We start from the raw sequence: 57,671 nt of genomic DNA on the forward strand, positions 1-57,671 counted from the left end.
TTTCGTCAGCTTTGGCTTGTTGGCTGGCAACTGGTGGGGAGTGGTCGCACCACTAGCTAACTTAATGCAATATCTAAGTGATGCGATTCCTAAAAGTGAAGAGATGGCAGAAAAGCGTTATGGCAATGACTGGTTAGAGTATAAGAAGAATGTCAAGTGCCTAATCCCTTGGGTCTATTAATCAATACCCAGAGCGAAGTATTTAGTGCTTACCTACTCTGCTAAATATCCATGACGACCCATCAATCACTGAAACAAAAGCTGGTAGTTTATTCCTGACTCGCTGGCATTGTTTCACTATAACAATGATTCGTGAAGGGTATACCTAGATAGAGTAAGCACTAAAGATTGCGTATATATACCCAATACGAATGTTTTTTAGGTGCGGCCATCGAGTGACGAAGCCCCATGAGCCTATATTAATAGGTGATTGAGGTGAGGAGTGAAGATAACAAAACCTAGAAATCATTCGTGAATGGGTATACAAGTACTTCGCAACGGGCAAATAATGAATGGAAGCAATTACTATGAGTACGGATTTTAGTGAGCAGCTCTTATTTACACTACCGCTGTATCTTGGACCATTGTTTATTTTCGCTCTAATCGATTTTGTTCGGAGTACACGTGGCTATAGGGTAAATGATACCTTAACCAACGCAACTATTGCTTTGGGAAATTTAGGTTTCACCTTTATTCTCGTTGCGGGCATTATTGCTATGTATAATTATTTATATAGCAACTTTTCTCTGTTTACATTAGATCAAACATCAGTTACTACCTGGTTGATCGCCTTTATTTTTTATGATTTCTGCTTTTATTGGAATCACCGAGTTCACCATGCTATTGGCATTTTTTGGGTAGATCACATTGTTCACCATACTGCTGAAAACTTTAACTTTGGAGTTTCTATACGTAATAGCTACTTTATGGAAGTTACCATGTGGTTAACATTTATCCCCATGGCACTAGCAGGAATATCTATTGAAGTCTTCTTAGCGGTAAGCTACACCCAAATGACGTGGGCATTTTTAATTCATCATAAAAAACTAAAACATACGCCTCGTCTGGATAAAGTATTCAATACCCCCTCTCTACATAGAGTACACCATGCAAGAAATACCAAATATATTGATAAAAACTTTGGCGGTATTTTTATCATTTGGGATAGACTCTTTGGCACATATCAAACAGAGTCAGAGAGCGTTCCTGTTACCTATGGCGTTCGCGAGTCAATTCAAAGCTTTAGCCCTTTGATGATTAATATTCAATACTTAAAGGTTATTATTAAAAAATTTACACACAGTAAAACATTAATTGATAAGCTAAAGTCAATTTTTTATTCCCCTGGCTGGCTACCCGCTGGACTCACTAAAACAGAATGTCTTGGTAAAATAGCGGATATACCTTGTAAATATTTTAAACCTAAAAACTCACCGCTTACTGCAACAATGAAGCTATCCTGTATACTTCGATTTATAGTCATTTTAGTTGTATTTACATACTTAATGTGGAACTTTTACGACTTACCTTGGTTACAAACTACGGCGCTATCTTGTCTGTTCTTTTGGTTATGCCACTACAACGGCATTGTATTTGATGGCGTGAAGATTACCTGGAAGTCTGAGGTATTAAGTCAATTTTTAATTATTCTTTCAGGTATTACAGGGCTAGGCTACACCTCCGTAAATATTGTTTCTGCAGCAATAATCTTTACATCTTTTGTGTCATTTATTTGCTATACACTACATCATTCTCCTCCCTCACATTCAAGGAAAAACCGCCTATTAAGTGCTCTTACGGAATAAACATAAGCAGTTACAATATAATTATCCACAACACTTTTGCAAAACATAACTTTGTAAAAGTGTTGTTTAACCAAGCTCAAAGCCATTAAAACTCTAGCAAATATCTATCAACAATTTTTTTATACCCCCCACTTTTCACTAGCTCATTAAAAGCACTTTGAAAAGTTGTTATTACTTTGTCTGATGTATTTAAATTAAACCCAAAGTAATCTTTAATAGGATCACCAAGCTTAAAAGCGTCAGTTATTAAGTTAACATCTATGTTTTCAATCTTAACCAAGTACGAAAGCGTCAAATCAGTTGAAACTAAAAGGTCAATTCTACCCATTAATAGTTTTTTAACATTATACTCTGTAGTAGCATCACTGAATATTTGAACATTCAACTTAAAATCTCTAGAAAGCAAGTAACTTTCTGATGCGTAGCCTCTTACAGTGCCTATCCTGAATTGTTTTGCATCTGATAAATCTTCTATTAAAATATCATCTCTACTAGCAAGCCGATAAAGCTTTATTTGTGTGTTATAAAGAGGTCCAACCCATTTAAAAAATGGCTCTCGTTCAGGTATCCTCGATATCGCCATAATGAAGGTATTTGGTTTGGAAAGTGTGTACTTATAAGCCCGTTTCCAAGGAATTACTCTATATTCAATCACCAGGCCTGTTGCTTGAGAAACAGCCTCTATAACATCTATTGAAATACCTTTAAGATTACCCTTATCCAAATATTGAAAAGGTGGAAAAATAGACGCTACCGCTATTATTGAATCATCTTTAACTTCACCATAAGCTTTCTCTATCATCAAAGAGATACTTGATAGCATGAAGTATAACAAGATGCTATTAGCATTCATTAAAGCATGTCCTTTCCTCATAAGATAATCATGATTCAAAATACCCATGCTTTTTATTCTAGCAGTCAACCAGATGATATAATGCCATACCTGTTCGGAACGCATACTTCTAACACAGTTTATGTTGGAGCATCCAACAGCCTCTATTATGGATATAAAGTAACTTGCTAATAGCTAAAGAACCCAGTATAAGAACAAGAAACAAATACTATAGGAGACAGTTTTGGTAGGACCAAACCCAGACGATAAAGAGCCAATGAAGGGATTCCCCCAAGTCGGTTTTCTGAAAAATTTTATTAGTCGAGAAAATATTATTGTCGGCGATTATACCTATTATGATGATCCAGAAGGTCCAGAGCGATTTGAAAATAATGTTCTATACCATTTTCCTTTTATAGGCGATAAATTAATCATTGGTAAATTCTGTGCTATCGCAAAAGATGTTAAGTTCATCATGAATGGCGCAAATCATAAGATATCAGGATTCTCTACCTACCCTTTCCAAATTTTTGGACAAGGCTGGGAAAAGGTGATGCCTAGACCTGGAGAACTGCCGTTTAAAGGTGATACTATAATCGGCAATGACGTATGGATTGGCTATGACTCTACAATCATGCCTGGCGTCACGATTGGTAATGGTGCCATCATTGCGAGTAAGTCAGTTGTCACCAAAAATGTGCCTGACTACTGTATTGTTGGAGGAAATCCTGCACAAATAGTCAAATACCGTTTTGATCAGACAACCATTGACCAGCTGCTAAAAATTGCGTGGTGGAACTGGCCTGCAGATAAAATTACACAATATTTAACATCTATTGTCGACTGTAACTTAGATACGCTAAAAAATTCCTACATTGATTAGTACTTTAAAACCCTTCGTACTGTTGGGTACAACCTGTGAAATAAAATAACTATGATTAAGCCCTATAAATCATCAGATATTGATTCGATACTCAATATCTGGCTTGATGCATCTATCGAATCCCATAGTTTTATTGATCGCTCTTTTTGGGAATCCAAAATGAGTGATATGCGTGACATATATATTCCGCAATCTGAAACTTACATCTATACCTCAGCAGATGAAACTGTTGGCTTCATCTCCCTATATGAAAATACTTTGGCAGCCCTGTTTGTTTCACCAAAGCACCAAGGAAACGGGTTTGGAACTAAGCTACTTGATAGAGCAAAATCACTGCGTAACAGTTTACAGTTAGCGGTATATAAGGATAATCTCAAAAGTATTGCTTTTTATACTCACAGTCACTTTCAGTACTCATATGAGCAAACAGATACTCATACAGGTTTTCCAGAAGTTATTATGTCGTGGCAAAAGCAATAAACTTACAAATCAATATACTCATTCCTGCAATACGAGTGGCCCATGCACAAAGCATGGAACACTAACCGCTACAGCCACCCCTTCCGTTTAAAGTACCAATAAGGTGCAATACCAGAAAGAATCATTAACCCTATTGCCCAAGGATACCCCAATAACCACTTGAGTTCAGGCATATATTCAAAGTTCATACCGTAAATACTGGCAATCATCGTTGGGGGTAAAAATACGACTGCAGCGATAGAAAATGTTTTAATAATCTGGTTTTGTTCGATATTAATAAACCCTTGTGTAGAGTCCATTAAAAAATTTATTTTATCAAATAAAAAAGATGTATGAGACATCAAGGTTTCGACGTCATGCATTATTTCCCAGCAACGTTGCTGCAATTCAGGGTATTGACGTAAGTGACGCTGTAAAAATGAAATCGAACGCTGTGTATCCATCAGACATAAGCGTATTTTACCATTACTGTCTTCTAACTTGGCTAACTTATCAATCGCATCTTCAAGGTCAGCATCATTGTCTTCCAGCACTAAATGACTAACTGCTTCCAAGTCATTGTGAATATCTTCCAACGCATCAGCCAAGTGCTCTACTTTTTGCTCAAATAACGAAATCATTACTGACTGATGAGATTCTTCCTCAACTGGAGTACGACGAGCACGCATACGAAACAAACGAAAATCTGCAAGTTCTTCATCTCGCACAGTGATCAAACGGTTAGCCTGTAATATAAACGCTACAGCAGCGGTCTTATGGCGCCCCTCAGTCTGTGTTAAAAATAATGAGTGAACATGGATACCAGCCGCATCAACGAAATAGCGCGCAGATGCTTCAATTTCTTCAACCTCATCCGACTCCGGTAACTCTGTACGTAATAACTGTTCAAGCTGTAAACGCTCCTGCTCCTCAGGTTCCTGTGCATCAATCCAACAAGCTTTTGTTAACAGCTCTTCACTAGAAAACTGTTCAACATCCATTTCCTTAATTCTGGTACGGCTAAATTCGAACCACCTTAACATGAAGATAACCTCCCTAAACAAACTAAACATACAGCAAGATACAGAATGTTATTACGATAGCTACGTTCGTAATGGGTATTGACCAATCTTGCGTATAAAATGATTCGTGTTGAGTATATGTTATACTCACTGGCACATGACAAAGATATCAGCACAGACCGCAATAATAGCCTGATAAAACAAACAACACTGTAAGCATTTTTGTAGTAACCAGATACAGCCTATGAAATCAAAAGCTCATCCAGACAAAATCATAACGATCAATAATCTCATTACTGCTGTCGAGGCAGGCGCTAATATTAAATATTTATTTTTTTGGGGACATCAAAAACCAGATTCTGGGGTCAATAAGAGCTGCCTTAGTCAGTGGTACCAGGCATCCTTTAGTATTGATGGTGTGCTCTACCACACAGCAGAGCACTATATGATGGCAGAAAAAGCCAAGTTATTTAATGACCAAAGGCTGTATAAAAAAATTCTCACCGCAAGCCACCCAAGTGAAGCAAAACGCTTAGGACGCGAAATTATTGGCTTTGATGAAAGAGTTTGGTGCGCAAATCGTTTTGATATTGTCGTAAAGGGAAATTTAGCAAAATTCAGCCAAAACCCGACACTACAGAACTATTTATTAGGTACCCAGCAACGTGTTCTTGTTGAAGCAAGCCCGGTCGACCGGATTTGGGGTATTGGTTTAGCCGCTGATCACGCTGATGCGACCAATCCCGCCAAATGGAAAGGTGAAAACCTACTCGGTTTTGCCCTCATGCTTGTACGACAGAATTTACTAAAACAGTCTCATGACTCATAAGCAGTCTTGAGACAAACACGACCAAATTAAGCACCAATAATTAAAACCATACTGTTAAATGCAACTGTTGGAAATCTATTCCATCATTATCACCATTCACACCACCATTTGAGTAATGAAGATAACGATAACCAAATTCAACAGTTTGCTGTTGCCCAAAGAGTAGTCCAACCCCCACTCGATCTTCCAGCTGAAAGTTCGTTCCTAAATCCACAGGAGAGTTACCCTTCGCGACGATTTCATCATGATCAACATAGGACACGCCAATACCAACCTCAAAGTATGGAGAAAACCAATCGCCAAAGGGTTTTTTTGGTTTAATGCGAAATACGGGACTAAACGAAATACCTGCTGTTGAACCACGACTAGTTGAAGAGAGGCCATCTTGATGATTGAGTTCATTTTCCCAATAAAAAAAACTTAGATCAAAATAACCTGATAGCAGCCAGTTGCTACTTTTTAACCAGTCTTGATGCCAATCCCATAGTACAGATAAGCGATAACTTTGCATATCCGCTTCAGAGTTTGATTCAGGCCCTCCTCCAATCGATATACCATCAACCCCTACGACCTTATCGACAAAACTGTTTGCATAAATAGGTAACACAACAATCCCTATAAACAACAACCCAACATACTTGAGCTTAAATACCATCCTTGCTTCACCTTTTCTTTTTGTTTTGAAAGCCTTTATGTTCATCCAAGCTATATATAGTTATAGCGCAGTCACAGCGAAGCATTATTTTTTTTTTCAAAAGTGACCAACTAGTTCCAAAAGGCAGAGTAATAAAGTTACAGCAACATGCGAGTCAAAGGGATTTTTTGGGAGGGGTACATTACCATGAGTAAGATACTTAATAAGTTACTTAAGAGGCTATAAAACAACCCATTAATAATTCATTTTCAGAGTTACTTTAAGGATGAAAAGCTTCTATATTTAAAGCTTTTCATCCCTAAGCACTATTTATACAACCAATTACATTCTATACGATCAATTACATTCGACTACATCTAACATCCACTCATTGGTCGAACCGTCTGTATTGTATTTACATAACCCTTTACTAAACAGGGCTTGTAGATGATAACCGAAGCTTGTTGCATCAATTAAGCTTGGTAGGTACTGCTGGTGACTTTGCTGCTGACCATACCGTTTTAATTCATCAAGCATCTGCTCTAACTTATAATCAGTATGTGTTTCAATAAACGCTTGGTCTTGCTCTTTTAAGTTAATTTTTTGTAAGCCACCCCTGCTAGGAATAAGAACATTTAAGTATGCTGTATCATATTTTCCATCATACATTTTAATTGGCTGACTTAATTCAGCAGAAGATAAGAATGTCATGGCATACTTATAATCTGTTACTGAAAATGGTTGGCTATCAAAACCTCTTATAACTTCAATGGTACCAGGCAATACATCATGCAAAGCTCGCATTACTGCTTGTTCTTCATTTGTAACCTGACCATTTTGCGCCATTGTTGGAAATTCTTTTCCAGTGAATCGAGGATAAGATGTTTTAACCATACCGATAAAAAACTTCACTGTTTCCTTACGCGCTATAGAATGAGCCTGCTCGTCGCTGAAATGACCGGATAATAATAAGGACTGTTTTTTACCATTATAAAAGCTGACTAATGTCTGAGTGATAGTATATACCGGAGCATTAGAAATATTTTTGGGGTTACCTCCCTGTGCAATACGTTGTCCATCCTGGTAATCAAATATAGTACTAAGATCTAACCTGCCATTTTCTACATTTTGTTGCGTTCTTCCATTCCACTGAAATAAGTCATGTGAAGCTAATCCCATGACACCAATATCAAGTACTTTAATTGCATCCCTGGCATATGTAGCTCCAACGCAACACAGCAACCCTATAAATACGACAATCCGTTTCATACCAAATCCTTGAGATGATTAATGAAGGGCGGTTAGTGTAAGCCAAAACATCAAAGATAACAAGAATCATTCTCATTTAATGGGCGGGATTAGCTTATTTTGTATAGGAAAAGAGGGCTGTTACCGATTAAGACAGAATGTGATGGATAGAGATTGCACCAATATATCCTCCCATCACGCTTAAATTATGCAGAGCCACAGGCTAGTGCTCTGCACTAATAAGAGAATACATCAATTTATACGTTATCTATTACTCTTCTATTTAATGTTTTTCTTAATGTTAGCGTGATGATACCTATCATTAAACAAGGAAACCACACCCATACAATCTCCGATAAAATAACTTGCAGACCTCGAGCTGTAAAAAAGTTGTTAATACCTATAGGAGATACTTCTATCGGACGCCAGGGCAGGAAATATCGATGGTTTGATTCTGGCCATAAAAAAGCAATCCCTAACCCCCCGTTAGTCAAACTATCCAAAATCCCATGAGATGCCATCGATAAAGACACAATAAAAAAAGCCCACTTTGGATCACTTTTTAATGGTTTATAGCAAATACTCGCAAGTAACCCTACAATTACTGCAGCTAAAAGTGAGTGACTAAATCCTCTATGTCCAAATGCTGATGCGTAAGGAATTCCCAGTTTAAATGCAATGACATCCACATCAGGTAAAATCGCAGCTATACATGCTAGGATCACTAACCGATTAGATACTTTTGCTTTGCCAAACCCCATACGTAAAACGAGTGGAACTGCCACATGCGTCATGATTGTCGCCATACTGTTAAATCCAATCGACCTTTCTCTTAAATCCAATCCACCCAATTATTCAGGCATCTCAATAAATGTCTACAACGGCTATATTCTAAAGCAATCACATACTACAAGCTAAACACACATTTAAAATTTAATTGATAACATTCATATTCTCCATAATCGAACCAGTTCACAGTTTTAAATGCACCTAAATAGCCAGCCCAATAACTATGCCCAATAACTACGCACAAAAAAATTGCACCAAAAAATCACACTCTTTCGAGAAATAGTCTATAATAGCAACCTAAACTCAAACATTTTCTAATAATTTGTTACTTTGTTATACAATTTAGTAATTCATTTCTTTATTTTTCATCAAAAACCAAAACTTTTTTGCATAAAAAAATAACAAAAATATTCCTTCAGACTATTAGAAATATTTCTAAAACATCACATTCACACAATTTTAGCCTTTAAAAACAAGCAGTTATAATACTTATTTTATTAAAAACCCCATACTTTTCGATATGACTATTTATTTTCATAACCCATAACCACAAAAAAAATTAGAAGTCAGGTAAACATTAACCCACTTTTCTACTACAGTATAAGTGGATTGAGCCTCCCTCAATCTTATTCCAACGATAAACCTAGCCAATAGTTTATTAGGAATAACCTTAACAATTGAAGCCGAGAAGTTTTTATGGAAATGAGTGGCCTAGTGGATATTCTCAAACCACAGGTCTTATAAAATCTATCACAAACAAAATATTGCCCTAGTACCAATTAGTAGGGATAACACCATCATAAAACAGGGATAGAAGATGAAAAGAACTTATTTAAAGCCGCTGGCATTTGTTATTTCTAATATCGTTGCAATGAGTTCTCTCTCCGTATTAGCCGCAGACCTTGTACAAGTTGATGCAGATAGCCTTAACCTGAATACTGCAAACACACTTTCCAGCCTTTCTTCCACAAACTCTGGATCACAGTTTAAAGTCGTAAAATCCATACAACTTCCTAATGGAGAAATAATACAAAAGCTGGTTCAGCATTATAATAATGTTCCTATTTGGGGCGTATCTGTCAGTGCTAACCGTTCAACTATGGGTATATACAGCAACACTTCAGGCACAATGTTAAATAATATTGCAGCCGATATTGTGAATACCACGCCCTTATTGTCAAAAACAGATGCCATTGAGTACGCTAAACAGTCTTCACTTATCGCCAATGATACGCGGAACGAGCAAGCCAAACTTTTTATTAAGCAAGATCAAGAAGGTAAAGCCAGACTGGTTTACTTAGTGTCTTATGTTATTGATGGTGAAAATGTCAGTCGCCCATTCTTTTTTATTGATGCTGAAAGTGGCGCTATTCTCGACCAATGGGAAGGTATTAACCACCGTGATGCAGAAGGACCTGGAGGCAACCAAAAAACAGGGAAATACTATTATGGTAAGGACTATGGCTCATTGATTGTAAATAACAACTGCCAAATGGATAGTCCCAATGTTAAAACAATCGACTTAAATCACCAGTATAGTGGTGGTAAAGTTCACCAATTTACCTGCCCCGAAAATACCCATAAAGAAATCAATGGAGCCTACTCTCCCTTAAATGATGCGCACTATTTTGGTAATGTTGTCTTTGATATGTTTAAAGACTGGTATAATACTGCACCACTAACTTTCAAACTAACCATGCGTGTTCATTACGGCAATAACTATGAAAACGCGTTTTGGGATGGTCAGCAAATGACGTTCGGTGACGGACGCAATACATTTTACCCACTGGTTAGCTTAGATGTTGTCGCTCATGAAGTCAGTCATGGTTTCACTGAGCAAAACTCCGGTTTGGTTTATCGTAACCAGCCTGGCGGTATTAACGAGTCATTTTCTGATATTGCCGGTGAAGCAGCAGAATTCTTTATGAAGGGTAGTAATGACTGGTTAGTGGGCCAAGATATTTTCAAAAGCTCAGGTGCTCTCCGCTATTTTGAAAAGCCCTCAAAAGATGGTCGCTCAATAGATCATGCCAGTGACTACTATAGTGGTCTCGACGTCCACTATAGCTCAGGTGTGTTTAATCGCGCTTTTTACTTACTCGCTAACACAAATGGTTGGGGTACAAAGAAAGCATTTGATGTCTTTGTGCTTGCTAACCAAACAAAGTGGAATGCCAACTCAGACTACAATGATGCCGCCTGTGGTGTTAGAAAAGCAGCCCAAGACTTAAAGTATAGTGAACAGGATGTAGTAACTGCATTCAGCACAGTAGGCGTGACTGCCTGTGATACCGGACCTGGGCCAGGGCCAGGCGATGGTGAACTTGAAAATGGCAAGCCTGTAAGTAGTCTTTCCGACTCACAGGGTAAGGAAAAACACTATTTCATTAAAGTACCAAGTGGTGCTGGTCCCTTAAATGTTGTTATAAGTGGTGGATCTGGAGATGCAGACTTGTATGTTAACTTTGGTTCGAAGCCAACAACATCTAAGTTTGAATGCCGTCCCTATCGCTATGGCAATAATGAAACTTGTACTGTAAATGCACCTAAAGAAGGAAAATACTATATTATGCTCAGAGGCTACACTAACTACTCCGGTGTAACGTTAAAAGCCTCTTATTAATGCTATAAATATATAGTCACAACAAAAAAAGGGTATGCAAAGTTTTTGCATACCCTTTTTACATCGACCTTCTTCACACTGAATACAATATTACTCTGACTTTTGAAAAAGCTGAGCCATAAACAAAATCCGGTCTCTAGGGGAAATTGTTCGCATAGCACGTATACACTCGATTTCGTACTCATTTAAAGGTGCGCCATCCAAAGAACTGATATATCTTACTTCTCTTTTGTTCTCTTCAGGTTGACTGGACTCTTCACCCTCTAGGTAAAATTCAAACTTCTCAGCTGTTTTATTATTTCGATTTTCAATGGAGGGCTTTACCACATTCGTTGTTGCTATGACTTGTTCTTTTTCATTGGTATCAGCAGAAGATATTAGCATGGTACATCTCATTCTTTGCTAAAGGTAAACAGTGAGAGTATAAATTATTTGTTGGGGATAATTTTAAGCAGATCTCACTTAAATCCAAACTGTTTATTACTAATAACTGATACTTATCACACTAAAAATTAGAGAATTATCTAACTTATACAAAAGCAACACGTTTCGCTGGCCCGTTAGGGTGAGCGCTATGGATAGCGCACATAAAAATGATTCATGAAGGTTATAGATGCCAAACAGGCATCTATGCTCATATCAAAAGGCAGCGTATGTTTAATACTAACTATTCGCTTGAAACAACGATACTAACCATAGTGATACTTAGTATTCCGCTCAGCCTCATCAAGTAAATTATCCCAATAGGCTAAGTGTGCAATCACACTATCATGCATTTCCTCCAGCAAGGACAGTCGATTATCTTCGTTAAGATAGTGTGTAATCAAAGGCTCCATGAGTTTTTCGAAGATATGATATCCGTCACTTTCATAATGCTCTGCATGTTCAGAAGATATACTTAAACCAAATTGCTGCTGAAAATTACTTAGTAACAGTTGATCACGATGTACTGCAGCTAACTCAAGCACAGCTAAAGAGGCAATAGCCTCAGGAAAGGTTCGATTTTCAATAGCAAAGTGCTGCATAAACCAGCGAGAGTAGCGCAACGTCGAAAAACTAATTTCATTATCACTCTCTTGTTTACGCGCTGAAATATTTAAATAACTTAAGCACTGCTCTGCTATGTCACTTTTAGAGCCAAAAATTAAATGCTGAATTTGACTGACTAAGGCCTTTAATGTGGGCTGACTTAATGTATTTTCCTTACATCCACTTTTTGCTATAGCCACAGCATACCAAGTATGTCGTTGATTTGACCAAAATTGAAACTGTGTTAATACATGACTTAATGCTTTTTGGGAAATAGCGCCCCGCTCTAAAATGACAAAAAAACGATTACGTGCGAGTGACTTACGAATAAAGGTTTGATTATTATTAAGAAAATACGTTGTCAGATCCATGACAATTACCTTTTGTATTTGATGCTTGCATCCTGAGCATTTCAATCCCCTTCACAGACTATCTCAATAGATATCGATCCTCTATGCTCACCAATACAGTACATACATACACAGAGATGTATTACTGCAGCTTAAGAAATATGACCTTCTCACGCTTAAATTAACCATATATAGGACTATGGTTGTATAATTATAGCCTTTATAAACAATTTTTAATGAATCATCCTCACGCAAACTACTCTAACGCAACCAAAAGCCTCTCGCAAAATTCTATCTCCTTCGCTATGGGTATATAACAATCAATTTAGGGTAAACTAAGCACCATTTTTCGCCCACGATAGGAAGTGCTATGGATCTATCTTCTGTGCAACCCATTCTAAATTGGCTTAATGAACACCCACAATGGATAGGTATCAGTATTCTGCTGGTGGCATTTATCGAATCATTAGCCATTGTCGGTATTATTGTGCCGGGTGTTGTCCTGCTGTTTGGTATTGCAGTACTCGCAGGAACAGGCGCTTTATCATTGGCTGAAACCTTTGTCTGGGCTGGTGCAGGTGCTATTTTAGGAGATGGTGTTAGTTATTATCTAGGGCGTTACTATCACCAGACAATAAAGAGTATATGGCCTTTTTCAAAATACCCAGCATGGTTTGAAAATGGTGAGCGTTTTTTTAAGCAACATGGTGGTAAGAGTGTCGCGATTGGTCGATTTGTAGGTCCCATCAGACCCGTTATTCCTATGGTTGCTGGAATGCTGGATATGCCTGCAGGTCGTTTTTTGGCCATCAACTGTTGCTCTGCTATGGCCTGGGCTCCAGTCTACACCATACCTGGTTACTTAGTAGGGGCATCAACTCAACTGGCCATAGATGTACCTGGTGGACTGCTCTGGGGGCTTGTGGGATGCTTCGTTAGCGTTGCCATTCTAACCTGGTTACTCAATCAGCTTTGCCAGTGCTATTTACCCAGTCAATCTCGTTATCAGGCACTTACTGAGCGATATAGTCACCGTGCTTGGTGGCGAGTCCTTAAATCACGGCGGCCTCATGTACACTTCGCCTTTCCCATTAACCCCTGCTGGTTATTATTAGTGTCCCTTAGTTGCTGGCTACTGCTATTTATCTTAATCCCTAATAGTACTTGGAGTACGGCTAATCAATGGGTCAGCATAACGCTTCACCCCCTGGAGCATCCTTTATTACAGCCCATATTTAAAGCCATAGGGCTGCTTTCTGAATGGCAGCATATCAGTATTATCTCACTCGTGATGGTTGGCTGGATGTGGCATCAACGCTACCGAGGACATGCCCTTGTGTTATTCGTGAGTGTTGCCGCCGCCAGTGTTTGGCCTTTACTGAAGCATGGTATGCAGCTTTCCCTCACCCAGAGCCATGCTACTGAAATCATTAGCCACCATACATTACTGAGCAGCTTGCTTTATGCCCAAATTGCAACACTTATTGCTTATGAGCGCCCCGCCAAACAGCAATGGTGGATTTTGTATATTGGGTTATTACCCAGCTTACTGGTGACACTAAGTTTAGTCACACTCAACTTAGTCAGCTTTAGTGCTGCCATCTCCGGTTTACTCCTTGGCCTGGTTTTATGTTGCCTCTGTCGAGTGGCAGTCTCTCCTCTTGATCGTAATCCGATTCACAGCACAACCAGCCTCTTTATACTACTGGGTTTATTGTTAATGGTGGGCGGCCTATATATCCATATTCAACTGAATACCGTTATTTAACGGGTATTTACTTTGGCTAAAGGAAAGAATTAGGTGAAGGAATTAAGCTTTTAAGCAGAGTGTTGCATATCATTGAGCAGCCCTTTTAGCTTTTCCAGCCGCTTTAATGGGTTAGATATTTCCAACATGGACTGTTTCTTTTCTTCTGAGAACGGCATGTAGGCAGCCAAATGGTTGCTTACAACCATGGCATCTCCATAGTTCACATCAAGCTCTAAGTCTTGCAATAATGGGTGCTGAACAAGCGCTTTAAGCAAATCAACCAGCCCAAACCACTCATCAGGCACAGAGATATGTGGCTCTTCTGGCAATAATTGGGATTCAGACATTAAAAAGCCTTGTTCACTTTTCCAGTGATCCAAGACAGCAAACTTACCCTCTCCTGTAATGGTAATCCCCAGCAGACCATTTGGTAGCTGAAAAAAGTCGATAATTTTGGCTAGTGTACCGACTTGTTCAATATGCTTTACATCAAACTCACTGCCCTCAGCCACTAAAATAACACCAAACCCTTGGTCATGTTTCATACAATAACTGATCATATCCAAGTAGCGAGGCTCAAAGATCTGCAACTGCATCTTACACTTTGGGAATAACACTGCCCGTAAAGGGAACAGCGGAATATTCACCATAGACAACTCCAAAATGTCTCACGCGATAAACTGCTTTTTAATCGCATACTTTGCCTAAAATTATAGGTGTAGTCATAACATCACCGCCAATACTCAGATAAACGGTTAACTGAATCAGTTATGTCACCAGGCATACTGTCTATACTGAATGGGTTATAATTTAAAAGCACCCTTGTTTATGCAGTTTGCAGTTGAACAACAACGTGACGTAATAGCTCGATTTTTGCAGTCTCCTGCGTATCTTTCTTTGGTGGATCAAACTCCTCGTTCTAACTGTTTTAACTCACCTCAATGGCTAACACCCTGGCTGTATCAAAGAGATATGCAACCGATACTGGTTACGGCTAAGGCCGAGAACGAGCTATTAGGCTGCTTAGTGCTGGCCCTCCACTCTCTTCATCGTTGGGGAATTTCTTTTAATAGCTTACAGTGGTTAGGATATCCTTATACAGATCGTGTCGTGGTTCCCCACAACAATGCTCTCCCTAATGTTGTTGAAGACATGATCTCTTATGTTGATCAATTAACAAATGTAAATTGGGATCTATTGGAATTAAATGAGCTTGATTTAAATAACCATGAGATTTCAGTCCAACATGCCGCTCAGTTGCCTCATATCAGTATCGAGCCTCGATGCCTAGTGCCTGTTACTGACCTGACCACCTACTCAATACCCAGTAAATTTCGTAGAGAAATCAAACGTCGTAATAAACAATTATCAGCACAGGGAAATTTCCAATACCGGTTACTACAGCCAGATATGGCAGGAATGCAGCTTCTAATAACAGAATATGCCAATATTGAGCAACAAAGTTGGAAGGGGCAACATGGTTTAACCGTTCTTAATAACTCATCACTCAGCCAAGCTATCTGTCAGCTTGCCCATACAGAAAACGTAATCTGTAGTGAGTTACGCTTAAAAGAACAAGTTATTGCTTATCGTTTAGGTTTTATTTTTAATCACCGTTACTTTGATTACAACATTGCCTATCTTCCAGAGTTTGGGCGCTTCGCCCCTGGTCGCAGCACATTGTATTATCTTATAGAACATGGCTCATCACTGGGGATTCAACTTGTCGACGCATCCCGGGTCGGTATGGAATCCCAGCATTTATTGTTTGAAAGCCATTCTCACCTACAACAGCATTCACGTTTGCGGCTTTATAATCAAACCACAGCAGGTCAATGGCTAAAATGGTGGGAAACTGGAAAGTCTTACTGGGGTTTAATTAAACGTTTTCGCCGATATCGGTCAGCAAGTGCTTTAAATTTTGGTTCGTTATAACGCTCGTGTTTTACCCAATAATAACGCCCCAAGTAACGGTGCACCCTGGTCATTTTTCCACACTCATCAAACCCAACATGAAAATGTAGTTTTAATGACGGCACGTTAATACTATCGATAGTGCAAATAGAATAGTGATAACCCTGTAGCTGCATATTGTGCCAAGCATAAAGCTGAACGTCTAAAGCAATTCCACTACCACGTAAAGGTTGAGCGACTTCTCCAGCAAATTGATAAAATTCTTGCTCCTCTACAATAAACTCACAGTGATATTGATCATGGTCGAAATAACTTTTAGGGCTTACCCAAAAAATAGCCACAACATCATTGTCAACTATACCAATTGTGCCAAGTAAACCTTGTTGAAGTAACCTTTGATAAACTGGAATATGTTGTTCAAAATATCGTTTACAGTGCGGTAAATCGGTGTCTGTTAAAAATTTTATTTGCCAACGGTTGCGTCCTGTTGCCGAGGGAAGAGATTGTGTTAAATCAAGACGCAACCAGACCAGTTCTACCGATTGCCAAACCCATTTATGATAAATACGACGAATAAATCCTAATAAACCGAGCGCTTGCCAATTTTGCTTAATTTTTTTCAACCAATTAATGTCTTTACTCATAACTTACTGACGGATTTCTATGGCAAAAATACTTTTATTTGGAATCGTCCAGTTAAAATGTAGTTTCTTTCCTGCTTTATGCGGCTTCTGAGAAACTTGAGGTTGTAAGTCACTGGCTAAAACTGTTTTAGATACTGATAGGCTTTGCTTTTGCCAAAGTTTCGGTAAATCAATTCTCATATCCACTCTTTGTTGACGATCACCTTTATTGACGCCGAGAATGTGGATAACTTTCTCTGTCGTCGATGCCACCACATCAACCTCAAATAAGCTTGTCTTCGTAGTTAAAACCGCTCCTTGCAAATGAGCTTGTATAAATTTCATAGCGTGCCCAACAGGCTTCAAATGCCAATTTCCTGCCGCATCCTTTCGCATAAGTCCTTTTCGATAAGGTCCATCATCTGCCGTTTTGAACCAGTTTATCATGGTTAAGTCACCACTTTGTGCCACGTTAGCTACAACGGAGGCCCACCATAATGCTGCAAAAAAAGTATCTTGCTCATACACGCTAAGATGCAAACCGCTGGAAATATTAGTTTGATCAATCAACAAGTGTTTTTGTAAAGTTCCTTTAGCATTACGCCCCACTAACGAAGCAGCCGCCGCCACCGCTTGTTGATAACTTCGTGTCGCCCGTAAATCTCTAACCAGCCATCGATGCCAAGTCAACGCATGTATATCATCTCCTAATAGTGGTAATAACTGTTTTGCCCAGTTAATGCCTCTTCGTGAGCTGGCTTGGTTGCGGCTTGGTCCATTTAGCCAGCCTGCACTGGCGGGAATCGCAATGTTAATCTTTTCACGCACATTTGCGGGTAGTTGTTTTAAACCATGAATCACTTGTTGTGCATAATTAGCAAAAGCGGTGAAAGAAGGATAATTAAGATTAGGCTCATCAGCTAATACTAGATAATGTAAACCTGATTGGGTATATTGCTGCCAACTAGGTAAATAAGAACGCAGCACTTCAGTAATCTGTTTACTATCCATCAGTACCGCTCGACGGCCTGTTTCCGCAAGCAGTGTCAGATCACTGGTAATACCCTGTTGAAAATAAGTACGCCGGAAAGACTGGTCTGCTAATGGCTTTGTTTTTAATACATCAATATATGTGTAATAAGTTGCTGACTTAACCTGCATTTCATTAAGTAATGACAAAGCCTGAGATGGAGGATCTAAAAATGGTAGCGATGTACCCACCATTGGTACCCGCCCTAACTTCTTTACGCCAACGGTAATTTTACCCTTTCCTGCTAGCTGCTTCGGCACAAATAAGTCTTCGGGCCTTAATGCAAAAATGTTATCCGTCGTGTCGAGCCAAAAAGCCGCTTTACCTTTTCCCTGAAAGGCTAAACGCCAAACCCGGTTTTGAGTCGACTGCTCAATTGGTATGAGATTATTCTGCCAGTAGTTTTTTATATCAAACGTTGATAGCTTAAGTTGAACCCCAGCATTTAACTGGTTCACAGGGTTGACCTTAAAGGCTGTTACCCCACCATGATATTTCCCCCCCAAATTGATCGTTTGCTCAGCAGGCACGCTAAAATAAAGTACAGCATTTGCTGGCACTTCAGCTGTAAAATGATGCTTAACCGGTTGATAAACAACTTTGAGGGTTGAAGCATGTTCAAGCCGATAGCGTCGGTAGCTATAGCCCGGCACTTCAAGACGATAATGGCCTTTATCCGGCTTTAATAACCACGTTTTTTTTCCTGAAAACTGACCAGGGTTAATCACCAGTTCATCAATCAGATTACCTTCAGCATCTTGTAAAAATACACGCTCCTCATGAGCAGAGGCTTCCCAGGCTGGTTGCCAACTTAATGTAATTTGGGCCTGCTGTTTATTACTTTCCGTAACCGATGATGTATCAATATACCAAACACCATCGCGTATCCACTGCCATTGCAGTGCATTCACGGCACAAGTAAACCATGCAACCAAAAAACAAATAATTTTTGAATACGTCATCTACATTATTTTTTTAATGAAACCATATATTTTATTTTTTACGCTTTGTTATCCACTCTCTAACCCAACCCACTATTTTCTGCCAATCATCTCGTTGTAACCAGCATACTAAGGTCCAGTGTACAGGATGTGTTTGTCGGTATAATCTAAATAACAAAACTGCAGCCAATAAATAAGCAACCGAAGAGCTTATTGCTGCACCTACTAAGCCTAATCTGGGAATCAATAATAAATTAGCCACTAAATTTACAGCACATGCACAGGCTGCAACAATTGATACAGCACCAGGTCGATTTTTACCTAATAAATCCAGACGAATAATTGAACAAAAGCTCAAACCAATAATACCCGGCAACAGAAAAATCATTGGTTCGTAAGCTGAAGCATAAGCCTGACCAAATAACAAAACAATTAACCAATACCCAAATAACAGCAATGCTATTGCCCCTAACAACATAATACTGTTCGTTAAACGTAATGCTAGCGGTGTTACTGCTTTATTACGTGCAGCATCAGGTCCCATAAAAAAAGAAAGTAAGGGCGTGGTTAATGCTTCAGGCATCACCAACATTAGTTCCGCAGCGGAGGAAGCCATCGCATAATAACCCAAAGGTTCAGCTCCCAGTAACAACCCCACCAGAAGAAAATCCTGCCGAAGCAGTAAGAATCGAAATACCCCTTCAAAGTGACCCCGCGCACCATAACCAATTAATTTACGATGGGCTTGCTTATTAAGTAGTGGCCAATGACCTGGTGCATGTTTTTTTAATATTATAATGATTAGTAAAATCAATAATACCCAAGTTGTTAATCCAGAAACCACTGCAGCATTGAATGCTGTTATTGGTAGTAACCACCAGGCTATTAGAAAAATAATAAGCGGAATTAGTGATTCAAGAATGCGTAATTTATTTAAACTAGTAACTTTATTAAGGGCATTCAGTACTTTGTATAGCCCATCGACCCATAGGAATAATATGACTAATGTCACCATAACAAATGTGTAATCTTGCAGTACAGTTCTCTCCCCCTGCCAAAAGTTGACAGCCTCCAAGATAATCATTACCAATGAGGCAAACAGCGCACCAAATAGAATGGAAAATGTGGTCAAACACCCTAACATCGCTTTTAAAGGTAGTGAGCGATGCGAAACATGGTAGGCAAGAGCTGTACTGTACCCACAGTTACCAGCAGCAAAAATAATTTCAACAAGACTGTTCAGTAAAGCAAAAATACCTCGATCAAATGGTCCAAGAATGCGTGCAATCAATGCCACCCGTAATACGCGAACAACAATAGACACGACTTTAGCAACAAAGCTTTGACTGATTTCATCTAATAATTGTTTCCGTGTCCGTTGCGTCATTCAACTAACCATTCTCATTAGTGGAGCCATGCTTAGTTACGCAATACTAGCTTCAATAAGCGATAACCAAGTATTTCAGGCCTAGCAGCCATGGTATAGTGCAGATTAATGCGGGGTAAAAAATAAGAGTCTGTTGTTTGAGAAACCCAGCCTGGCTTCGTTGTGACAGCCCCATGATATCCACATTTATTTAGTATAGGCTGGAGTTGCTGACAAACATGCCCATAGGGATAACAAAAGTAGCGACTCACTAGGTGGGTATGTTTTTTTATTGTCACTAAAGATTCATTAAGTTGATTGATTTGCTGATCAGTTGTCAGGGCAGGAAAGCTCACATGGTTTAACCCATGACTTCCCATAACAACGCCTTCTTTTGACAACGCCTCTACCTGTGACCAGCTTAATGTATGGCGGTGATTTGGTAACTGTGCAGCAATTGCATTGGCTAGTTCTATTAATTGCTCAGGAGACAAGTCGTTTGGTAATTGAGAGATACGTTTAGTCCAGGGCAACAGGTTTAGTTTATCTAAACGCGCAACATTCATTCCTTGACTTATTAACCACTGACTTAACCATTGTTGTGCGTGACTTTCATCATGATTAGCTAAATCGAAAATAGCCTGCCACCAAAAAAGTTGCTGCGTATTGACTAAGCCAGTGGTTAAGAACAGTGTTAAAGGAATATTCCGGGCTTTTAAGGGTGGCCAAGCATAATCAGCGGTATCCCACCAACCATCATCAAAAGTCATTACAGCAAGCTGCTTTTTATATTTTAAAAAACCAGCCCCTGAGACGGATCTTGCATTCAGTGAAGCTTGCAGTTCATCCAGTGCTATAAATTCAAATACGTCTTGCATGGTATCCAGCCACTTAGGCCAAAATTCGGCGGCTATGACAGTACCAGGATCATAATATCCCTGTAATTGACTGAGTGGTAAAACACGATGCCCCGTAAAAATCAATGCACCTCTAAATGGCACAGTAAGCATCCGTAAGGGTGTATGTAATGCTAAATAACCCAGGCCTTGCTTTATTTGTTGTTTAACTATCATTTCCAATTTACTTCAATTGTCGCCCCGTATCAGGTGTCCATTGCAAAACACGGTGACCACAAAGGAATAAAATAAATGCCCAACTCATCGCTACTAACTGCTGAAGAAAAAATGCGATGAATAGACAAGGTTTTGGCCAATGATATCCTGGCAATACAAGCACTAACCCCATCAACAGATAAGCAATAAGCTGAGCAATAAACAGCATCTTAAACAACACACCATACGACAATAACATTACATTCAAGGGTAGCAATAAAAGAATCAATAATGGTACGGCTCGACGCAAAATTTTATGACTGAAAAAAGCCCAGGCAAGTTTTGGTTGTTGAGTACTGAGTAGTGATTTTCTGGTCCACATGCTTTGCAGCCCACGCAATGTAATTCGTACCCGTCGTTGAAACTGTTGTCGGGGCTTTGAAGTGCTATGGTCTTCAACGACAGCTTGTGGCACCCAAGCTAACTGATAGCCTGCAATTAATGCTGCACTACTTATAAAAAAGTCATCGGTTACCCCAGCAGGCACTGGCTGCCAAAGTGCCTTGCGAATAACGAGTAATGCGCCATCCAGATTAATGAGACAACCAGCTTTATCTTCTTGTAGTCTGAGCCAGCCTTCAAAAAGTCGGTAATAACGATCCCCCCAACTTGTCCCTTGTTGATGAATAGCAGGAAACTCCAATTTACCACCTGCAGCCCCAACCTTTTCATTGAGAAATACCATTAATAATGCCTGGAGTGTACCTGGCTGCCAAAGATTATCTGCATCAGTTAACACCAACAACTCTCCTGTCGATGCTTCAACTGCCGTATTGAGTGTTGCCGCTTTGCCGCTTCGACTAAGTTCTATGCGCTTAATCCTTGGATCATTCATACACTTAATAACTTTAGCGGTATCATCCGTTGACCCATCGTCTGCAATAATAATCTCAACAATATGTTCAGCTGCACTTTGAGTAAGAATACTTTGTAATTTGGCAACTAAGTACTGGGCTTCGTTATGTGCAGGAATAATCACAGAAACACGCCCCACAACATTAGAGTCAAACTCACGATCTACTTTAGTACCAGTATTTTTTACGAAACTTGCAATAAACCATACACAAAGTGGGTAACCTACATAGGTATAGGCAATCAACAAAACGATTAGCCAAAATAGCAGCATTAACATGAATTCTTGGGCCTACGCCAAAACCAGACAACAGCAACCCCTGCAACCAAAAAACGAAGGGTATAAAGCACAGTCAACTGCATAATTAATACAAAAGATAAATACACACTTGGTAATCGCAAACTTAAAAGTAGACCTGGTATGAATAACAGCAGCAAACAAATTATTAGCCAGCTATGCCACAGAGAACTAAGCAATACAACAATTAAAAATAGCCAATGTAACAGTGCTATTAGTGGAAAACGGACAAGCCGCCATGGCCAACCATATTTATAAATTAAGTCACTGTGACTACTTTGCCGCCAATATTCCTTCCTTAACCAACTATAAAAACTACGCTCATAGCCCCAGTGCAGCAGTTTTGGGTGTGGTATTGAAAGTGCACTTGCCCCTTGTGCTCGTAAACGACGAATAAGGTCTTTGTCTTCACCGGTAATCAATGTACTATCAAAGCCATCCACTTGCTCAAAAGCCTCACGGGATACAATTAAATTGCGTCCTGGCAGGGTATCGACCGATGTTACTTGCCCCCGCCGCGTTAACACTCGAAGTGCCCATGCCCTTGCATACCAAGGAGCACTGTCTGGAGCGATATCCACAAAAGCAAAAACCTGTGCAAATCCTTCTTCTATAACACCATCAACATATTTAAACCAGTCAACTGGAACCTCGATATCCGCATCAACAAAAACTAACCACTCCCCTTTCGCATCTTCAGCACCTTCATTTCGCAGCTGACCGATAGCGAGTTGTTTTTTTTCCAGAACCGTCACTCCCTGTTGCTGAACCAGTTGTACACTGTTATCCGTTGAGCCATTATCAACGACCGTTAATTGACACTCTTTTCTATTTTGAATAGCACTGAGCATTGCACTTAAACAGCGTTGAATATGCTCAGCTTCATTAAACATAGGCATGATAATGCTATAACGATGCTTCATGGCGGCTCTCTTCTGTCAAAGCCCTGCTTTGTTTTTCACAATAACGACGAACAACTTCTACAATTGCAAGCATGCACCAAAAATACTTATGATTAGGTGCACTCAAAAATAGTAAAAAAATACAGAGCGTTAAAAAAGCAAGCCCTAAATGAGTCACACTTGATGCCAACGAGAATCGCTGCTTCTGTAATGCGATCGTTCTAACTTGCCAATACCCCAATAATCCTCGCCAAGCCAGCCAACAAAAAAGTAAACTCACCACTAGCCCACTTTCCACGGCAAGCTCCAAATAAGTGTTATGAGCGCGTCGAAATAATTCAGGCTCACGACGACTTAGCGAAAATGCGCTTGCATATCCAGAATAAGCATAGCTCACCGGGAAAGAACCTGGTCCTGAACCAACCCAAGGGTTTTCTTTAATCGACTGCCAACCAACCACTAAATAAGACGCACGCCGTCCTAATGAACGATCATCAAATGACTTGATCCCTTTTTGTAACGACAGTAGTGAAAACAGCCGCTGTTTATAATCTTCAGGTATTGAGAAATGTAAAACAGGCATGGCAACTGCTAATGAAAGTAATACCCAACCTAAATGCCGCGCTCGAATCATGTGCAAATAGTCACGATAATGCCATATCGCAAAGCCTATCACGATCAATAAAACCAATGCGCCTGAACGCGAGTAGGTTTTCATAAAGGTCATCAGTAAAATAACTAAAACCCCCGCCCAGAACAGACTTATCAACCAGTTACGCTGATGAAGAATTAAATACCCTGCCATCGCAATGGCTACACTGACTAGCAAAGCAAAATAGTTAGGGTCTTTTAGTAGTCCCGTAGCCCGATTATTATCACTTGAGTAAGATTGGTACAAAGCAATCAAAGCCGTCATAGCCACCGCAAGCACCAATGTCGACATGATATGCTTAAAACGAAGATCTTCTGCTAAAACAAGCGTTAATATAAAAATAGCTACTGCCGTTAACATCTGGCGAAGGCTGTTTATGGATAATTCAAAGTAATTAGAGTGCAAGACGCTAATCACATAAAACAGTAAAAATAATGTCAATGGCCTCCATAATGTCGAGCCCAAACGTGCTATTGGTAATTGCCTGAGTATTAATTGACAAGCTACAATCACTAGTAATGCTGCACCGAGTACTTTAGCCCCAGTAAAAAAGCGAGTACCTTCAAAAAGCCCCTCAAAAGGCACCAAAAAAATTAAACCCAATAACCCCCACGCTGGATGCCGGTATAAAACGATTAAACCAATACAACCTAAAGCAATAAAAGGTGCCAACCAGGCATAAGGTGTTAATAACAACGCTACACACGTAATAAAAATAATGCTGCTTAAGCATCTAAACAGCAGCATGAATATCACCTGACACTCTGACTAAATCAATAACTGTCGATAACACGTAAGCACCTTTTCTTTGCTGTGATAATTAAGCCATTCAACCTTAGCCAATGCATTTTTAATTATTTTATTTCGTAATATGTCATCCTGTTGTAAACGATAAACTGTATCTACAAAAAGATTTAGATCATCAGGAGGAACGAGTAACCCCGTTTGTTCATGCTCAATTAAATCCACTAAACCACCAACAGCAAACGCAATTACAGGCACACCAAACGCCATCGCTTCCAATGCACAAAGTGGAGTACCCTCTGTTCTTGAAGTAATTAGTAAAACTTTTATTTGTTGCAGCCAATGTTGAACATCAGACTGATATCCGACCCAGTCAATTTGCGGTTGATGGTTTTGCTCCGTCGATTCCAGCAACATTTGCTGTAATGGGCCATCCCCTATAATCACAGCTTTTACTGGCACAGCCTGTGGATAACGCTGGACAAAAGATTGGCATACGTTCAAAAACAAATCAGGGCCTTTCTCCACACTGAGCCGCCCGATAAAACCAAACATATAAAGATCAGTATGCTTATCAGGGTTTTTATTTGGATTTTTATCCAATTTATTTCTCTTAACATCCACACTGTTGGGAATAATTATAATTTTATTTTTGGGTACACCGCCGAGCTGATAAGTTTTAGCAATCGCTTTCGCAACACACAACACCATATGAACTTTCTTTAAGCGACAACTCAGTATATTTAGCCATTGGTAACAACGCATTTTAACGTTTCGCCGGGTAAATCCATGTTGTACCATAATAATGGGTATGGACAACTTCCAAGCAGTCAATAATGCGACCCACAATTCTTTATAACCATGGCAATTGATCGCAACAAAATTGTGACTTATCAACAACTGTCGACAACTTTTGACCAAAGTTAACAACGATAGCTTTTGCCCCACAGCACCATATACAGAGGTATTCTCTTTTGCCATTTCCTGCTGTAATAAATCAAGCGTTTTATAGTCAGGACATATACACATAATATAATGATGATATTGTGTTAACCAGCTACAATACTGGACTAACACATGCTCAGCACCATAATAACCACTACTGCTTATGATATGCAAAAAGGCCTTTTCAGATGGGGTTTCCCTTGCTTTACATGTTGAAAGCATTATGATTAAAACCTTAACTTTGTTTTTATTTTTTCAACAAACCAGTTTACTCGATTTTTAGTTTGAGATGGCTCCTCATCTTTTGTCATATCATCTAAGGTGGCAAACACTGGAATATTTAAATATTTCTCCACATGGCTCGGCTGTTTAAAGGTATGATCAAAAAACTCTCTTAAATAACCAATAGCCAGCGCTAAAAGAAGCCCTGTTACAGCGCCTATTGGTAGGATTATTTTTAGTTGTGGAAAAGCTGGCTCGGCGGGAATAAACGGTCTACTTAAGATTCTTGCATTAGATAAACGGACATTATCCACAAGCTGCATCATTCGTTTTTCTTCAAACTGCTGACTGTAAGAGAAAAAAGCTTCATTCATTGCTTTTATTTCGGTTTCAACTTGTTCTACACGAGAAGAGACCGTTCTTAAAGCGTCTATACGCTGTTCATACTCCTTAAGGCGTTGCTGTTTAACGGCAATAGTTTCTTCCAAAACAGCTAATTCCATTTGACGCTGTTGTATACGGTTAGTAATTAGTTTCAATAACGATTGACGCTCTCTCATCAAACGTGCTCTTATGCGCTTAACTTTTAAGCTATCAGGCTTAAAGGACATAGAAGCATTGGCATACTCTCCTACCAGCTTGGAAACTTCTTCCAACTGCAGCCTGATTTCTTTATCATCATAAGCCACTGATCCTGCCGTTTCCGTAAATGTGTAAGGAAAAGTATATTCAGTCAACTGATTTGTATTTTGCAAGTACTCTAAATGACGTGCTAAATACTCAACCCAACGCTTTTTTTCAAGCTTTAAATCTAAATAATCATGTAAACTTTCCTGCTCATCATCATAACTTGCGAGCACCTGTATTAATTCCTGCTCAGGATTTGCTGCTTGATATTTCATTAGCAAATCTAACTTCATCTTTTCAAGCTCAGCATATCGTTCTCGATAATGGTCACGTTTTTTTTTGAACAGATCATAAGGTAATTCAGCAGATTGTAATTGATCACGTATTAATAAATAGTTATTCAGTAATTGATCCACTACAATCACACCTTGTTCAGGATTAATCGAAGTATACGTAACATTTATAACATTAGAGCCAGGGACCGGCTCAATTGCTAAATTTTCAATGACCTCTGTAGTAAGCTGATCAACTTCCTGGTGTTGAATATCATCCTGTTCTGAACTGAAAAAATGACTTATTGGTTGGGTAATATACGTCTTTAAGGGCTGTATAACGTAATTGTCAATGGCAACTCCCAGCCAAGAAGCTGGTTCAGCTGACGACAGTGTTAATGTTCCAGCTTGGTATAACTCACTCACAGTAGTTCTAATCAGTCCTGTCGAACGAAGAATATTACTTTCTGTTTCCATATCAATCACTGTCAATGGCACAAACTTATCTGTATCACCCGTTAACACCGTATCCGCATCTGACTGAGACAATTTTTTAGATAAGACTAAAACTTCACCTGTAAGCTCATAGTGGTCATCAACAATAAAAGGGACCAAAATACTAATACCTACAAATGTAATAAAAACTCTAATGATCAATACTTGATTGGCAAAAAAGATACGTAAAAATTCATGTAAATAATTTTCTACTGTTTCTTTTCTAGACTTTTCGACCATTAGTTATCCTTGCTATCAACCCGGTAGCTAAATGAAAAGCCAAAGCCATTAAATAAAATCACATCGCCAAGCATACGGGCAATATCACCGGCCTCTGCCAGTCGTGTTTTGGGAATAAAAACTATATCATCAGGCATTAAATAACTGATAGCCGCTTTACCTGTCCGAATAGACTCACGTATATCATAAACTCTAGCGACCATTTCATTATTTTCTCGTCGCAGAGTTAGCACTGAGCTAAGCTCTGCATCAGAAGATGCACCACCCGCTAGTGCAATTAACGATAAAATTGAAATAGGTTTTTGTATAGGGAATGCGCCAGGCTGACCCACCTCACCAAATACGAAGACTTTACTCGATTGAGTCCGCTTAAGTAACAAATCAACCTGGAGGGCCGTATTTAACTGACCATAACGTTTATTAAGCGCTTTTCTTAACGCACTTACTGTTTTATGTTTAACATCAACATCACCAATAAGTGGAAAAGAGGCTCGATGATCACCACGTACTAGAATTTCACGGCTTAAACCATAGGCAGGGTGGTATAAATTTTGTTTTAGTTCTTTAATGTTTGTTTGATACTTAGGTACAGTGATATAAAACTGAGGCTCAATCAAAATTTCTTTATATAATTCAGCTAATCGACCTTTTAACTGCTCAACGGTAAACCCTACAACTTTAACATCACCCACATAAGGTAACGAAATAAAGCCATCAGGTCTTACCCTATGACTTTCATTAAATTCTGGAGCCGTAATAAATTTTATATCAAGTTGATCATGAGTAGCTATTCGATAAATACCTTTTGAGTTAATATCAAAATGATAAATAATATCAAGCACATCTTCTGGTTGTAACTCATGCTCATCCAAAAGACGTTGATCAGGTATGTGTTCTCCTGTTTTACCAAACAACTCTGCAGGCATTTGATATGACTTCATCGTTGGTTGCAAAAAACAGCCACTTACTACAAATAAACAACCAACCACTATCCATAGCTTGAACAATATAATGCTCGCCCTCAGTGCTAGCAAGTTTTCGATTAGTCGCAACCATCTGTTATAACAAGTCATAGATCCACTTAGGCATGTAGTACTTGCGCTGATTTAGCACTGCACCCAGTACATTTGCCCCTCCTTGTTGTAGCCGATCCACAGCAGCTTGAGCCACCTCCCAGCGTGTTTTCTCAGCCTGTAATACCAGTGTTACACCATCAAACTGGGCGGCCATACTGACTGCTTCTGGACTCGAAAACACTGGTGGGCCATCAAATAAAACATACTTATACTGCTGCGATAACTGGTTAAGTACAGACTTAATGCGCTGACGTTCAAGAGGTTGTTGAAGAGGATAATCACAGCCAAAAGGTAAAAAATCACACTGCAAACCATTTGGTTCATGCCAAATGAGTGGATTAATTTCAGGCATTTCTTTGGTGTAAACCAGATTATAAAATCCTTTTTGAGTTGTCGAGAGTAGTTGACTGGTCAGGCTACTATGACCCCGATGACCATCAATAATTAATACACAACGCGAGATATGCCTGACAATAGCATTAGCAACTGCCACTAAACTGGAAGAGCAACCGGCTTCAGTATGTGCTGCTGTAAAAAAAAGCGAAGCGTGCTCCCGCTCTAATAAAGCACTCGTTAAATTCAAATGGCAGGGAATTGATAACATCTTAATCACACCTATTTCCCTGTTAACAAAATATACCCTTATTTATGGGTATGTGTAGTTTTGATCTGTCAACCTAACTTGCTCCTTTGCCCTCTAATACCCGTATTGGCGTTAAAAATAATATTTTCAGATCAAACCAAAAGCCTTGATTCTCTATATACTGTAAATCAAGTTTAACTCTTTCATCAAAATTTAGCTGGCTTCGACCTCCTATCTGCCATAGCCCTGTTATTCCCGGATACACAGCCAGTCTGACTAAGCCTTGATCAGGATAGTCATGAGCCGAAAACGATGTTGGTCTCGGACCCACTAATCGCATATCCCCTTTGATGACATTGAATAAATTGGGCAGCTCATCAAGACTAAACCGCCTTAACCATTCACCTATAAATGTACGCCGAGGATCTTTATCAATTTTAAAGTCAACGGAGTGTTTCCCATGTTTATTTAAATGATAAAAGTGCTTCTTCAGATCCTCTGCATTTTCAACCATACTTCTAAACTTGATCATTTTAAAACGTCTGCCCTTGTAACCTGTTCTTTCTTGAATAAAAAAAACGGGCCCATAGCTGGTATATTTAATACTAATTGCGATAAAGATTAATAGTGGTGACAGTAATAACAGTAATAGGCTTGCAACTGTCGCACTCCAAATGCGATTACGAAGAGACAACCCCCAAGATGATTTTGGTTCAGCAGCTTCCATTTCTTGAGCATATACCCAACGTGCCGCCGACTCTATTTTGGAACGCAATTCAACATCGCTACGACGATCATCTTGTATTGGTTTATAAAGAACATACCCTCCATATTCACCAGATGACTTAGAAATAAGTTTATTAAGGAGTAAGCGCTCAATTATTCGGTGCAATCTCACATCTATAACTCCCTGATACTACGAGTTGCTTTACTTCTTTTGCCTGATTCCTTTAAGCTCAATTCATTTAATAATAAAACATCCCAGTAAAACAATTATAATATAAAATACAAACTTCATTAAATAATTAACTAAAGAGCACCACAAACACATACCATACAAGCAAACAAGTATTATTTAGAAATTAAAAACCTACAATTAATATCTAAAAGATAAAATAACTTACAGAGAATAGAGTAATTGACTTAATTTTTTAATAGCCGCAATTCTTTCTTCAGTCCATGACTGGGCAAAATTAATACGAAAACAATTTTTATATCTAGGTTGAACAGAGAATAACTCTCCTGGTGTAATCAAAATACCTTGTTGTTTTGCTTTAAAGTAAAGTTCAGTGGTATTTGTAGAGTCTAGTAATTCCACCCATAAGACAAAACCACCAGTTGGCGAAGAGATATTTATATTTTTCGGGAAGTACTTTTTAATTAGGCTCAACAGCTGATGATATCTTTGTTGATACGTTAATATGGTATTCTGTAAACACTTTTGGTGCTTTTCTTGGGCAAAGTATTCTGCAATTGCTAACTGATTCAGTTGCGATGGCGTAATCCCCATTAAAGTATGCTGGTAGATAACACTATCAGCATTATTGCCCATAACCAACCAGCCTACTTTAAGCTAAGGATTTATGGTTTTTGAGACTGTGCCGCAATACCAAACCATTCCTTTTTTATCCTGTGCTTTGATAGGCTCTGGGCGAGTCTGCTCAAAGCTTAAATCAGCAAACGCATCATCCTCGATAAGTGGTATATTTTTTTTCTCTATAAGTGCTAACAACTGCTGCTTATTCTCTACCGGCATGGATTCTCCCAAAGGGTTACCTACCGTAGGGCTAACAATCACTGCTTTTATTTCCCACTCATCCACAGCTTTTTGCAACAGATCAATATCAATCCCTGACATCTTATGCGTAGGGATTTCGATTACTTTCAACTGCAGCACTTCCATCAACTGTAAAATACGATAATACGCTGGTGTTGCAATAGCGACGACATCACCTGGCTGAGTAAATGCCTTTAAACAAAGCATCATCGCACTCTGGCAACCGGTTGTGATCAATATATTTTCTACACTGGCGAGAATACCTGCTTTAATGAGTCTATGAGCTAGCTGTTGCCTTAATTTTAATGCTCCAATCAATTCAGAGTTAGTCGACAGTATCAAGTGATTATCTCGGAGTAACCGCAACATATTTTGTTTAACTATTTTATTAGCAGTTACATCAATAGCAGGCTGAGCGGTACTAAACTGATGAAAACTTTCCTTTGTTGCATTAGCAATTAAATCAACAATTAATGCAGATCCTGTAACCCACTCTGGAGAAATCTGCTTCTGTTCATCCTGGTGCACTTGCAGAGCATCTAGATCGTGACAAACGTAGTAGCCTGACTTATGGTGTGCCTCGATCAAGCCTTTATCTTCAACAAGTTGATAGGCTCTCAGTACCGTGGCAATACTCACATTCATTTGTCGAGCCAATACTCGCACTGAGGGTAAACGCTGCCCAGCAACAAAGACTCCCGAATGTATTTGTTTACACAACTGTTGTGCAAGCGATAAATACAGCAATTGTCTCATAACAGCACACTAGTACCTGGTAATATATGTTTGCCTTTCTTTCAGTTTAAGCCCTTTAATCTGTTATGCTCAATAACAGCTAATCTGTATCTATTTATATGTTTGCTTTTTCCTTACCATAACCCCACGCTTGTTCGTGACTCAGCATATTTAGCCTAGCGACTTGCTGCCATATTGTTATCAAACTATTTCCTGCTAGCCAATAAGAATAATGGCATGCAAGGCAAAACAGCATCACTCAATTTCTAACAAATAACGAGAGGACAAACATGTCAGTGATTGATTTCAGAAGTGATACCGTAACCACACCTACTGCCAAAATGCGTACAGCCATGGCAGAAGCACCAGTAGGTGATGACGTTTATGGTGATGATCCCACTGTCAACCAATTACAGGACCTTGCAGCTGATCTATTAGGCTTCGAAGCAGCACTTTTTACCCCTTCAGGTACTCAAGGTAACCTCATTGCGATAATGGCTCATTGTCAACGAGGTGATGAGTATATCGTGGGTCAAAATGCCCATACCTACAAGTTTGAAGGCGGTGGTGCAGCCATTGTAGGTAGTATTCAACCTCAGCCCATTATGGAAGGCGAGAATGGAATACTTCCATTGCATGATATTGAGTCTGTTATTAAACCGTTTGATCCGCACTTTGCGCAAACTCGCCTGCTAAGCCTTGAGAATACACACTCTGGCAGAATTTTACCTCAAGACTATATTGCAAGTGCAACTGCGCTGGCCAGAAAACACGGCTTAAGCTGTCACTTAGATGGTGCTCGCATTTATAATGCTGCTGTAAAACAAAGCCTTAATGTAAAAGAGATTACTCAGCACTTTGATTCTGTTTCTGTCTGTTTATCAAAAGGACTCGCCGCCCCTGTAGGTTCTGTCATCGCAGGCACAACCGAGTTTATCAATACCGCACGCCGCTGGAGAAAAGTTGTTGGTGGAGGTATGCGCCAAGCAGGCATCCTAGCGGCTGCAGGTATTATTGCGCTAACCGAACAAGTTGATCGATTAGCTGATGACCATGAAAACGCCAGGTATCTAGCTGATGAGCTAAGCAAATTAGATGCTTTTTCTGTAGATATAACTCAAGTGCAAACCAATATGGTTTTTGCTCACTTACACCAAGGCTCAACCAAAGAACTGGCAGCTTACTTAAAGCAACATGACATACTTATCAGCCAATCCAACCCAATACGTTTTGTCACACACAAAGATGTTGACAACCAGTCAGTCGATAAATTAATTAAACATATAAAGCCGTATCTATTAAGTGCTTAAGCATTTATAATCTCAAGGCAATCGCATATAAACTGGCTTTTGCCTTGAATATCTTTTTTTAAATTACCTTTATCTGCCTAGCAGATCAAAATCAAACCTTTGTACTGTTAATACTAAAGCTAATTTAAGCTGAAAATATTAAGTATTAAGGCTCAATCTAAAAAAACCTGTTCTAAACATTACCCTGCCCTTGCACCATTGGGAACATCAACTTCTGGACAAGCTAAGCATGGCTGTATTTTATCTTCGTAGCCAATATCGAAAAGCATACCCTGAGAAACTTCACCCGCCATTTTTCGCTCTGGTAGGTTCACCACAAAAAGAGCTTGTTTTCCCTCAATTTCTTTGGGGTTATCGCGTTCCTGTTTGATGCCAGCGAGAATCGTACGAGTATGATCACCAAAATCTACAAGTAACTTCATTAATTTATTGGACTTTGCTACGTCATGTACTTCGATAATTCTTCCAACTCGAATATCAATTTTCGCAAAATCTTCGAAAGTAATTTCAGTTTTTATTGGAGCTTGCTTCATACCCATAGCCTTTATTTCCAAAGCCCATAATTATTAATGAACTTTACTATAACACGACTCCGAAGCTTTTAATGCTTGCAAAATAAAAAATTCGGAATCGAGCAATTGAAAACTTAAGGCTACCTGTGCCGTATTCTTCGTCGCTTAATAGGTCTTCGGCTAACTCACGGGTTTTCTGTTCCTTGATGCGAATCTGTTCTTCTATACCCAAAACGAAGGGTTTTTAGCAGAGCTAGTCTGGTCTGTTAAGACTAGCGAAAGCATCAACAGTTTTTTAATGGTGCTAGCTGGGCCGTCAAGCGATGAAGCCCCTGGGCAAGTTTACTGCTGTGAAACTTGCGGTAGCCACTTTAATTGATATAACAGCGCTGCTGGGCGGTTATATTAATAAGTGACTGGGGTGAAGAGCACTGACAACAAACCCTACTAATGTGTCGGGAACACATTAGAACAGCTTCGCTGGCCCGTTAGGGTGGGCACTATGGATAGCGCACATAAAAATGATTCGTGAAGGGTATAGTTAGTACTGCTGTATTCCCTCATAACATAACTTCGTCTCCAGAACGTAATCAGTTGATGAGGGAATCACAATCACCATATTTAAAACACCACTTGTAAAAGGTGCTTTAACCAACACCATGTTTACAACAAAGCTCAGGAACTGGAATGCCAGCTGCAGCTTCTTTGAGGATAGCTACGTCTGGGGATCTGTTAAGCGTTTACTCATTTAAAAACGCCTTTACCGTTAAACTGATTGTCTAGAAATTTCTACGTTTGATATCTTCTATTTAAGGAGATAGTTACACTGCTTTGTTATGTACTTTTTTGCCATTACTCGACCAGAAAAAAGATGACAAGCCTAGGATTGACATACTGAACAACAAAGCAGCAACAACCTGGTTTGATGGCGATAAATTAAATGAACCACCTACCGTACCAGCAAGCATTAACAGTAAGAAAGAAAGCACAGAAATTATGCCGATAATCCTGCATAATATTGTAGCTGCAAATGCAATCTTATTGTAAAAAATGGAAACTATGACGAATAATGCAAAGGCTGGGAATATTAATAGACCAGCAGAAAAGTCAAATGCTGAGGCACAATAAAAAAACATGCTTATGCACAGCAATGCTAAAATTATTTTCGATAGGTTAGTTATCATAGAACGCGCATCCTATTGCACATAGCGCCAAAGTTTGGGGCGAGCTAAAGTGAGTCCAAAGCCTGTCGCAAAGCTGTTGGCGGGAATGCAAACACTGTCTTGTTAAACCTACTACACCATTCAATAATTCTATTGCTTCTTTAGAGCATTCATTAACAGCACACATGCTCAAGAGCTGTGCTCGCCACTCTACTTCTTGGCTTAATCGAGATTCCAGCTCATTATAGCTTTGGTTTTTAAGTAGCTTCTGAAACTCAAAAAGCAGAAGCTGTTCTTCTGCAAGTTGCACATAGCTTTTCTCGTAGTATCGAATGTTTCCTAAACCAACAATAACATTCAATGCTAAAGAGCATATAAGTAATAAGACCAAGAATATTGTAACTACAAGCTTTCGGTTAATTTTCATAGGCTCTAATGCTTAGTTAAATCGCACCTCTAGCTACGCCCGGAACTGAGAGCCTTGCGAACATCAGCAAGCAGCTGGCGCAACGAACCTCGATATAGCCATATGACTCCACAGATACCGTAGAGCCCGAAGGATGCAAGGAAGTTCGCGGATCTCATGAACTCCAGGGCTACTGGGTCTTTGTAGTACCAGTAGATAGCATAGCAGCCGTCGACCGTGAACCAAGTCGCAAACAAAGCCAGCGGGACGTGGCGCCAGTTTCGCTTCAGGACGGTTCGCAGGCTACAAGGCGCTGTGAGATAGGTAAATCCAGCCATGATGAAGCTGATCAAGATATCCCAGTCAGGGGCAGGCGTGTAGATCGAGCCAAGGATCAAGAGAGCGATACCGCAAGCAAGTGAAAATAGCTTCCAGGGCCTGAGATACTCATTGAGGCTGTAGAAATAGGCCATCCCAATCACCTCTTGTGCGACCTAACCCCAAACTTTGGGGAAAGCGTTAGCGAGAGTCCGTAGCCCTCCCGCAGAGAAACGGAGGGGTCTTTGCTGGCCTGACCAACAGAGGCCTGTTATGTAAATTGATGCCAAACTAAATAACCTATTTTAAAAATGAGAACATAAACGAAGACTATTAAATAGTTGCTGGCCTAGTAACCCATAAACCTGGCTCATCTTGGGCTTGTACAGACCATTTAGTATGATTTCCGCACTGACATTCAAATTATTGCACGATGCCGAAACTCGACTCAGCGTCGATAACTTCTATGATATCTTCCAACGCGGGATAATCTTGAATATGCTTTATTTTCCGTTTGTCATTTAGCGTTAACAACTCACTGAAAATATGACCTCAATTTTCACTGGTGATTTTCTTTTTGAACTTTATACAATATCTTCATATCGTTTTAAGTTACATAACACCACCATAAAAAGTGAGCTACTTATTACCGGTCCAGCGCTGAAAGCGCGACTTTTGATGGCTTTGTTAGCATTTATTTTATTACAAACTTAAATTCGATGATTTTATTACCACCTTGATGTATTTCATAACCCCATTCACCTGGCACAAGATCTTTTTCTTCTAAAAGTGTATGCCCCCAAAACCCTTCCGGTAATTTACCGATGTGATCTTATTCTCTGCAAAGTCGGGTACAGACTCTATTTCTTCGATGGTACGCATGACATTTAACACCTTAATGACGAGCGCCGCCAGTCGTCCTGTTGATTAATTTGTTAAGTGTTACCCTCAAAATACTGCTCAAGTTCTAGTATGGATTTGTTTGATGCAACACCCAACCAGTCATTAAAATCTTTTGATGTTAAACCTTTATGGGAGCCAACCAATAAAATACCTTCCAAGAACCCAATTATCGCTAGTTCTGAAGTATCCCTAATACTAGAATTTACAGCATCTTCTACTATGGCAAATATTGCCTCAAATTCATCAGTTGCATTATTTACCCTACTATCAACAACGTAACTAACAATTACTGCCATATCATTGTAGTGGCCAGCTTCTTCACCTTCCCAAAATTCAAGATGTCCAGCCCATCTACTAGAGATACCACCACAAACAGACAAAAGCTTATATACAAATTCTGATTGGCTCATACTTCTGACAATTACCCACAAGATCACCCGCCTAAAGCAGAAGACTTTTATTATTCAAATAATGTAGCGTAGCGAAATCCATAATAAAAGGCTGCTGGTTTAGATCTGATGCATCGACTTATTATGTGTTTTAACCAAGTTCAATTGGGCAAACCCTCTACCATTGGTGCTTTTTCAAGTTCATTGTCCCATTGCGCTCTATCTTGTATTAGGATATGTGCTGATGCCTCCATATCTAGAGCTGTATCAAGACTACCAGCCGGAACCACTAAAAGCTTACCATCCATTTGAATACTAGGAACGGCTGAACCACAGATGGTGCAAAAGCTTTTTGCATGTTTAGTTCCCGACAGATTAAACGATTTTACTTTTTCTTCTCCGGATAGCCATTTTAGTTTAGCCGAAGTAGAAAAGAGATTAGATGCATGGGCACTACCAGTATCTTTACGGCAGCGGCTACAATGACAAAGATAGAAACTCTCAAAACCACCGTTAATTTCAAACGTTATCTCGCCACATAGGCAAGATCCCGAATATTTATCTGACATTACTTATTTACCATATAGTTAATACCTGCTGAAACATAACGATGCAAAAATTTGCACTCGAGTTAATTTGCCTTGTTAGGCGGCTGTGTATTCATATTCAATTGGTGCTGGCTTTTTCGGTGTATGCTCCGCATCCAGCCATTCCACTAAGCTTTCTTTATCCAGCATTGTATTATTACTATCCTTTGTAAGTAATAGAAAATGTGCAGACTCAACGCCGCGTTAACCGGCAGCAAACCGGGAAAGGAATGGAGGTTTGATGTCCGGTTCAACGCGGCGTTAGATGCACTTTCGGTTGTTCCTTTCATCTACATTCTATGCTTCTAGAATCTTATCAAAACCACCGTAAATCAATCGTTTACCATCAAAAGGCATTGGATTATTTTCTGGGTTCATTCTCTCATCTTCCATTATTTTTGCCCAGGCTTCATCTCTCTCTGATTTGCTTGGCCATATTACCCAAGAAAACACAACTGTTTCATTTTATTTACACTGAACTGCCAACAGAAAGGAGGTTACCTCGCCCTCCGGAACATCATCACCCCAACATTCTACCACTTTAATCGCCCCATACTCTTTAAACACAACAGATGCTTTTTCAGCATGGGCTAAATACTTTTCTTTATTTTCTTTCGGAACTGCCGCTATAAAACCATCGACGTATGACATTATGAGTATTCCTCATTGTGATATTTTGTTTCTTCCTGCATCTAACTATTAATGAACGTCACTATGATGTAATACATTACGTCACACTGACGTATAATACTTAAATATATTTTAACCACATCAAATATTCAATACTAGATTAAATATAAAAAAAACAACTTAACTACTTGATTGATATAAATTAGTTAGCTTTTTAGCAGGGTGTTATACGTCAGAGTGACGTAATATATCACGTCACTTTGAGGCAACTCTAATAATACTGTATATAAATAACAGCATAATAATATCTCAATCATCGATGCTATTTGTGGTAAAAGTTATGACGCGCCTTCTTCTAGAAAGGGTAAGGCAAGAGATTAGAGTTCGACATTACAGCTTAAAAACTTAAAAATACTATTAAGTGCAAAACTACCTAAAAATTTACCTGTAGTATTAACACGAAAGAAAGTATCCCTTGTGTTAGCAAAACTTCATGGCAATCACTGGCTAATGGATTCTTTATTATATGGTTTAGGTCTTCGATTAATGGGTTGCATTCGTCTTAGAATAAAAAATATTGACTTTATTATAAGACAATTACTATTCAAAAAAGTAAAGGTGCTAAAGACCGCTGTTTGTCAAGATAGTTGTTTCCCTTCCCAAAATACTGATTACTCCATTAAAACAATAATTAGAAGCTGTCATAAGCCCTTTAGAAAACTTACCTATTTGAAGTATACCCTTCACGAATCATTTTTATGTGCGCTATCCATAGCGCTCACCCTAACGGACCAGCGAAGCTATTCTAATGTGTTCCCGACACATTAGTAGGGTTTGTTGTCAGCACTCTTGACCACGAAGGATGGTGGGAATGCAGTTTATGCATAATGACATGGATATCATATAGTAGAGCAATGCAGGCGCTATTGCCGAGGAGCATTTAACGGCCACCCTAGTCACTTATTAATATAACCGCCCAGCAGCACTGTTATATCAGTTAAAGTGGCTACCGCAAGTTTCACAGCAGTAAACTTGCCCGGGGGCTTCATCGCTTGACGGCCCAGCTAGCACCATTAAAAAACTGTTGATGCTATCGCTAGTCTTAACAGACCAGACTAGCCCCACTAAAAACTCTTCGTTTTGGGTATAGGCTTTTTAATAAAGAGTTAGCGAGTGCCCCTTCAAAGATAAAAGGTTTTATTCGCTATGTCATGCAATCAAATGTTCTGGCTTATTAAAATACAGAGCAGCGGCATGGGCAGATGAAAGGATATATCAATCTAAAAAAACACTCTATATATAATAGAGAAAACGTTTTTTATTTACTAATAAACAGGAAAAACATTCAAAAATAAGTACACTTAAACATACATCTACTCAGACAATCACTTTCTACTACAAGGCAACAAGCACTTTAAATTATTTTTAGTAAAATTTAATAGTATGCTCTATTCTTCATATTCAAGTGATGCTTTAAATATTCCAAATTCTTCAGGAATATCTACATACCAGCGGTCAGCATGCATTTGTAAGCGAAATGTCTTCAGCAAATTAAACAGAATTATTTTATTATTACCTTGTACGTGCGCTTTAACTCTGAACACGGCATAAGCCACATCAGATTGAGGAAACAGCAGGCCTTCTAGTTCAAATGTTATTGCTTGTGTGGAGAAATTATCGATTACACTTCCCCCCAACACTAATTCTGAAAGCTTAGCAAAAAACTTTTGGCTGTCCATTGTTGTTAAGGCATTTTCAGTACCAAATGCTTGTCCAAACAGCTGTTTGGCTAAGTATGCATCATGGGCAAGTAGTTCACTTAAAAAGTAAGTACGTTGCTGTTCAAGTGCTTGGGGTTGATGATAACTGGCCGCTTGAAAATAGTCCTTATGAATATACGCATTCATATAAGCATTAATAACTTGTTCAGCATCCGTTGTTAACACAGCCTCTTTTTCAATGGCCCAAACGACGGATAAATTCAATAATAGAACTGCCCCAAAAAACCATGATACAAATTTAGTAATTGGCATACTTGCAAAATAATCCCTACAAATGATGTTCATTTTTAATGTCATACTATCATAAAAAAATCATCTAATTTGGAACTATTTCCGCAAGCTGATGTGACAAAAATCGCACATATTTTGCCTGCCTATAGTATTAAACATATGTGTGAACAATCACAGCTTAATGTTCTCTTTGTTTCCCTAAATTTAATATGAAGGTTTTGGGTATGAATATGACGATGACTGGTAATACCCTTAGTGAGACCTCTCCAATTAGAGATAAAGATCACTGAATTATAGTCGCTTAATTAACAAAACAATGTGGGTTATCATCGTTAATTTGATGTCTTCTCGGTGACGATATTTAAATTTCTCCCGCACAAGCTGTACTCCCACCATCCATGGTGATCAAACACCAACAATGCTTCCTCTGTACCTTATTGGATATTTAAGATTGATGAAGGTGTACCTGACGATTATTGCAAACCACCAGGCTATACATCTAGGAAAACTGTTCCCCCCAGCGTGGGAGTAGCTGTTGCTCTATCCCCAGCTGATTGAGTACTCTTGCAACAACAAAGTCAATCAAATCACTGATATGCTCTGGCTGATGATAAAAACCAGGAGAGGCAGGTAAAATCACTCCCCCCATATTGGTTATTTTCAGCATATTTTCTAAATGTATTGCGGAGTAAGGTGACTCTCTGGGTACTAGAATTAACCTGCGACGCTCTTTAAGAGCAACATCTGCAGCTCGCTCAATCAGGTTATTACAAGCCCCCGTTGCAATTGCTGATAGTGTGCCCGTACTACAAGGACAAATGACCATTGCACTGGGTGCACCAGATCCTGAAGCCACTGGTGCCATCCACTGCTCACGTCCAAATACACGGAGTAATGAGTGGTCTACCGCAAAGCGTTTGACCAACTCAGCTTCAAGCTCAGCAGGTCGTGCAGGTAACTGCCACGTTGTTTCAGTAGCAATAACGACATGTGCCGCCTTAGACACCATGAGGTACACCTGATGTCCATTGTTCAACAGTACTTCAAGAAGCCGCAAACCATACTGTGCTCCAGAAGCCCCCGTTATTGCTAATGTCACCCGCATGAACTTTTACCTTAAAATAAAACAACACTATTTATGTTTTATAAGTATAACCATGACAGATTCTGTATTTAACCCATTCTGGCCATGACACTTTTATAAAGCTTTGTTACGGGATAGTGTATCAGTCAGCTGGTGATAAATTCCTCCAAACCCACCATTACTCATAAGCAGAACATGCGTCTTGGCAGAGGAGCTATCAAGCTTGTCTACGCACTGCGCGACATAATCCACAATTGAGGCCACATCATCAAACTTTACAGATTTAACCTCACTTTTATTCATCACATCATCTAAAGACCACGTTAACCCTTCAGGCTCAAACCAAATCACCTCATCTGCCGCCTTAACACAAGCAGCTAGCTGCTCAGTATGAATCCCCATCTTCATGGTATTAGAACGTGGCTCAAGAATAGCGATAATGTGGTCGTCATTTACAGCCTTACGTAACCCCTCTAAGGTTGTTGTAATTGCTGTTGGGTGGTGAGCAAAGTCATCATAAACTGTCACTCGCTCATCTTCATAAATACACTCCATGCGTCGCTTTACATTCACAAACTTTGCAAGCGCTTCACAAGCCAGGGCAGGAATCACACCAACATGTCGTGCTGCAGCAATAGCTGCAAGCGCATTTTCAACATTATGCTGCCCCGTCAATGTCCAGCTGACTTCACCAACAGAGGTTCCTTGATGAATGACACTAAAGCTTCGCCCAGCAGCATCTTGTAATTGTGCTTGCCACTCTTGACCGATGGTTTGCGTTGCACTCCAGCAGCCCTGAGTCATCACCTGTTCCATTGCAGAGTAACTGCTGGGGTAAATAATAAGACCATTACCAGGTACCGTTCTGACTAAATGATGAAACTGTCGTTGAATATCGGCCAGTGAGGAAAAAATATCTGCGTGGTCAAACTCTAAATTATTTAAGATCAGAGTCCGAGGGTGATAGTGGACAAATTTTGACCGTTTATCAAAGAAAGCTGAGTCGTATTCGTCAGCTTCCACCACAAAGAATGGTGTTTCTCCTAATCGTGCAGAAACGCCAAAGTTTTCTGGCACCCCCCCGATCAAAAAGCCAGGAGACATGCCTGCATACTCCAAAATCCACGCCAACATACTACTGGTGGTGGTTTTCCCATGAGTACCTGCAACCCCTAACACCCACTTATCTTGTAGTACATAGTCTGCGAGCCACTGAGGCCCAGAAGTATAAGGAATTTGTTCATTTAAAACATATTCCACAGCCTCATTCCCACGAGATATTGCATTACCTATCACTACAAGGTCTGGTCGCGGTTCTAAATGAGCAGATGCAAAGCCTGACTCGATTTTGATACCTGCCTGTTCAAGCTGGGTACTCATGGGGGGATACACATTCACATCAGAGCCAGTTACTTTATGGCCCATCGCTTTAGCCAGCAGTGCCAAACTACCCATAAAGGTCCCACAAATACCTAAAATATGTATATGCATATCACTCTCAATTTAATGCTCAAGAAACAACTCATCAGGAGTCTATAGGCATCCTACTCCTATTAGTTTATGACGAGTAGTTTTCACTTCGAAAGTAAACATCAGCAGAAAAGAATTACCTAAGACCAGTGCGATATCTACTTCTGACTAGGTATAACCTACTGTTATCCTAAACGAACTTTATAACCTGGCTATAGTCATCACGCATTCTACTCTATCTGACATACAGTCTTTGCTTGTATGTCACCATAAACTAAATAGGTTTAGCAAACTATAAAGCCTTCAACAAAAGAAATATTTATCTAAATTTACAACATAAGCCAGCCGTCATGACATCATTTTCAGGTAAAGAAACCCAAGCTTTTAGTAAAATAAACATACCATGCTTTAAAGGCGAGTCGTTTCCTGTAGAGAATAGTTTTAATAAAAAATAAACTACCTTTATTCACTAACCCTTCCCTACAAAAAAACACAGATTCTGAGTACGTTCTTTTGCGGAATTATTGACTATTTTTTATTTTTGAATACATCCCCCATAATTAAAAAGCGAAATAGATTCACAAAGGTTAAACGCTTCCATTCTCCCCAAAAAACCTTATAGTCAGCACCCACTTTTTATTCGCAGTCAACTAACGAAGCAAATAACTAACATTTTATCGACAGCAATTAATGTACAAGGTTTCTTAACCAAAATTTAGTTTGAATAATATTGCACCATGCAAATCATTTCGTTTTCATTTATTATTCGCTGCACAACAATATAAACCCTTACTCTTAACTAAGCGACTTATGCTAATTTTGAGTTACACAGACAAAATTATATTTATCCTACTGTCAGATGTATTGTCTAACAATTATGTGGTTATGTTTACATTAAAGCGGTATTACGTAGGACATTGCAGCAAATACAATGACAAAAACGATAATTATATGGCTGTGGAAGGGGTAACATTTATCACTGCCAATGACGAAAAAGTGACAAGGAGATGGAAAACCAACGGATTTCCCTTTACCCTCCTTACTGTTGGTTATGAGCAGTGAAGAACATCCACAAAGACTGAATCAACACTTCTGGAGTAACCTTGCATGGCAAAGAGAAATGCCTTTTATGCCCAGTCGGGCGGAGTTACAGCAGTCATCAATGCTACTGCATGTGCTGTAATTCAAACTGCTCGTCAGTATCCGGATTTATTTGACAAGGTTTACGCTGGCCATAACGGAATTTTAGGTGCTCTCAAAGAGGAACTCATCGATACCAGCTTGGAAACAGATCGTACAGTGGCTGCATTAAAGCATACGCCAGGAGGCGCATTTGGCTCATGCCGTTATAAACTTAGAGATCTTGAGACCAGTAAGGCTGAATATGAGCGCTTAATTGAAGTCTTTTATGCACACAACATTGGTTACTTTTTTTACAATGGTGGTGGTGATTCACAAGATACCGCATACAAAGTATCTCAAATGAGTGAGAAGATGGGCTACCCTCTAACATGCATTGGTATCCCTAAAACCATCGATAATGACTTACCATTAACTGACAATTGCCCTGGCTTTGGCTCCGTTGCTAAGTATGTTGCCATTTCAACCCAAGAAGCAGCATTAGACATTATCTCGATGTGTGAAACATCCACTAAAGTCTTTATTTTAGAAGTTATGGGACGACATGCGGGCTGGATCGCTGCGGCAGCTGGTCTTGCCAGCTATCAAGAGGGCGATCCACCTCATATTATTTTATTCCCTGAAATTGCATTCAATAAAGAGCGCTTTTTGAAACGCGTTCAAGAAGTCGTCCAGCAGCATGGTTATTGCGTTATAGTTGCATCCGAGGGTACTTGTTATGAAGGTGGGCGTATGCTTCATGCCACAACAGAGCAAGATGCCTTCGGCCATTTACAGTTAGGTGGTGTCGCCCCTATCCTTGCTAAAATGATTAAACATGAACTTGGCTATAAATATCACTATGCTGTCGCAGATTATCTGCAACGGTCAGCCCGTCATATCGCGTCGAAAACCGATGTCGAACAGGCGTATGCTGTGGGCAAAGCTGCCGTTGAGTTTGCTGTAGCGGGTAAAAATGCCGTTATGCCAGCCATTGTAAGACAACCAGGTACACCTTATCAGTGGACTATTGGTGAAGCTCCTCTGTCAGAAGTTGCCAATCAGGAGAAGCTGATGCCAAGAAGTTTTATTACAGATGATGGCTACCATATTACACAAGAAGCCAAGGCATATCTTGAGCCACTCATTCAAGGTGAGGACTATCCTCCTTACTATAATGGCATGCCAGTCTACACTGATCTGAAACACACCTTTGTAGCCAAAAAGCTGTCTCGACTATTTAAAGTTTAATCCAGACAGATATCGCTCCCCCCTCTGAAAAGCTCCTGCTAAGGGGCTTTTCTCTTTCTAGCAGACTATACAAATAAGTCTAGAACGCTGAAATAACGTACTTAGATTTGTACCGAAAAAAAGCCAAACAAAATAATTGTCAGGGGTGTGCCGCGATATGATTAGAAAACTGATACGTGAGTGTTTTCCCACCTAAACGATAATACTGAAAAGGAGGCCAAAGGCTTGTCTGCTTTAAACCTTTTACTGTATATGAAAGATCAGTGCGGGTCTTTATTTGATAAGACAGTTTTTGCTTACTTTCTTTTTCTTGAGAAATTTGTTGTTCAGGTTTCAGCTCTTTACCATGTATCAATACAGGAAATTGTAACGATAAAATTTGTGTATACTTAATTATTTCTGGTTGATAAGCACAGTAAGACCGAATTTTATCTGCGACTAATGCACTTAACGGAATAGTCAGTAATTTATTATCCTGTATATTTATTGATTGTTGGTGTGCAAGAAAAGAGTAGTGATTTAACAACAACTGTTCACTAATATGGCAAAGATAACGCTGCGAGTTAATGGTTTGATTTGCGGAAAAAGGGCAAAATTTACGTTGTTCCTCCATATCTTCTAATAATCCATAATGTTTAACTGGTGCCTCCTTTACAGTGTGCGCGGATTCACTAAAAAAAAGACCTAATCCCCTATACACATTTTCAGTGTAAAAATTACACAGTTGGATATTAGTATCACTATTTGCCAGTCCTGAAGTCATCAGACTGCAAACTAACCAAAACAACTTATGTCGAGATAAAAACTGTTTGCACAGGAATAGGCAAAGCTGCATAGCCATAACAAATTCATCATTATTATGCTTGTTGAGTCCTATGCAACCCTACCACAGCTCAAGCATCTCACATACTAGTGATGTAAGCTGCCACCGCCTTAATCTCTTGATCTGTTAACTGGGTTACAATTCCTGGCATAGGAGAATCCATATTACGCTTTTGGCCATTTTTAAAATAGTGTAGCGTTTTAACAATATACTCTTCAGGCTGACCAGCAAGTCTTGGTAGATTCTCTTTACCAAAGCCATCCTTGCCATGGCAAGTATAGCACAGGCGAGAAAATACCGACTTGCCTTTATTCACAAGCTCCGGGTACTCTGTAGAACGAGGATTGACTTTTAAACTGGCAAAATACAACGCAAGGTTAACCTTTTCACTATCAGATAAACTCGACGCTAATTTCTCCATGACATAATTTTTGCGCTTTTTTTTCGCAAATTGTTCAAACTGGTTAACTAAATATTCTGGGTTTTGCGCTGCCAAGTTGGGAATATAATTTTTTACACTATTACCATCTTTGCCATGACAATAACCGCATAAAATAGCTCTTTCTTGACCTTTTTTGACGAGCTGAGCATGATGTTGTGTATTATCCATGCGATCTTTTAACAACTCAAGAATGCCCTTTTCTATCTCTACTGCTCCACATGTTGATATCCATAACATGCCCCACATAACTACAAAACGCATACTTACTCCCCTGCTACACGCTACTTACTTTACTTCTAATACAAACACCTGTCTTGTCATAGCACTCCCACTTTAAGCCATGGTCTACATGGCTTTTGGCGATAATTCTATGGGAAAGCTTATATACATCAGTTAATTTATAGCTGTTTTATCAGCTTAAAAACTAATCTATACCCTTCACTGTGGGTATGATGTATAGATCACTCAGCTACAACAAAATAAGCCTTTCAGGTTTTGCATTGTCCCTAAGGTTATACAACTTTTTTTATCTCTTGAGCACATCATTATAAGTATAATAACCGAGCTTTAAAGTGTTATTTAATATAAACTATAACCAATATGAATGGTTTTAGGTGCGGCCATCGAGTGACGAAACCCCATGAGCCTATTTTAATAGGTGATTGGGGTCAGGAGAGAAGATAACAAAACCTAGAAATCATTCGTGAAAGGTATAGAACTACAAATAACGATCAGCTTAAATAAGTCAATTTATTTTATGCTATTTCATACCCAGCATCTAACAAGTCATACACCACATTACTTCTAATTATTTTTAATGCTGGCAGATAAAAACAAATTAATTCCAAAATAAAAATTGATTAATAATCACACTGACTTAACTTAAATAAAGTATAAGAAAGCATATCGACAAGCTTATAATCCACCTTGAAGCTAATAAAATAAGGAAAATCATCTACATGAAACCCAATCTAACCCATATCGCGCTTCATGTTGCAGACCTTCAAGCCTGCATTACGTTTTATCAAAAGTATTGTCAGCTCAATATCATTCATGAACGACATGCTTCAAAGGATATTGTGTGGATGGCAGAAAAAGGGCGAGAACAAGAGCTAATACTTGTTCTAATGTCTGATGGTCCCAAACGGAGTGCAGTAGATCAGGGCTATGGACACTTGGGCTTTGCCGTCGAAAGTAAAGCTAGAGTAGACCAACTGGCCCTGCAGGGTAAAGAGGACGGAATTTTAATTTGGCCACCAAGGGAAGAGCCTTACCCTGTGGGCTACTACTGCGGGGTTGTCGATCCAAATGGCAACTTTATTGAATTTAGTTATGGTCAGCCACTCGGACCAGGAGCTAAACCGATTGATGAAGAACCGTGTTTTACAACCTTCATCAATCAATCTTAGTGGGTATTGTTAATAGGCCTTTACTGAGTAGCCGTTTGAGTTAACTTTCTGGAACTGTCTGAACCTGGCAACTCATCACCAACCAAACGGACATCTATACTCACTGCTTGTAAGTTTAGGATAAGGTCATAAATGAATAACACCACAGACACAAGCACACTGATAATGCTGCAACCAAAAAATACAAAAATCCATGCGGTTGTTGAAATGTGGAAAAAATGCAAAATAAACAAACAGATAATTATTAAACAAGCAAATAGAGTACTAAATGACAAGGCTACCATTGAAGAGCGTAATAGCATGCAACGTCGATAGAGAATAGTCAATTGCTTACGGGGATTACAGATTGTTTCATTGCCTTGCTTGATGGCCAATACCAGGGCGCGAGTCCTATCTATTGCACGCCCTAATCGATTAGTAAGGGTCAAGAGGATTAGCCCCACTCCAGAAATTAATACAATAGGGGAAATAATTGCGCTTAATAATGATGAGATTTCAGTAAGTTCATTCATTGCTGACTACAAATCTATTTTGATGGTAAGACTACTATAACGTTGAAACTTGGTAACACCGCATGCTGGCTATTATATGCTACTCAGCTCCGTCTATACTGACAAATATCAACCTGTTAAAGCTCAGACATTGTACTACGGTAATTACCTAGTAACATTGAGTGGGTACTCCTTATATCGAGTGCAGCCATGAAAACTGCGCATAACAAAGCTCAGGACAAACTAGGCAACCAATACTTAAAAGGTTGCATTCAGTTACAGTTTGACACAGATATTGAAAGTTTGTTTCGGCACTACTTCGATACAACAAACCGTTTAGTAAAGCTTATTACTACGAATATTGTTTTACTGGTGGTACTTTACTACCTAACCCAATCCATTGGACTCACTGATAGCCATTTGATAGTCATTCTGTTAACAACCCTACTTGTTTTGAGTGCCACTTTGTCCTCAGCGGGAATTCTTATTCACAGGCTTCATTTTCTATGTCGAGTATCACTCATTATTTTTAGCTTATTTTTATTATTGAGCACTACATTATTTTCTACCGCTTCGGCCTCATCAAATCTCAGCCAGTATTTCATTTTTTATTTTATTTTTCTTTATATCTATATATTTTCAGGCCTAATTTGGCGTGATTGTCTTAGCATCTCAATCATTGTTTTAATATCTATATTCTTATTTAATCATGAAGGAATCTTCGTTTTTATAAAATCTGACGACTTTATTTTCTTTTTATTTCCTACTTTATTCTGTATATGTGCAGGCTACTATAAAGAATTTCAAAGCAGGCAGTTTTTTTTAATTGAAGAGTTACTTAGCCAACAAGCAGAAACTGACCCACTCACAGGTATCACAAACCGAAGAACACTTAACCACCATTTAGTTAAATTATGGAAGCAAGGTTGTCGGGAGAAAAAAAACCTTGCTCTGATTTTGGTGGATATTGACTACTTCAAGCTATTTAATGACCATTATGGCCATATTGCAGGAGATCAAGCACTCAAAAAAATCGCTACTGAATTAACCCACCATGCCCGGAGACCCCTAGATCTCGTTGCTCGTTATGGTGGAGAAGAGTTTGCGCTACTGCTCTATGATATTGATGCGAATGCATTATCAGAACATAGTAATAAAATTGTAACCAGTGTTGCAGCGCTAGAGATACCTCATGAAGCCTCTAAGATCAGTAACACGCTTACCATCAGTTGTGGGTCGAGGTTACTTTATGCAAGACCAAATTTAAGCGTGAGAAAATTACTTGCTGATGCTGATCAAGCACTTTATTCAGCCAAAGCAAATGGTCGAAATCAGGCCGTCATCTTTGGCTTGAACTACAAAGAAAACCAACAATAGGCCTTTCCACCTATTACCAATAGATCATTGTTAGCCTTGCTGTTCAATAAAATCACAAAGCAAGCTAACCTGCAGCTCATTAAATACAGGTATACCAGCTTCTTTTAACACTCTTACTGTTATGCCAAAGCCTTCAATAAGTCGACCAGAAAAACTACCGTCATAAATCTGTAAATTACCACATGAGGGACTATTACTTTTCAGCAATGCAGCTATTACGTTGTTTTGCAAAGCAATTTCAAGGGTTCTTTCCGCTCCTCGTTGAAAAGCTTCAGTGACATCAAAACCTCCCTGTGTGATTACCTTTCGATCAGGAAAGTCACCCACGCCTTTTATAATCTCAGCGGGTTCCCTAGGTATAGGTAACCCGCCCATCACTTCTGGACAAACAGGTACAAGGTAGCCTTGTTGCTGGAAATAGCAAATCGTCTTGTCCTTGATAGAAATACTTTTCCCATCATATCTAACTGGCTCACCTAACAAACAAGCACTTATTAAAATTTTTTTAGTTGATAGCTTCATTACTTCCCATTTAAAACTAGCTTGTGCTAAGCCTTTATACATTTTTTTCGCCAGAACATCCAGGCTTCACCTTACCACGATAATCACTTAATGTTTTCTCATTTCATCACATGACTTGCGAATATTTCCAATATGCCGGAGACAAAGCCCATACTTCACTGCTAACTCTCGTCGTGAAGCACCTTTTTCTGTATCAGACACTATCGCTTGATTCCGTAACTGACGAAAAAAATGGTCTTTTTTTGGAATTTCTAAAGTTGTCCCTGAAAAGCGTTCAGATAATGCATTTACAGCATATTCATCTAAAAAGGTCTGTAGAACAGAGCGATCAGGGTTTTTGGCAATATATAATGGCCTTCCTCCATATTTTAACGTCAAAATGAATGTTTGCTTTATTCCAATACAGTCAACCAATTCTTGTAAGGTTAATGGAAGTTTATCTACCTTGATTAAACTAAAGTCAATCCCTTGCATTGTTTTCTCCTGATTGTTTTTCAGGAACTAAGCTAATGTGTTAGCTGATAATCAGTTAATATGGAAAAAAATCCCTAGAAATGAATTTGTGTCAAGCAGAGATTATCTTCAATGTACCAGCTTCAAAGGATTGCATTTGCTATACAAGTCTCAAGTATCATAAATTTCTTTTTCTAGACAACCAAACTCTAGAATGAAAACCAAGTAGTCCTTATTTTTTATAAAAACATCCATCAGCCTAGTATATGATGGTTCAAGCAATATCTATTACGACATTTGACTTATAACTATACTTAGGTTAATTATGGCAGGCTTTATTAGTAGGTAGTTAAACGACGTAACGAGCTAATCTCTCAGCAGTTACAATTAATCATACATAAAACATAAGCCGTATACATTTGCGTTATTTTAGGCACATTTTGATAACTTAAACAAAAGCTATAGCCCATATAAACAAATGAAAAATAGTTTCCTAGGGAATTGTTTCCAGCTTACTTTATTTGTATTCAGTTTGTACAATTGATGCCTGTTTTACTGTTATTTTCTAGATGACTATTTATAAGTAACTATAGTTATAAACTTATACCCAATACCAATGGTTTTTAGGTGCGGCCATCGAGTGACGAAGTCCCATGAGCCTATATTAATAGGTGATTGGGGTAAGGAGTGAAGATAACAAAACCTAGAAATCATTCGTGAAGGGTATATATTACCTTAAAAATTAGATGCATAAGTAGTACATGATACCAGAGAAGTATACAGCGTTTATTATGAACAAGTATTAAGCACTACAGCTACCACACAAGCAAAAACTATCGTACAAACCACTAATACCCAGGTATCTTTTCGGTCACATAAGCAACAAGTGTTGTATATAATTAATATTGTTCATATCTTTATACCCATAATGAAGTTCTCTATATGGCCAGCTTTACCAGCAAGAGATAAAACCCCGAAAGCTTTTCTTGGTAAAAGCAGCTTAGCGGTTCCATTAGATTAAGCACTATGAATAATACATATAAAAATGATTCGAAAGGGGTATACGAATATAAGCTGTATACTTTGTTTTTAGCAGGATTTGAAACTCGTTCTCAACATCACAAGCCCAATATAGCGTTTTTTATAGAGAATAAATTGGCAGGGGATACTCTTAAAAGAAAAGATGAGTAAGGGGAAATAATTTTTGAAAAAGGCTGGCAATGCCAGCCTCTGACTAAATACTGCTAGTACAGCATATTTTATACCAGCCACTTAAAACGGAATGTCATCATCAAAGTCATCAAAATTATCCATAGCTGGAGCTGTGTTTTGTGACGGTTGGGGCTGGTTATTTGGCACTTGCTGCCCTCCCATTGGTTGAGCAGGCTGCTGTCCCATAGGCGGCTGGTTATTAAAGTTTTGCTGAGGCTGTTGACCTGGCATACCTTGCTGTGGAGGCATGTTTTGCTGTCTATTAAAGCCTTGGTTAGGCGCACCCGAACCATCTTGCCGGCTATCCAGCATTTGCATTTGTCCGCTAATATCAACCACAATTTCTGTTGTATAGCGATCACTGCCATCTTGAGCCTGCCACTTACGTGTTTGCAGCTTTCCTTCCAAATAAACTTTAGAGCCTTTGCGTAAATATTGACCTGCAACCTCAGCCAATTTACCAAACATGACGACTCTATGCCATTCAGTCCGCTCTTGTGGCTGACCTGTCTGCTTATCTTTCCACTGCTCACTGGTAGCAATACTTAAATTTGTAACCGCATTACCATTGGGCAGATAACGTACTTCCGGATCAGCACCCAGGTTACCGACCAGGATGACTTTATTCACTCCTCGCATGAGTTTCTCCTAACGATTAAGCCTTAAGTTCAAATGCTTGTAGGGCCTGCATATCTAGCCGGGCACGATCGACTTTAAGATAAGCGGATTGCTCTTCAGCAATCACCACAACTTCTTGCACGCCATGAATTGCAGACAGTGCTGCAGATACATCCGCGACAGATTGATCATTCACAGGCTTCAAGTTAACCATTAATGTTGTTAAGTAAGGTGGCGTCGTCATACTCCAACTAATGACCCACCAAATGACAGCAACTAAAGCAGCCATACTGATAACACCAGTAAAGCCATAGCGCTGATAAACCAAACCACCTGCAATACCACCAAGTGCTGCACCTAAAAACTGGCAGGTCGAATAAATACCTATTGCAGTGCCTTTTCTCCCGGCAGGCGCTAACTTACTGACCATTGATGGTAATGACGCTTCAAGCCAATTAAACGCCATGAAAAATAAGAAAATACTTAATAGCAATCCAGTAAAGTGATTACTGCTCCATAGCATGCTAACTAAACTGAAAATTAGTAGACATAAGGCTCCTAAAAATACTGGTTTTAATTTTCTTTTTTTCTCTGCCAGGATGATAAATGGCAGCATGGCGACAAAAGAACTCAGCAACGTTATAAGATAAACCCACCAGTGCTGCTCCCTCGGCAAACCAGCCAACCGTTCTAATGCAAGAGGTAATGCAACAAATAAAGCCATCAAAACAAAATGCAACACAAATATGCCTAAGTCTAATCTTAGCAAATCTGTATTAGCCAACACTTGGCGGATTTCACTGATTACAGGAAAAGTATCGCGGTGCTGCAGCTGTTGAACAGGTGTGGGTACTCGCCACACAAGTACCATAGCAATCAACGCTAATAAACCATTAAATGAAAATAGTCCTGTTAATCCCCACCACTGAGTGACCAAAGGACCAGCCACCATGGCTATACAAAATGATAAGCCAATACTCATGCCTATCAGTGCCATTGCTTTGGTGCGCTGCTCTTCTCGGGTCAAATCAGATACTAATGCCATAATTGCACTTGCTACAGCACCAGCACCCTGTAATGCACGCCCTATAATAACCCCATATACAGATTCAGAGTTTGCCGCCACAATACTACCTAGCATTAGCAGTATTAACCCTGCAAAAATAATGGGTTTACGTCCTACACGGTCAGATAAAAACCCAAATGGAATTTGCAAAATAGCCTGGGTAACGCCATAGGCCCCCATTGCCAATCCCAGTAATGCCGGTGTTGCTCCAATAAGTTGGTCACCATATACCGTTAAAACAGGCAAAATCATAAATAGACCCAGCATGCGCATGGCAAAAACACCTGCTAGGGAAAAAGTGACCTTACGCTCAGTTTTATTCATGACAGATGAGCTCATCCATCCCCTCTTTAACCGTACAAGAAAAACTGTATATATTAACAGGTAATCCAGTATAATCATTCATTTTGTTATACCGGTTTACTCAGCGCGCATTGTACAACTGTTCGCTGCCATAAGCATGTAACAAATGACATTGCTGGGTAATTCAAGTCTGAGCAACTTAGTCATCACTTCAGCCACAAAACTGGGGATGTTTACAGTGGATAAAATTAGCGTACGCGGTGCACGGACTCATAATTTAAAAAACATCAATATTGATATTCCTCGTGACAAGCTTATTGTCATTACTGGATTATCTGGCTCAGGAAAGTCCTCACTGGCATTTGACACCCTTTATGCTGAAGGGCAGCGTCGTTATGTTGAGTCTTTATCTACTTATGCCCGCCAGTTTTTATCCATGATGGAGAAGCCTGATGTTGACCATATTGAAGGCTTATCACCTGCAATTTCTATTGAACAGAAATCAACGTCGCATAACCCACGCTCTACAGTGGGCACAATTACAGAGATATACGACTATTTACGCCTGCTCTTTGCCAGAGCCGGCACACCACGCTGCCCAACTCACGATTTACCCTTAGCGGCTCAGACTATTAGTCAGATGGTAGACCAGGTATTGGAACTACCTGAAGGAACCAAACTGATGCTACTTGCCCCTATCGTACAAAACCGAAAGGGCGAACATTTGCATGTACTTAATGATCTGAAATCACAAGGTTTTGTCCGAGCAAGAATTAATGGCATTGTGACTGATCTTGATGATGCCCCTAAACTTGCTAAAACCAAAAAACATACCATTGAAGTAGTGGTCGATCGCTTTAAAGTCAGAGAAGATTTAAAGCTGCGTCTCGCTGAATCATTTGAAACAGCCACTCAACTGACTGATGGCATAGCAGTCATCTGCGACATGGATGAAAAACTAGAGGATATTATTTTCTCTTCTCGGTTTGCTTGCCCTCATTGTGGACATAGCATTAGCGAGCTTGAGCCCCGCATGTTTTCATTTAATAACCCCGCTGGTGCATGTGAAAGCTGTGATGGTTTAGGCGTTAAACAGTATTTTGATGAAGATCGCATTATTGTTTCCCCAGATCTGACGTTAGGCGAAGGGGCGATTCGAGGCTGGGATCGACGCACTGTTTATTACTTTCAGCTACTCACCTCTCTGGCAAATCATTATCAATTTGATATTGATACACCATTTCGCAAGCTCACCAAAAAACAACGTAACTTAATACTTCACGGTAGTGGTGATGAAGTTATTAAGTTCATTTATGTTAATGACCGTGGTGATAAAATTCATCGAGCTCACCGTTTTGAAGGCATTATTCCTAACATGGAGCGACGTTATCGGGACACAGATTCACAAAGTGTACGTGATGAACTTGCTAAATTTCTCAGTGTACAACCCTGTCCTGGATGTCATGGCTCGCGACTGAAGCGCAATTCACGTTACGTGTTTATTGAAGAGCATAATCTACCCGCTTTAGCTGCTCTGCCAGTAGAGCAGGCACTAAATTACTTCGATCAGCTTTCAATTCCTGGCCAAAAAGGAGAGGTAGCGTCCAAAATTCTTAAAGAAATTCGGGAGCGTTTACAATTTTTAGTTAATGTCGGCCTTAACTATTTAACGCTAGATCGCAGTGCAGACTCACTATCAGGTGGCGAAGCTCAACGTATTCGCCTTGCCAGCCAGATTGGTGCAGGCTTGGTTGGCGTAATGTATATACTAGATGAACCTTCAATCGGTCTTCACCAACGCGACAATGAGCGTCTTCTTAATACCTTGATACGCCTAAGAGATCTAGGTAATACCGTTATTGTGGTTGAGCATGATGAAGACGCCATTCGCCATGCAGACTTTGTGATTGATATTGGCCCAGGCGCAGGAGTTCACGGTGGTGAAATTGTTGCTCAAGGTGCTCCTAAACAAATAACCAGCAATAAGAAATCTCTAACAGGTCAGTATCTTTCTGGCCAAAAGTGTATCGAAATTCCAGAAGAACGCGTGATTGCAGATTCAAGTTATGCAATAAAACTTTCTGGAGCTACAGGAAACAACCTTAAAAACGTCAGTTTGACTATTCCTCTTGGCCTTATGACCTGCGTTACTGGTGTTTCAGGTTCAGGTAAATCCACACTTATTAATAATACGCTTTATCCTATTGTTGCAACTGAGCTAAATGGGGCAACCACATTAAAGCCCGAACCATATAAACGAATCACAGGACTTAAGCATTTAGATAAATGTATTGATATCGACCAAAGCCCAATTGGTAGAACCCCACGCTCAAATCCTGCAACCTATACAGGTATTTTCACGGGTATTAGAGAACTGTTTGCAGGTACACAAGAAGCCCGATCCCGAGGATATAAAGTAGGACGCTTCAGCTTTAACGTCAAAGGGGGTCGCTGCGAAGCCTGCCAGGGTGATGGTGTCATTAAAGTTGAAATGCACTTTTTGCCTGATGTTTATGTTCCTTGCGAAGTATGTAAAGGTAAACGCTATAACCGTGAAACCTTAGAAATAAAATACAAAGGCAAAAATATTCATGAAGTGCTAGAAATGACGGTCGAGGAAGCACTTGATTTTTTCAATGCCATTCCAGCAATCAAGCGTAAACTTCAGACACTCATTGATGTGGGATTGTCGTATATACATCTGGGCCAAAATGCCACAACGCTATCTGGTGGTGAAGCTCAGCGTGTCAAACTTTCCAAAGAACTCTCTAAAAGAGATACCGGAAGTACATTATACATTCTGGATGAACCAACAACTGGACTGCATTTCCACGACATTAAACACCTACTAGAAGTGTTACATCGCTTACGAGACCAAGGCAATACCATTGTCATTATTGAACATAATTTAGATGTAATAAAAACAGCAGACTGGATTATCGACTTGGGTCCAGAAGGAGGAGATGGTGGTGGTGAAATCATTGCAACAGGCACTCCCGAAGAAATCGCCACCATTAAAGGCTCACATACAGGACGTTTTTTATCTACACAGCTAGCTAAATAATTAACTAATTTTTTTCTTGTCTTTAAAACAGTTACAACACTAATTTTATTCTAAGCTCAGTACAACCTAACTCCAACAGCAACTCTCAGGCAGAGATGCTGTTGTTTCTCTTTCTTATGCAGTATCTACGTATTAATAAGTCACTATAATTTTAAAAAAGCACATTTGTAGATAACACAGGAAAGGATAATGCATTACAAAACCATCTCGGACATTATGATTAAGGATGTGATTAGTTGTACCGAAAAAGACTCTTTGGATGTACCTAACCGCCTAATGGCGGAACATAGTATTCGTCACATACCTGTTATCTCTAGTGAAAATGGTGACTTCGTTGGTGTTATTACCCAGAAGCACTTATTAAAAGAAGCTTTTCAACAGGCAAAGCTCTTTGGCTCAGTCGATATGTGGACGTTTGGTAGGGGCGTTACTGTCAAGTCAGCATGCTCCAAGGATGTAGAGACAGTTCAGCCTCAACTCCCACTAGCCGAAGCAGGAAAGTACTTTCTAGAAACAAAATATGGCTGTTTGCCTGTCGTAGACCAAGGCAAACTCATCGGTCTTGTGACATCAGTTGATTTCGTGCGAATTGCTGTTGAACTTTTAAAAGAAAAGGAAGAAAAAGAAGGGTAGGTATAGTTTTAGAGTAGGAAAAAGACAAAATAAAAACTAAGCCGGGCTTAAAACCCGGCTCAATTCTGCTTACTCTTCATCAGCTGCTTCGACCTGAACTTCAGGGCGATCAACCAACTCAACATAAGCCATAGGTGCTTGGTCGCCATGGCGGTAACCGCACTTCAAGATGCGAATGTAACCACCTGGACGCTCAGCAAAACGAGGACCCAGCTCGGCAAATAATTTGCCGACAGTAGCTTTACTGCGCAGACGATCAAACGCCAAACGACGGTTAGCTACAGAGTCGTTTTTAGCCAATGTAATCAGTGGCTCTGCAACACGACGCAGCTCTTTTGCCTTAGGCAATGTAGTTTTGATAATTTCGTGCTCTACCAAAGAACAGGTCATGTTTTGAAACATGGCTTTGCGGTGAGAGCTATTACGATTTAGCTTTCTACCACTC

The 57,671-nt window shown here is 39.5% G+C and carries 51 protein-coding genes and 2 pseudogenes (2 of these 53 cut by a window edge); 15 read left to right on the forward strand and 38 right to left on the reverse strand.

Going from position 1 to position 57,671, the window contains the following annotated elements:
* Nucleotides 1-181, forward strand: the 3' portion of a protein-coding gene (locus KHS79_RS18500) for a DUF1295 domain-containing protein (protein ID WP_212720961.1). Its footprint begins 548 nt before the window's first position; the window shows 181 of its 729 coding nt (coding positions 549-729); its start codon lies beyond the left edge, outside the window; the stop codon is at nucleotides 179-181.
* A gap of 346 nt (nucleotides 182-527) precedes the next feature.
* Complete coding sequence (locus tag KHS79_RS18505; RefSeq protein WP_212720964.1) at nucleotides 528-1,805, forward strand: sterol desaturase family protein; 1,278 nt, start codon at nucleotides 528-530, stop codon at nucleotides 1,803-1,805.
* An 85-nt stretch (nucleotides 1,806-1,890) separates the two neighbouring features.
* Here KHS79_RS18505 and KHS79_RS18510 read toward each other — a convergent pair whose 3' ends face one another.
* Nucleotides 1,891-2,763: a substrate-binding periplasmic protein gene (locus KHS79_RS18510; RefSeq protein WP_212720966.1), complete on the reverse strand. Its 873-nt coding sequence runs from the start codon at nucleotides 2,761-2,763 to the stop codon at nucleotides 1,891-1,893.
* A 118-nt stretch (nucleotides 2,764-2,881) separates the two neighbouring features.
* Here KHS79_RS18510 and KHS79_RS18515 point away from each other — a divergent pair, with 118 nt between their 5' ends.
* Nucleotides 2,882-3,520: a Vat family streptogramin A O-acetyltransferase gene (locus tag KHS79_RS18515; RefSeq protein WP_212720967.1), complete on the forward strand. Its 639-nt coding sequence runs from the start codon at nucleotides 2,882-2,884 to the stop codon at nucleotides 3,518-3,520.
* A gap of 51 nt (nucleotides 3,521-3,571) precedes the next feature.
* Nucleotides 3,572-4,000, forward strand: a complete 429-nt coding sequence (locus tag KHS79_RS18520; protein WP_212720969.1) for a GNAT family N-acetyltransferase — start codon at nucleotides 3,572-3,574, stop codon at nucleotides 3,998-4,000.
* Nucleotides 4,001-4,068: 68 nt separating this feature from the next.
* On the opposite strand, the gene corA is transcribed toward KHS79_RS18520, so the two are convergent.
* Nucleotides 4,069-5,022, reverse strand: a complete 954-nt coding sequence (gene corA, locus KHS79_RS18525) for a magnesium/cobalt transporter CorA (protein ID WP_027710231.1) — start codon at nucleotides 5,020-5,022, stop codon at nucleotides 4,069-4,071.
* Between the two features lie 223 nt (nucleotides 5,023-5,245).
* Here corA and KHS79_RS18530 point away from each other — a divergent pair, with 223 nt between their 5' ends.
* Nucleotides 5,246-5,830 (forward strand): NADAR family protein, encoded by a 585-nt coding sequence (locus KHS79_RS18530; RefSeq protein WP_212720970.1) that lies wholly within the window; start codon nucleotides 5,246-5,248, stop codon nucleotides 5,828-5,830.
* Between the two features lie 40 nt (nucleotides 5,831-5,870).
* Here KHS79_RS18530 and KHS79_RS18535 read toward each other — a convergent pair whose 3' ends face one another.
* The 3 genes from KHS79_RS18535 to KHS79_RS18545 all read right to left on the reverse strand — a co-directional run bounded on the left by KHS79_RS18535 (nucleotide 5,871) and on the right by KHS79_RS18545 (nucleotide 8,506).
* Nucleotides 5,871-6,485 (reverse strand): acyloxyacyl hydrolase, encoded by a 615-nt coding sequence (locus KHS79_RS18535; protein WP_212720973.1) that lies wholly within the window; start codon nucleotides 6,483-6,485, stop codon nucleotides 5,871-5,873.
* Nucleotides 6,486-6,821: 336 nt separating this feature from the next.
* Nucleotides 6,822-7,733: a hypothetical protein gene (locus KHS79_RS18540; RefSeq protein ID WP_027708659.1), complete on the reverse strand. Its 912-nt coding sequence runs from the start codon at nucleotides 7,731-7,733 to the stop codon at nucleotides 6,822-6,824.
* 236 nt (nucleotides 7,734-7,969) lie between these two features.
* Nucleotides 7,970-8,506 (reverse strand): metal-dependent hydrolase, encoded by a 537-nt coding sequence (locus KHS79_RS18545; RefSeq protein WP_212720977.1) that lies wholly within the window; start codon nucleotides 8,504-8,506, stop codon nucleotides 7,970-7,972.
* Nucleotides 8,507-9,318: 812 nt separating this feature from the next.
* On the opposite strand from KHS79_RS18545, the gene KHS79_RS18550 reads away from it, so the two are divergent.
* Entirely contained in the window at nucleotides 9,319-11,124 is a 1,806-nt protein-coding gene (locus KHS79_RS18550) for a M4 family metallopeptidase (protein ID WP_212720979.1), read from the forward strand.
* A gap of 90 nt (nucleotides 11,125-11,214) precedes the next feature.
* Here the strand turns inward: KHS79_RS18550 and KHS79_RS18555 are convergent, their stop codons facing one another.
* Nucleotides 11,215-11,508 (reverse strand): hypothetical protein, encoded by a 294-nt coding sequence (locus KHS79_RS18555; protein WP_212720981.1) that lies wholly within the window; start codon nucleotides 11,506-11,508, stop codon nucleotides 11,215-11,217.
* A 305-nt stretch (nucleotides 11,509-11,813) separates the two neighbouring features.
* Entirely contained in the window at nucleotides 11,814-12,524 is a 711-nt protein-coding gene (locus KHS79_RS18560) for a hypothetical protein (protein WP_212720983.1), read from the reverse strand.
* Nucleotides 12,525-12,873: 349 nt separating this feature from the next.
* On the opposite strand from KHS79_RS18560, the gene KHS79_RS18565 reads away from it, so the two are divergent.
* Entirely contained in the window at nucleotides 12,874-14,271 is a 1,398-nt protein-coding gene (locus KHS79_RS18565; RefSeq protein ID WP_212720986.1) for a DedA family protein, read from the forward strand.
* 50 nt (nucleotides 14,272-14,321) lie between these two features.
* Here the strand turns inward: KHS79_RS18565 and KHS79_RS18570 are convergent, their stop codons facing one another.
* A complete protein-coding gene (locus KHS79_RS18570; protein WP_084611252.1) occupies nucleotides 14,322-14,903 on the reverse strand; it encodes an LON peptidase substrate-binding domain-containing protein in 582 nt (193 codons plus the stop codon).
* A gap of 178 nt (nucleotides 14,904-15,081) precedes the next feature.
* Between KHS79_RS18570 and KHS79_RS18575 the strand changes: the two genes are divergently transcribed.
* Nucleotides 15,082-16,188: a GNAT family N-acetyltransferase gene (locus KHS79_RS18575; protein WP_165773509.1), complete on the forward strand. Its 1,107-nt coding sequence runs from the start codon at nucleotides 15,082-15,084 to the stop codon at nucleotides 16,186-16,188.
* Here KHS79_RS18575 and KHS79_RS18580 read toward each other — a convergent pair.
* The 13 genes and pseudogenes from KHS79_RS18580 to KHS79_RS18645 form a co-directional block, all read right to left on the reverse strand.
* Nucleotides 16,119-16,811, reverse strand: a complete 693-nt coding sequence (locus tag KHS79_RS18580; RefSeq protein WP_212720988.1) for a GNAT family N-acetyltransferase — start codon at nucleotides 16,809-16,811, stop codon at nucleotides 16,119-16,121. The genes KHS79_RS18575 and KHS79_RS18580 overlap by 70 nt on opposite strands.
* 3 nt (nucleotides 16,812-16,814) lie before the next feature.
* On the reverse strand, nucleotides 16,815-18,782 hold the full coding sequence (locus KHS79_RS18585) for a hypothetical protein (protein ID WP_212720990.1): 1,968 nt from the start codon (nucleotides 18,780-18,782) through the stop codon (nucleotides 16,815-16,817).
* Nucleotides 18,783-18,813: 31 nt separating this feature from the next.
* Entirely contained in the window at nucleotides 18,814-20,148 is a 1,335-nt protein-coding gene (locus KHS79_RS18590; protein ID WP_212720992.1) for an oligosaccharide flippase family protein, read from the reverse strand.
* 32 nt (nucleotides 20,149-20,180) lie between these two features.
* Nucleotides 20,181-21,200 carry a polysaccharide deacetylase family protein gene (locus KHS79_RS18595; protein WP_212720995.1) on the reverse strand — a complete coding sequence of 340 codons (1,020 nt, stop codon included), beginning with the start codon at nucleotides 21,198-21,200 and terminating at the stop codon, nucleotides 20,181-20,183.
* A 7-nt stretch (nucleotides 21,201-21,207) separates the two neighbouring features.
* Nucleotides 21,208-22,371, reverse strand: a complete 1,164-nt coding sequence (locus KHS79_RS18600) for a glycosyltransferase (protein ID WP_212720997.1) — start codon at nucleotides 22,369-22,371, stop codon at nucleotides 21,208-21,210.
* Nucleotides 22,365-23,312 (reverse strand): glycosyltransferase family 2 protein, encoded by a 948-nt coding sequence (locus KHS79_RS18605; protein ID WP_212720999.1) that lies wholly within the window; start codon nucleotides 23,310-23,312, stop codon nucleotides 22,365-22,367. Before KHS79_RS18605 ends, KHS79_RS18600 begins: the two co-directional genes overlap by 7 nt.
* Nucleotides 23,296-24,690 (reverse strand): O-antigen ligase family protein, encoded by a 1,395-nt coding sequence (locus KHS79_RS18610; RefSeq protein ID WP_212721001.1) that lies wholly within the window; start codon nucleotides 24,688-24,690, stop codon nucleotides 23,296-23,298. The genes KHS79_RS18605 and KHS79_RS18610 overlap by 17 nt, the downstream gene beginning before the upstream one ends.
* Nucleotides 24,691-24,711: 21 nt before the next feature.
* Nucleotides 24,712-25,854, reverse strand: a complete 1,143-nt coding sequence (locus KHS79_RS18615; RefSeq protein WP_212721003.1) for a glycosyltransferase family 4 protein — start codon at nucleotides 25,852-25,854, stop codon at nucleotides 24,712-24,714.
* A gap of 5 nt (nucleotides 25,855-25,859) precedes the next feature.
* Nucleotides 25,860-27,488: a GumC family protein gene (locus tag KHS79_RS18620; RefSeq protein WP_212721005.1), complete on the reverse strand. Its 1,629-nt coding sequence runs from the start codon at nucleotides 27,486-27,488 to the stop codon at nucleotides 25,860-25,862.
* Nucleotides 27,488-28,429 (reverse strand): polysaccharide biosynthesis/export family protein, encoded by a 942-nt coding sequence (locus KHS79_RS18625; RefSeq protein WP_212721007.1) that lies wholly within the window; start codon nucleotides 28,427-28,429, stop codon nucleotides 27,488-27,490. Before KHS79_RS18625 ends, KHS79_RS18620 begins: the two co-directional genes overlap by 1 nt.
* Nucleotides 28,430-28,547: 118 nt before the next feature.
* Nucleotides 28,548-29,177, reverse strand: coding sequence for a P-loop NTPase family protein (locus KHS79_RS18630; RefSeq protein ID WP_133296160.1), 630 nt, complete (start codon nucleotides 29,175-29,177; stop codon nucleotides 28,548-28,550).
* 64 nt (nucleotides 29,178-29,241) lie between these two features.
* Nucleotides 29,242-30,045 (reverse strand): sugar transferase, encoded by an 804-nt coding sequence (locus KHS79_RS18635; protein ID WP_027708643.1) that lies wholly within the window; start codon nucleotides 30,043-30,045, stop codon nucleotides 29,242-29,244.
* A 222-nt stretch (nucleotides 30,046-30,267) separates the two neighbouring features.
* A pseudogene (locus KHS79_RS18645) lies at nucleotides 30,268-31,680 on the reverse strand (aminotransferase-like domain-containing protein).
* A 269-nt stretch (nucleotides 31,681-31,949) separates the two neighbouring features.
* Here KHS79_RS18645 and ltaE point away from each other — a divergent pair.
* Entirely contained in the window at nucleotides 31,950-32,969 is a 1,020-nt protein-coding gene (gene ltaE, locus KHS79_RS18650; RefSeq protein WP_233468498.1) for a low-specificity L-threonine aldolase, read from the forward strand.
* A gap of 179 nt (nucleotides 32,970-33,148) precedes the next feature.
* Here ltaE and KHS79_RS18655 read toward each other — a convergent pair whose 3' ends face one another.
* A complete protein-coding gene (locus KHS79_RS18655) occupies nucleotides 33,149-33,502 on the reverse strand; it encodes a hypothetical protein (protein WP_212721012.1) in 354 nt (117 codons plus the stop codon).
* An 810-nt stretch (nucleotides 33,503-34,312) separates the two neighbouring features.
* Here KHS79_RS18655 and KHS79_RS18660 point away from each other — a divergent pair.
* Nucleotides 34,313-34,528, forward strand: a complete 216-nt coding sequence (locus KHS79_RS18660) for a hypothetical protein (protein WP_212721013.1) — start codon at nucleotides 34,313-34,315, stop codon at nucleotides 34,526-34,528.
* Nucleotides 34,529-34,654: 126 nt separating this feature from the next.
* Here the strand turns inward: KHS79_RS18660 and KHS79_RS18665 are convergent, their stop codons facing one another.
* From KHS79_RS18665 to mpl, 8 genes and pseudogenes are all read right to left on the reverse strand, one after another.
* Nucleotides 34,655-35,071 carry a hypothetical protein gene (locus KHS79_RS18665; RefSeq protein ID WP_212721014.1) on the reverse strand — a complete coding sequence of 139 codons (417 nt, stop codon included), beginning with the start codon at nucleotides 35,069-35,071 and terminating at the stop codon, nucleotides 34,655-34,657.
* A gap of 29 nt (nucleotides 35,072-35,100) precedes the next feature.
* Complete coding sequence (locus tag KHS79_RS18670) at nucleotides 35,101-35,523, reverse strand: hypothetical protein (RefSeq protein WP_212721015.1); 423 nt, start codon at nucleotides 35,521-35,523, stop codon at nucleotides 35,101-35,103.
* A gap of 780 nt (nucleotides 35,524-36,303) precedes the next feature.
* Nucleotides 36,304-36,681: a DUF7674 family protein gene (locus KHS79_RS18675; RefSeq protein ID WP_212721017.1), complete on the reverse strand. Its 378-nt coding sequence runs from the start codon at nucleotides 36,679-36,681 to the stop codon at nucleotides 36,304-36,306.
* A 140-nt stretch (nucleotides 36,682-36,821) separates the two neighbouring features.
* Nucleotides 36,822-37,229, reverse strand: coding sequence for a GFA family protein (locus KHS79_RS18680; protein ID WP_212721019.1), 408 nt, complete (start codon nucleotides 37,227-37,229; stop codon nucleotides 36,822-36,824).
* Between the two features lie 315 nt (nucleotides 37,230-37,544).
* Nucleotides 37,545-37,898: pseudogene (locus KHS79_RS18685) on the reverse strand (DUF1428 domain-containing protein).
* A 1,427-nt stretch (nucleotides 37,899-39,325) separates the two neighbouring features.
* Nucleotides 39,326-39,910, reverse strand: a complete 585-nt coding sequence (locus KHS79_RS18690; protein WP_212721020.1) for a hypothetical protein — start codon at nucleotides 39,908-39,910, stop codon at nucleotides 39,326-39,328.
* 478 nt (nucleotides 39,911-40,388) lie between these two features.
* Nucleotides 40,389-40,994 carry a flavin prenyltransferase UbiX gene (locus KHS79_RS18695; RefSeq protein WP_027709475.1) on the reverse strand — a complete coding sequence of 202 codons (606 nt, stop codon included), beginning with the start codon at nucleotides 40,992-40,994 and terminating at the stop codon, nucleotides 40,389-40,391.
* A 93-nt stretch (nucleotides 40,995-41,087) separates the two neighbouring features.
* Nucleotides 41,088-42,464, reverse strand: a complete 1,377-nt coding sequence (gene mpl / locus KHS79_RS18700; protein WP_212721021.1) for a UDP-N-acetylmuramate:L-alanyl-gamma-D-glutamyl-meso-diaminopimelate ligase — start codon at nucleotides 42,462-42,464, stop codon at nucleotides 41,088-41,090.
* Nucleotides 42,465-43,550: 1,086 nt separating this feature from the next.
* Here mpl and KHS79_RS18705 point away from each other — a divergent pair.
* On the forward strand, nucleotides 43,551-44,813 hold the full coding sequence (locus KHS79_RS18705) for a 6-phosphofructokinase (RefSeq protein ID WP_027709478.1): 1,263 nt from the start codon (nucleotides 43,551-43,553) through the stop codon (nucleotides 44,811-44,813).
* Between the two features lie 139 nt (nucleotides 44,814-44,952).
* On the opposite strand, the gene KHS79_RS18710 is transcribed toward KHS79_RS18705, so the two are convergent.
* Together KHS79_RS18710 and KHS79_RS18715 are read right to left on the reverse strand one after the other, a co-directional pair.
* Nucleotides 44,953-45,654: a hypothetical protein gene (locus KHS79_RS18710; RefSeq protein ID WP_212721022.1), complete on the reverse strand. Its 702-nt coding sequence runs from the start codon at nucleotides 45,652-45,654 to the stop codon at nucleotides 44,953-44,955.
* A 61-nt stretch (nucleotides 45,655-45,715) separates the two neighbouring features.
* Nucleotides 45,716-46,339 (reverse strand): c-type cytochrome, encoded by a 624-nt coding sequence (locus KHS79_RS18715; RefSeq protein ID WP_051311658.1) that lies wholly within the window; start codon nucleotides 46,337-46,339, stop codon nucleotides 45,716-45,718.
* Between the two features lie 698 nt (nucleotides 46,340-47,037).
* On the opposite strand from KHS79_RS18715, the gene KHS79_RS18720 reads away from it, so the two are divergent.
* Nucleotides 47,038-47,487, forward strand: a complete 450-nt coding sequence (locus tag KHS79_RS18720; RefSeq protein WP_212721023.1) for a VOC family protein — start codon at nucleotides 47,038-47,040, stop codon at nucleotides 47,485-47,487.
* Nucleotides 47,488-47,507: 20 nt separating this feature from the next.
* Here the strand turns inward: KHS79_RS18720 and KHS79_RS18725 are convergent, their stop codons facing one another.
* A complete protein-coding gene (locus KHS79_RS18725) occupies nucleotides 47,508-47,999 on the reverse strand; it encodes a DUF2721 domain-containing protein (RefSeq protein WP_027709481.1) in 492 nt (163 codons plus the stop codon).
* 189 nt (nucleotides 48,000-48,188) lie between these two features.
* Here KHS79_RS18725 and KHS79_RS18730 point away from each other — a divergent pair, with 189 nt between their 5' ends.
* Entirely contained in the window at nucleotides 48,189-49,355 is a 1,167-nt protein-coding gene (locus KHS79_RS18730) for a diguanylate cyclase (RefSeq protein ID WP_212721024.1), read from the forward strand.
* Nucleotides 49,356-49,385: 30 nt separating this feature from the next.
* Here KHS79_RS18730 and KHS79_RS18735 read toward each other — a convergent pair whose 3' ends face one another.
* The 4 genes from KHS79_RS18735 to KHS79_RS18750 form a co-directional block, all read right to left on the reverse strand.
* On the reverse strand, nucleotides 49,386-49,919 hold the full coding sequence (locus KHS79_RS18735) for a DUF523 domain-containing protein (RefSeq protein ID WP_233468499.1): 534 nt from the start codon (nucleotides 49,917-49,919) through the stop codon (nucleotides 49,386-49,388).
* A gap of 45 nt (nucleotides 49,920-49,964) precedes the next feature.
* On the reverse strand, nucleotides 49,965-50,351 hold the full coding sequence (locus KHS79_RS18740) for a Mor transcription activator family protein (RefSeq protein ID WP_212721026.1): 387 nt from the start codon (nucleotides 50,349-50,351) through the stop codon (nucleotides 49,965-49,967).
* 1,251 nt (nucleotides 50,352-51,602) lie between these two features.
* Entirely contained in the window at nucleotides 51,603-52,181 is a 579-nt protein-coding gene (gene ssb, locus KHS79_RS18745) for a single-stranded DNA-binding protein (protein ID WP_212721028.1), read from the reverse strand.
* A gap of 16 nt (nucleotides 52,182-52,197) precedes the next feature.
* Nucleotides 52,198-53,565 carry an MFS transporter gene (locus tag KHS79_RS18750; RefSeq protein ID WP_027709029.1) on the reverse strand — a complete coding sequence of 456 codons (1,368 nt, stop codon included), beginning with the start codon at nucleotides 53,563-53,565 and terminating at the stop codon, nucleotides 52,198-52,200.
* 202 nt (nucleotides 53,566-53,767) lie between these two features.
* Here KHS79_RS18750 and uvrA point away from each other — a divergent pair, with 202 nt between their 5' ends.
* Nucleotides 53,768-56,593, forward strand: coding sequence for an excinuclease ABC subunit UvrA (gene uvrA / locus KHS79_RS18755; RefSeq protein WP_094789485.1), 2,826 nt, complete (start codon nucleotides 53,768-53,770; stop codon nucleotides 56,591-56,593).
* 189 nt (nucleotides 56,594-56,782) lie between these two features.
* Entirely contained in the window at nucleotides 56,783-57,226 is a 444-nt protein-coding gene (locus KHS79_RS18760; RefSeq protein ID WP_212721036.1) for a CBS domain-containing protein, read from the forward strand.
* Nucleotides 57,227-57,295: 69 nt separating this feature from the next.
* On the opposite strand, the gene rplQ is transcribed toward KHS79_RS18760, so the two are convergent.
* A protein-coding gene (gene rplQ / locus KHS79_RS18765; RefSeq protein ID WP_027709026.1) for a 50S ribosomal protein L17 crosses the window boundary here: on the reverse strand, nucleotides 57,296-57,671 show its 3' portion. The gene runs 14 nt beyond the window's last position; 376 of the gene's 390 nt are visible here — the last part of the coding sequence; its start codon lies off the right edge, out of view — the gene reads right to left on this strand; the stop codon is at nucleotides 57,296-57,298.

Source organism: Zooshikella ganghwensis, assembly GCF_018263875.1.
GTDB lineage: Bacteria > Pseudomonadota > Gammaproteobacteria > Pseudomonadales > Zooshikellaceae > Zooshikella > Zooshikella ganghwensis.

Bases quoted from the DNA above. Each gene is read 5' to 3' on its own strand.
- KHS79_RS18505 (WP_212720964.1), top strand. From the start codon at position 528: ATGAGTACGGATTTTAGTGAGCAGCTCTTATTTACACTACCGCTGTAT.
- KHS79_RS18510 (WP_212720966.1), bottom strand. From the start codon at position 2,763: ATGCGTTCCGAACAGGTATGGCATTATATCATCTGGTTGACTGCTAGA.
- KHS79_RS18520 (WP_212720969.1), top strand. From the start codon at position 3,572: ATGATTAAGCCCTATAAATCATCAGATATTGATTCGATACTCAATATC.
- corA (WP_027710231.1), bottom strand. From the start codon at position 5,022: ATGTTAAGGTGGTTCGAATTTAGCCGTACCAGAATTAAGGAAATGGAT.
- KHS79_RS18530 (WP_212720970.1), top strand. From the start codon at position 5,246: ATGAAATCAAAAGCTCATCCAGACAAAATCATAACGATCAATAATCTC.
- KHS79_RS18535 (WP_212720973.1), bottom strand. From the start codon at position 6,485: ATGGTATTTAAGCTCAAGTATGTTGGGTTGTTGTTTATAGGGATTGTT.
- KHS79_RS18540 (WP_027708659.1), bottom strand. From the start codon at position 7,733: ATGAAACGGATTGTCGTATTTATAGGGTTGCTGTGTTGCGTTGGAGCT.
- KHS79_RS18545 (WP_212720977.1), bottom strand. From the start codon at position 8,506: ATGACGCATGTGGCAGTTCCACTCGTTTTACGTATGGGGTTTGGCAAA.
- KHS79_RS18550 (WP_212720979.1), top strand. From the start codon at position 9,319: ATGAAAAGAACTTATTTAAAGCCGCTGGCATTTGTTATTTCTAATATC.
- KHS79_RS18555 (WP_212720981.1), bottom strand. From the start codon at position 11,508: ATGCTAATATCTTCTGCTGATACCAATGAAAAAGAACAAGTCATAGCA.
- KHS79_RS18560 (WP_212720983.1), bottom strand. From the start codon at position 12,524: ATGGATCTGACAACGTATTTTCTTAATAATAATCAAACCTTTATTCGT.
- KHS79_RS18565 (WP_212720986.1), top strand. From the start codon at position 12,874: ATGGATCTATCTTCTGTGCAACCCATTCTAAATTGGCTTAATGAACAC.
- KHS79_RS18570 (WP_084611252.1), bottom strand. From the start codon at position 14,903: ATGGTGAATATTCCGCTGTTCCCTTTACGGGCAGTGTTATTCCCAAAG.
- KHS79_RS18575 (WP_165773509.1), top strand. From the start codon at position 15,082: ATGCAGTTTGCAGTTGAACAACAACGTGACGTAATAGCTCGATTTTTG.
- KHS79_RS18580 (WP_212720988.1), bottom strand. From the start codon at position 16,811: ATGAGTAAAGACATTAATTGGTTGAAAAAAATTAAGCAAAATTGGCAA.
- KHS79_RS18585 (WP_212720990.1), bottom strand. From the start codon at position 18,782: ATGACGTATTCAAAAATTATTTGTTTTTTGGTTGCATGGTTTACTTGT.
- KHS79_RS18590 (WP_212720992.1), bottom strand. From the start codon at position 20,148: ATGACGCAACGGACACGGAAACAATTATTAGATGAAATCAGTCAAAGC.
- KHS79_RS18595 (WP_212720995.1), bottom strand. From the start codon at position 21,200: ATGATAGTTAAACAACAAATAAAGCAAGGCCTGGGTTATTTAGCATTA.
- KHS79_RS18600 (WP_212720997.1), bottom strand. From the start codon at position 22,371: ATGTTAATGCTGCTATTTTGGCTAATCGTTTTGTTGATTGCCTATACC.
- KHS79_RS18605 (WP_212720999.1), bottom strand. From the start codon at position 23,312: ATGAAGCATCGTTATAGCATTATCATGCCTATGTTTAATGAAGCTGAG.
- KHS79_RS18610 (WP_212721001.1), bottom strand. From the start codon at position 24,690: ATGCTGCTGTTTAGATGCTTAAGCAGCATTATTTTTATTACGTGTGTA.
- KHS79_RS18615 (WP_212721003.1), bottom strand. From the start codon at position 25,854: ATGCTTTCAACATGTAAAGCAAGGGAAACCCCATCTGAAAAGGCCTTT.
- KHS79_RS18620 (WP_212721005.1), bottom strand. From the start codon at position 27,488: ATGGTCGAAAAGTCTAGAAAAGAAACAGTAGAAAATTATTTACATGAA.
- KHS79_RS18625 (WP_212721007.1), bottom strand. From the start codon at position 28,429: ATGAAGTCATATCAAATGCCTGCAGAGTTGTTTGGTAAAACAGGAGAA.
- ltaE (WP_233468498.1), top strand. From the start codon at position 31,950: ATGTCAGTGATTGATTTCAGAAGTGATACCGTAACCACACCTACTGCC.
- KHS79_RS18655 (WP_212721012.1), bottom strand. From the start codon at position 33,502: ATGAAGCAAGCTCCAATAAAAACTGAAATTACTTTCGAAGATTTTGCG.
- KHS79_RS18665 (WP_212721014.1), bottom strand. From the start codon at position 35,071: ATGAAAATTAACCGAAAGCTTGTAGTTACAATATTCTTGGTCTTATTA.
- KHS79_RS18670 (WP_212721015.1), bottom strand. From the start codon at position 35,523: ATGGCCTATTTCTACAGCCTCAATGAGTATCTCAGGCCCTGGAAGCTA.
- KHS79_RS18675 (WP_212721017.1), bottom strand. From the start codon at position 36,681: ATGAGCCAATCAGAATTTGTATATAAGCTTTTGTCTGTTTGTGGTGGT.
- KHS79_RS18680 (WP_212721019.1), bottom strand. From the start codon at position 37,229: ATGTCAGATAAATATTCGGGATCTTGCCTATGTGGCGAGATAACGTTT.
- KHS79_RS18690 (WP_212721020.1), bottom strand. From the start codon at position 39,910: ATGCCAATTACTAAATTTGTATCATGGTTTTTTGGGGCAGTTCTATTA.
- KHS79_RS18695 (WP_027709475.1), bottom strand. From the start codon at position 40,994: ATGCGGGTGACATTAGCAATAACGGGGGCTTCTGGAGCACAGTATGGT.
- mpl (WP_212721021.1), bottom strand. From the start codon at position 42,464: ATGCATATACATATTTTAGGTATTTGTGGGACCTTTATGGGTAGTTTG.
- KHS79_RS18705 (WP_027709478.1), top strand. From the start codon at position 43,551: ATGGCAAAGAGAAATGCCTTTTATGCCCAGTCGGGCGGAGTTACAGCA.
- KHS79_RS18710 (WP_212721022.1), bottom strand. From the start codon at position 45,654: ATGGCTATGCAGCTTTGCCTATTCCTGTGCAAACAGTTTTTATCTCGA.
- KHS79_RS18715 (WP_051311658.1), bottom strand. From the start codon at position 46,339: ATGCGTTTTGTAGTTATGTGGGGCATGTTATGGATATCAACATGTGGA.
- KHS79_RS18720 (WP_212721023.1), top strand. From the start codon at position 47,038: ATGAAACCCAATCTAACCCATATCGCGCTTCATGTTGCAGACCTTCAA.
- KHS79_RS18725 (WP_027709481.1), bottom strand. From the start codon at position 47,999: ATGAATGAACTTACTGAAATCTCATCATTATTAAGCGCAATTATTTCC.
- KHS79_RS18730 (WP_212721024.1), top strand. From the start codon at position 48,189: ATGAAAACTGCGCATAACAAAGCTCAGGACAAACTAGGCAACCAATAC.
- KHS79_RS18735 (WP_233468499.1), bottom strand. From the start codon at position 49,919: ATGTATAAAGGCTTAGCACAAGCTAGTTTTAAATGGGAAGTAATGAAG.
- KHS79_RS18740 (WP_212721026.1), bottom strand. From the start codon at position 50,351: ATGCAAGGGATTGACTTTAGTTTAATCAAGGTAGATAAACTTCCATTA.
- ssb (WP_212721028.1), bottom strand. From the start codon at position 52,181: ATGCGAGGAGTGAATAAAGTCATCCTGGTCGGTAACCTGGGTGCTGAT.
- KHS79_RS18750 (WP_027709029.1), bottom strand. From the start codon at position 53,565: ATGAGCTCATCTGTCATGAATAAAACTGAGCGTAAGGTCACTTTTTCC.
- KHS79_RS18760 (WP_212721036.1), top strand. From the start codon at position 56,783: ATGCATTACAAAACCATCTCGGACATTATGATTAAGGATGTGATTAGT.